Origin of the sequence: Spiroplasma chrysopicola DF-1 (genome assembly GCF_000400935.1) — a bacterium.
In the GTDB taxonomy this organism is placed as follows: Bacteria; Bacillota_I; Bacilli_A; order Mycoplasmatales; family Mycoplasmataceae; genus Spiroplasma; species Spiroplasma chrysopicola.
The window spans coordinates 1-57,671 of record NC_021280.1 but is presented as its reverse complement, the minus strand read 5'-3'; the positions used below and the strand labels follow the sequence as shown (position 1 = coordinate 57,671).

Annotated in this window: 45 protein-coding genes, 1 other RNA gene and 1 riboswitch (1 of these 47 running past the window's edge); all 46 genes read right to left on the bottom strand. The window is 29.0% G+C overall.

Annotated elements, in window-relative coordinates; genetic code table 4:
- A protein-coding gene (locus tag SCHRY_RS00230; RefSeq protein WP_016338459.1) for an ABC transporter permease crosses the window boundary here: on the bottom strand, window positions 1–427 show its beginning. The gene continues 488 nt to the left of window position 1, outside the view; 427 of the gene's 915 nt are visible here — the first part of the coding sequence; it begins with the start codon at window positions 425–427; the stop codon falls past the left edge of the window.
- Window positions 428–429: 2 nt separating this feature from the next.
- Window positions 430–2,592 carry an ABC transporter permease subunit gene (locus SCHRY_RS00225; RefSeq protein WP_016338458.1) on the bottom strand — a complete coding sequence of 721 codons (2,163 nt, stop codon included), beginning with the start codon at window positions 2,590–2,592 and terminating at the stop codon, window positions 430–432.
- Window positions 2,576–4,141 carry an ABC transporter ATP-binding protein gene (locus tag SCHRY_RS00220; protein WP_016338457.1) on the bottom strand — a complete coding sequence of 522 codons (1,566 nt, stop codon included), beginning with the start codon at window positions 4,139–4,141 and terminating at the stop codon, window positions 2,576–2,578. Before SCHRY_RS00220 ends, SCHRY_RS00225 begins: the two co-directional genes overlap by 17 nt.
- Before the next feature lie 27 nt (window positions 4,142–4,168).
- Window positions 4,169–5,593: a BMP family ABC transporter substrate-binding protein gene (locus SCHRY_RS00215; protein ID WP_016338456.1), complete on the bottom strand. Its 1,425-nt coding sequence runs from the start codon at window positions 5,591–5,593 to the stop codon at window positions 4,169–4,171.
- A gap of 212 nt (window positions 5,594–5,805) precedes the next feature.
- A riboswitch (purine riboswitch) is annotated at window positions 5,806–5,905 on the bottom strand.
- Window positions 5,906–6,052: 147 nt separating this feature from the next.
- Window positions 6,053–8,299, bottom strand: a complete 2,247-nt coding sequence (locus SCHRY_RS00210) for a hypothetical protein (protein WP_016338455.1) — start codon at window positions 8,297–8,299, stop codon at window positions 6,053–6,055.
- 10 nt (window positions 8,300–8,309) lie between these two features.
- On the bottom strand, window positions 8,310–9,317 hold the full coding sequence (locus SCHRY_RS00205; protein WP_016338454.1) for a hypothetical protein: 1,008 nt from the start codon (window positions 9,315–9,317) through the stop codon (window positions 8,310–8,312).
- Window positions 9,318–9,422: 105 nt separating this feature from the next.
- Window positions 9,423–9,797, bottom strand: coding sequence for a hypothetical protein (locus tag SCHRY_RS00200; protein ID WP_016338453.1), 375 nt, complete (start codon window positions 9,795–9,797; stop codon window positions 9,423–9,425).
- Window positions 9,798–9,806: 9 nt separating this feature from the next.
- Window positions 9,807–10,331 carry an L-threonylcarbamoyladenylate synthase gene (locus SCHRY_RS00195; RefSeq protein WP_016338452.1) on the bottom strand — a complete coding sequence of 175 codons (525 nt, stop codon included), beginning with the start codon at window positions 10,329–10,331 and terminating at the stop codon, window positions 9,807–9,809.
- A 15-nt stretch (window positions 10,332–10,346) separates the two neighbouring features.
- On the bottom strand, window positions 10,347–11,756 hold the full coding sequence (locus SCHRY_RS00190; RefSeq protein WP_016338451.1) for a hypothetical protein: 1,410 nt from the start codon (window positions 11,754–11,756) through the stop codon (window positions 10,347–10,349).
- Between the two features lie 35 nt (window positions 11,757–11,791).
- Window positions 11,792–12,649 (bottom strand): peptide chain release factor N(5)-glutamine methyltransferase, encoded by an 858-nt coding sequence (gene prmC, locus SCHRY_RS00185; protein ID WP_016338450.1) that lies wholly within the window; start codon window positions 12,647–12,649, stop codon window positions 11,792–11,794.
- Window positions 12,649–13,725, bottom strand: a complete 1,077-nt coding sequence (prfA, locus tag SCHRY_RS00180) for a peptide chain release factor 1 (RefSeq protein WP_016338449.1) — start codon at window positions 13,723–13,725, stop codon at window positions 12,649–12,651. The genes prmC and prfA overlap by 1 nt, the downstream gene beginning before the upstream one ends.
- 99 nt (window positions 13,726–13,824) lie before the next feature.
- A complete protein-coding gene (locus SCHRY_RS00175) occupies window positions 13,825–14,133 on the bottom strand; it encodes a hypothetical protein (protein WP_016338448.1) in 309 nt (102 codons plus the stop codon).
- A 22-nt stretch (window positions 14,134–14,155) separates the two neighbouring features.
- Window positions 14,156–14,740: a thymidine kinase gene (locus SCHRY_RS00170; protein WP_016338447.1), complete on the bottom strand. Its 585-nt coding sequence runs from the start codon at window positions 14,738–14,740 to the stop codon at window positions 14,156–14,158.
- A gap of 19 nt (window positions 14,741–14,759) precedes the next feature.
- Window positions 14,760–15,713 (bottom strand): DHH family phosphoesterase, encoded by a 954-nt coding sequence (locus SCHRY_RS00165; protein ID WP_016338446.1) that lies wholly within the window; start codon window positions 15,711–15,713, stop codon window positions 14,760–14,762.
- A gap of 8 nt (window positions 15,714–15,721) precedes the next feature.
- On the bottom strand, window positions 15,722–17,638 hold the full coding sequence (locus SCHRY_RS00160) for a hypothetical protein (protein ID WP_016338445.1): 1,917 nt from the start codon (window positions 17,636–17,638) through the stop codon (window positions 15,722–15,724).
- Window positions 17,639–17,713: 75 nt separating this feature from the next.
- On the bottom strand, window positions 17,714–17,998 hold the full coding sequence (gene rpmE, locus SCHRY_RS00155; RefSeq protein WP_016338444.1) for a 50S ribosomal protein L31: 285 nt from the start codon (window positions 17,996–17,998) through the stop codon (window positions 17,714–17,716).
- A 94-nt stretch (window positions 17,999–18,092) separates the two neighbouring features.
- A complete protein-coding gene (locus SCHRY_RS00150; protein WP_016338443.1) occupies window positions 18,093–18,740 on the bottom strand; it encodes a nitroreductase family protein in 648 nt (215 codons plus the stop codon).
- Window positions 18,740–20,581: an ABC transporter gene (locus tag SCHRY_RS00145; protein WP_016338442.1), complete on the bottom strand. Its 1,842-nt coding sequence runs from the start codon at window positions 20,579–20,581 to the stop codon at window positions 18,740–18,742. Before SCHRY_RS00145 ends, SCHRY_RS00150 begins: the two co-directional genes overlap by 1 nt.
- Window positions 20,582–20,595: 14 nt before the next feature.
- A complete protein-coding gene (locus SCHRY_RS00140; RefSeq protein WP_016338441.1) occupies window positions 20,596–22,641 on the bottom strand; it encodes an ABC transporter permease in 2,046 nt (681 codons plus the stop codon).
- Between the two features lie 176 nt (window positions 22,642–22,817).
- Window positions 22,818–23,042 carry a 30S ribosomal protein S18 gene (rpsR, locus tag SCHRY_RS00135; RefSeq protein WP_016338440.1) on the bottom strand — a complete coding sequence of 75 codons (225 nt, stop codon included), beginning with the start codon at window positions 23,040–23,042 and terminating at the stop codon, window positions 22,818–22,820.
- A 14-nt stretch (window positions 23,043–23,056) separates the two neighbouring features.
- Window positions 23,057–23,524 (bottom strand): single-stranded DNA-binding protein, encoded by a 468-nt coding sequence (locus SCHRY_RS00130; protein ID WP_016338439.1) that lies wholly within the window; start codon window positions 23,522–23,524, stop codon window positions 23,057–23,059.
- A gap of 28 nt (window positions 23,525–23,552) precedes the next feature.
- Window positions 23,553–24,011: a 30S ribosomal protein S6 gene (gene rpsF, locus SCHRY_RS00125; RefSeq protein WP_016338438.1), complete on the bottom strand. Its 459-nt coding sequence runs from the start codon at window positions 24,009–24,011 to the stop codon at window positions 23,553–23,555.
- A gap of 125 nt (window positions 24,012–24,136) precedes the next feature.
- A complete protein-coding gene (locus tag SCHRY_RS00120) occupies window positions 24,137–24,823 on the bottom strand; it encodes an IspD/TarI family cytidylyltransferase (protein ID WP_016338437.1) in 687 nt (228 codons plus the stop codon).
- Window positions 24,823–25,827: an aspartate--ammonia ligase gene (locus tag SCHRY_RS00115; RefSeq protein ID WP_016338436.1), complete on the bottom strand. Its 1,005-nt coding sequence runs from the start codon at window positions 25,825–25,827 to the stop codon at window positions 24,823–24,825. Before SCHRY_RS00115 ends, SCHRY_RS00120 begins: the two co-directional genes overlap by 1 nt.
- 8 nt (window positions 25,828–25,835) lie before the next feature.
- Window positions 25,836–27,338 carry a lysine--tRNA ligase gene (lysS, locus tag SCHRY_RS00110; protein WP_016338435.1) on the bottom strand — a complete coding sequence of 501 codons (1,503 nt, stop codon included), beginning with the start codon at window positions 27,336–27,338 and terminating at the stop codon, window positions 25,836–25,838.
- Window positions 27,325–28,332: a tRNA dihydrouridine synthase DusB gene (gene dusB, locus SCHRY_RS00105; protein ID WP_016338434.1), complete on the bottom strand. Its 1,008-nt coding sequence runs from the start codon at window positions 28,330–28,332 to the stop codon at window positions 27,325–27,327. The genes lysS and dusB overlap by 14 nt, the downstream gene beginning before the upstream one ends.
- A gap of 89 nt (window positions 28,333–28,421) precedes the next feature.
- The gene (locus tag SCHRY_RS00100) at window positions 28,422–31,754 is read right to left on the bottom strand and encodes an ABC transporter permease (protein WP_016338433.1); all 3,333 of its coding nucleotides are present in this window, start codon (window positions 31,752–31,754) and stop codon (window positions 28,422–28,424) included.
- Window positions 31,755–31,820: 66 nt separating this feature from the next.
- The gene (locus tag SCHRY_RS00095; RefSeq protein WP_016338432.1) at window positions 31,821–32,750 is read right to left on the bottom strand and encodes an ABC transporter ATP-binding protein; all 930 of its coding nucleotides are present in this window, start codon (window positions 32,748–32,750) and stop codon (window positions 31,821–31,823) included.
- 88 nt (window positions 32,751–32,838) lie between these two features.
- On the bottom strand, window positions 32,839–33,849 hold the full coding sequence (locus SCHRY_RS00090; protein WP_016338431.1) for a lipoprotein: 1,011 nt from the start codon (window positions 33,847–33,849) through the stop codon (window positions 32,839–32,841).
- A 13-nt stretch (window positions 33,850–33,862) separates the two neighbouring features.
- Entirely contained in the window at window positions 33,863–38,014 is a 4,152-nt protein-coding gene (locus SCHRY_RS00085; RefSeq protein WP_016338430.1) for an ABC transporter permease, read from the bottom strand.
- 32 nt (window positions 38,015–38,046) lie between these two features.
- A complete protein-coding gene (locus SCHRY_RS00080; RefSeq protein WP_016338429.1) occupies window positions 38,047–38,748 on the bottom strand; it encodes a hypothetical protein in 702 nt (233 codons plus the stop codon).
- Between the two features lie 127 nt (window positions 38,749–38,875).
- Entirely contained in the window at window positions 38,876–39,739 is an 864-nt protein-coding gene (locus SCHRY_RS00075) for an Hsp33 family molecular chaperone HslO (RefSeq protein WP_016338428.1), read from the bottom strand.
- Window positions 39,740–39,852: 113 nt separating this feature from the next.
- On the bottom strand, window positions 39,853–41,922 hold the full coding sequence (gene ftsH, locus SCHRY_RS00070; protein ID WP_016338427.1) for an ATP-dependent zinc metalloprotease FtsH: 2,070 nt from the start codon (window positions 41,920–41,922) through the stop codon (window positions 39,853–39,855).
- Window positions 41,923–42,005: 83 nt separating this feature from the next.
- Window positions 42,006–43,313, bottom strand: a complete 1,308-nt coding sequence (gene tilS, locus SCHRY_RS00065; protein WP_016338426.1) for a tRNA lysidine(34) synthetase TilS — start codon at window positions 43,311–43,313, stop codon at window positions 42,006–42,008.
- Window positions 43,314–43,323: 10 nt separating this feature from the next.
- Window positions 43,324–44,040, bottom strand: coding sequence for a tRNA1(Val) (adenine(37)-N6)-methyltransferase (locus tag SCHRY_RS00060; RefSeq protein WP_016338425.1), 717 nt, complete (start codon window positions 44,038–44,040; stop codon window positions 43,324–43,326).
- Window positions 44,041–44,045: 5 nt separating this feature from the next.
- The gene (locus tag SCHRY_RS00055; RefSeq protein ID WP_016338424.1) at window positions 44,046–44,885 is read right to left on the bottom strand and encodes a DNA polymerase III subunit delta'; all 840 of its coding nucleotides are present in this window, start codon (window positions 44,883–44,885) and stop codon (window positions 44,046–44,048) included.
- On the bottom strand, window positions 44,878–45,522 hold the full coding sequence (gene tmk / locus SCHRY_RS00050) for a dTMP kinase (protein ID WP_016338423.1): 645 nt from the start codon (window positions 45,520–45,522) through the stop codon (window positions 44,878–44,880). The genes SCHRY_RS00055 and tmk overlap by 8 nt, the downstream gene beginning before the upstream one ends.
- 11 nt (window positions 45,523–45,533) lie before the next feature.
- A complete protein-coding gene (recR, locus tag SCHRY_RS00045) occupies window positions 45,534–46,115 on the bottom strand; it encodes a recombination mediator RecR (protein WP_016338422.1) in 582 nt (193 codons plus the stop codon).
- A 16-nt stretch (window positions 46,116–46,131) separates the two neighbouring features.
- Complete coding sequence (gene dnaX / locus SCHRY_RS00040; RefSeq protein WP_016338421.1) at window positions 46,132–48,171, bottom strand: DNA polymerase III subunit gamma/tau; 2,040 nt, start codon at window positions 48,169–48,171, stop codon at window positions 46,132–46,134.
- A 74-nt stretch (window positions 48,172–48,245) separates the two neighbouring features.
- Entirely contained in the window at window positions 48,246–48,689 is a 444-nt protein-coding gene (locus SCHRY_RS00035; RefSeq protein ID WP_016338420.1) for a deaminase, read from the bottom strand.
- Window positions 48,690–48,705: 16 nt separating this feature from the next.
- Window positions 48,706–48,800, bottom strand: an RNA gene (ffs, locus tag SCHRY_RS05305) — signal recognition particle sRNA small type.
- Window positions 48,801–48,978: 178 nt separating this feature from the next.
- The gene (serS, locus tag SCHRY_RS00025) at window positions 48,979–50,253 is read right to left on the bottom strand and encodes a serine--tRNA ligase (protein WP_016338419.1); all 1,275 of its coding nucleotides are present in this window, start codon (window positions 50,251–50,253) and stop codon (window positions 48,979–48,981) included.
- Between the two features lie 2 nt (window positions 50,254–50,255).
- Window positions 50,256–52,715 (bottom strand): DNA gyrase subunit A, encoded by a 2,460-nt coding sequence (gene gyrA, locus SCHRY_RS00020; protein ID WP_016338418.1) that lies wholly within the window; start codon window positions 52,713–52,715, stop codon window positions 50,256–50,258.
- 18 nt (window positions 52,716–52,733) lie between these two features.
- The gene (gyrB, locus tag SCHRY_RS00015) at window positions 52,734–54,653 is read right to left on the bottom strand and encodes a DNA topoisomerase (ATP-hydrolyzing) subunit B (RefSeq protein WP_016338417.1); all 1,920 of its coding nucleotides are present in this window, start codon (window positions 54,651–54,653) and stop codon (window positions 52,734–52,736) included.
- Between the two features lie 198 nt (window positions 54,654–54,851).
- Window positions 54,852–55,970, bottom strand: coding sequence for a DNA polymerase III subunit beta (gene dnaN / locus SCHRY_RS00010; protein ID WP_016338416.1), 1,119 nt, complete (start codon window positions 55,968–55,970; stop codon window positions 54,852–54,854).
- Between the two features lie 166 nt (window positions 55,971–56,136).
- Window positions 56,137–57,489, bottom strand: coding sequence for a chromosomal replication initiator protein DnaA (gene dnaA / locus SCHRY_RS00005; RefSeq protein WP_016338415.1), 1,353 nt, complete (start codon window positions 57,487–57,489; stop codon window positions 56,137–56,139).
- Between the last annotated feature and the right edge of the window lie 182 nt (window positions 57,490–57,671).

Here is a 57,671-nt window from a genome sequence, read left to right as displayed (position 1 = left end):
TAACAAAAATATTGACAATTTTAGCATTGTCAATGCCAATAATTGTAAACCCTGTTTTAATCATGTTTCCGACTGCTAAAGAAGGAATTGAAACAAAGAATAACCCTAATCCTGTTGCCAATAAGTTAATTGCCACCCCGGAAATAATTTGTTGTGATTTTAAGGTGATTGTGGCAAAACCATGCAAGAGGGCAAATAATCCTCCAACTAATCCGGCTCCTAGTAAAGCAATTAATTGCATTCCATTACCATACTGTGATAGCATTTTTCCCAATAAAGCATATGTTAACGCCCCAATGATCATCATTCCATCAATCGCAATATTAACAATTCCGGCACGCTCTGAATATAATCCCGCCATTGCCGCAATTAATAAAACTGCAAAGAGAACTGAGGCATTAGCAAATAATTGTTCAACTGCTCCCATCGTTATTTTCCTCCCTTCAAAGTTTTATTATGATACTGTGATTTTTTACGTAATAATTCTTGGCGTAAAATAACATTATCTTCTTTAACTGCATTAATAATTAATGTTACATTAGCATTATATTCTTGCGCATAATTTTTTTGATTAGCACGATTACTATTTTTTAAAACAATAAGTTCTTCTAAATAGTGAATTTGAGCATTTGCAATTTCAGCCATTGCAGTTTCAACAATTTTGCTAATTTGTCTTTTTAACTCTTCATCATGTTGATTTGCTTTGCGTGCTTTTCATAATTTTTTTGATAATTCTTGGCGTTTTACTTTATAATTTTGTTTAAAAGCAACTACTTCAAGTTTTTGTTGTTTTTTTAGCGCCTTAATTTGCTCTTCAATTGTTTTAGTTGCTTTCTTTTCTTCTAAAATAAACTGTTGGTAGTTATCCCCATATTTTTGCTGAATTTCATCAAATAAATGGTAATTTTGTTCTTTTAAATTAATAATTTCATCACTATGACGACTTAATAAATTAGCATAACTCGATTGTAATAATGTTTGTTCAACTAAATAATCTTTTTTATATGCTTTCCTTAGCGCTTTAATTTCTTCACGCATTTTTCCTTTTAGCTCACGCATTTTTTTAGCATGTTTTTGTTTAAAAATACTTACTTCATTCTTTTTCAAATAGTATTGATTTTTAAACTGAACATATTGATCCATTGCTAAACCAATTGAACTAAAAATTGCTTTGTTGTATTGTGTTTTAATACGACGTTTTCCTAAATTAGCCGCAGCTTTATATTTTGTATCAACAAAGAACTTGCGACTAATTTTTAAGGTTGTATTTTGCCCAACTAACGTTGTTAACTTTTCATTCGTTTTTTCACGTAAAGTAACAATTGCTTCCTTATCTTTTGCTTGTTTTAATTCACGTAATTTAAGACGGTATTCTTTATTAATCGCTTTAATTTTTAACTTATTATTTTTAATTTCTTTTTGATAAGTTTGATCTTCTGCTTTAAATTCAGGATTTTTCTGAATATTTAACCAACGACGGAACCATAGGATTGGTTTAAAGTAGATAAAAACGGCTGAAATCGCTGTCATATAAATAATTAAACCAAAGATTAATTGTCCCATTTCTTTTGACATTTGAAACTGTGGTAATTGTGTTGCTTGCATTGCTGCTGTTTTAATAATCGCTCATAGTAAGGCAATTGGAACAATTGACACGGCATTGGTAAAAGCTACCAAGGCAACAGCAATTGCATCAAACCCAATTACTGGTAAAGCATCGGTTGAAAACTGAATTACCGTTGACTCGGTCATATAATAAATCATTCCCAAGATTCCAGCAATTCCTCCCGATATCGCCATTGAAGCAATTGTGTAAGCTTTAATATTTGTTCCCGCATATAATGAGGCTGTTTTTGATTTCCCAACCGCCTTAATTCGGAACCCTAACACGGTGTAATTCATCATAAAGATAACACCAACTAATAAAATAACAGCAATAATCATTGGAATGATTCATGTTTGCTCATTAATTGCTAGATTAAAGTTTGGAGCAGCTGTTGTAATATCAATACTTGAATTATTATTGGCATTTCATAGCCCATTCTTAAGATCCATAAACATTCATTTCATTACGTATCAAACAATTCAATTTAACATAATTGTTGAAACAACTTCATGAATATTAAAGAAGGCTTTTAGTACTCCCGCAATCGCGGCTAATCCGGCTCCAACTAAAATTGAAATCGCAATTGCCCCAACAACACCAGCTCCTTGTGAAATGGCAGGATTTTTTAGTCCTAACACAATTGACATACTTCCTGCTAGTAACATTTGCCCTGGAATTCCGATGTTAAATAATCCGGCTTTAAAGCCAACAGCAACTGCTAGCCCAGCAACGATATAAATTGCTCAATATGTTAGAGTTGTATTTTGTAATAACGGGTGAAAGGCTAGCTTAAAAACATATTGAAAAAATAGGAATGGGTTGCTGCCATTAATCCCAATAATAATAAAACTTAGTAAAAAACCGACTAAAATCGCGCAAAGAGAAGCTTTAACAACATTCATTTTGTTTTTAAATTCATTAGAGCGAAAGAAGATCCTTGTTTTTTGTGTCACTAATCACGTCTTATTTTTAACGATGTTCCCCATGACTTTGTTCTCCTTTCAAATGATATTTTCCGGCCATCATTAAACCAATTTCTTCGCGTTTAATTTTATGGTTTGGAACATTTCCAGTAATATGACCACTATGAATAACCACAATACGGTCAGCTAAACTCATAATTTCTTCTAATTCATATGAGATTAATAATACCGCTTTGCCATTAGCTTTTTCTTCTAAAATTTTTTGGTGGATATATTCAATTGCCCCAACATCTAATCCTCGCGTTGGTTGGACAACAATTAAAATATTATGATCACGTGATAATTCACGGCCAACAATTAATTTTTGTTGGTTTCCCCCTGATAAACTGCGTGCCATCGCAAATCCAGCACTTGTCCCCCGAACATCATATTTATTAATAATGTTTTGGGCATATAGTTGAATTTCTGCTTTGTTTAATAAACCATAATTAGCAAATGGTTTTTCATTAATATTTTGTAAAACTACATTATCAATAACACTAAAATCTAAGACTAACCCATATTTTTGACGATCTTCAGGAATATGTGCCATTCCAATACTATATTTTTGATGAATATTAACTTTTGTTACATCAATATTATTAAAAACAATTTTACCTTTGTTAACTTTTTCTAACCCGGTAATTGCCCGAACTAACTCGCTTTGACCATTTCCTTCAACCCCAGCAATTGCGACAATTTCCCCAGTTTTAACTTCTAAATTAAAATTATCAAGGGCCAAGAGTTTTGTAATTCCCTTTTTCTTAATTGATAAATTTTCAATTCGCAATAATGTTTCATTCCCTGCTGCTTGACCTTTATTTTTAATTTCAACCAATTGGCGACCAACCATTGCCTGGGCAATTTCTTCCTGGCTTTTATCCTTAATATCAAAAGTTTCGATTACTTTTCCCCGGCGAATAACAGTTGCGCGATCAGCAATTTTTTTTACTTCATCCAATTTATGCGAAATAAAAATAATTGTTTTTCCATCGGCTTTTAAATCTAAAATAATTTTTAATAATCCTTCAATTTCTTGGGGTGTTAAAACAGCTGTTGGTTCATCAAAAACTAAAATATCTGCTCCCCGGTATAAAATTTTTAAAATTTCTACCCGTTGTTGCATCCCAACTGAAATGTTGGCAATTTTAGTATTAAAGTCAACTTGCAAATTATATTTCATTGCAATTTGGGCAATTTCCCGAATTTCGCGTTGGCGATCTAAAAAGACTTTTCCTTTGGTCTTTTCATCTCCTAAAACAATATTATCTAGGACTGTAAAGATATCAACCAACTTAAAGTGTTGGTGAACCATCCCAATCCCTAGTTTGTTGGCCTTAATTGGCCCTGAAATATACTCTTGGCTACCGTTAACAAAAATTTCACCTTTCGTTGGTTCATATAAACCAAATAGAATACTCATTAAAGTTGATTTTCCTGCCCCATTTTCACCAATTAAGGCATGTATTTCTCCTTTTTTAATCTTTAACGTTACATCATCATTTGCAATAACCTCACCAAATACTTTTGTAATATTGCGCATTTCAATCGCATATTTATTTATCTTATCCATTAAACCGATTCCTTTCTTAGTTTCAGCTTATAAAGCTTCATTAATTTTTTGCAATATTCAAGCTTTTACTTGGTTTTGGTCATCATATGTTTTTGTTAAAGTTTGGTTAAATAACTCTGAGGCAATTTTATCTGTCCCAGCTGTACCATTATATAATTTTTGTAAGACATCAGCTATTTCATCAAACACAGTTTTACTACTAATATCACTACTATGAATTAAATTAACTAAATTTTTTGGCACTGATTTTGTTGTTTCAATCCCTGTTCAAGTTGGATGATCAGCTGAAGATTGGTCTGTATTAATTCAACATTGTGTTGGATCAACTTGCTCATTGCTTCAAGCCCCACTATTATTATCATATCCACAAACTGGTGAATAAATATTATTTAATGCATCATATGTTGATTCAACAATCTCTTTTAACGCACTGGTAATAATATAGTCTTCCCCATAAATTTTTCCCTGCTCAGTATCAACCCCAACTACTTTGGCGTTTGATTTATTATACTGAATTCGGTCAATTGTATCTTGGGTTTGTGGTCCCGCAACAGGGAAAATTATACTTGCTTTTCGTGATAATAATTCATCAGAAATTGCTTTTCCTTCTCCTGCTTGGAAAGATTGGGAAAATCAAGATTCATTTTTTTCTAACACTTTTTGAACTTTGTTAACTCGTTTTAGTTCAAATGCTTTATTATTTTCTCCCGCCAAGTTTTGCGTTGTTCGTAAATCTAACACTGCTTGTTTTACCATCGCACTTAATTTTCCTAAATTAGGATATTGTGAATTATCTCCTAAAATGATTTCATTAAAGATATCACTCGCCGTTAAGAACCCTCATAGGTAATTTGAGGTTGCCACAGGATTATCCATTCCCCCATAAACCCCAATGTTTAAATTACCAGCGTATTCTTCTTGGTGGGCATTTAAATAAATTGCTGTTCCAATTCCTGCCAAGAACCCTGATGTTTCAGCTTGATAAGTAATTCCAACAATATTTTTAACAAGTGGTCGGTCTGGTTTCATTTGCGCATGAATTCCTTGACCACTACCATCAATGTAAATAATATTATCAACCAGATCAGCTGCTCAACCAATCGTGTTACCATGGACAAAACCTGGTAAAACTAATGTTTTAGCCCCGGCAATTTTAGCAGTAACATAACCAGTCTTATAATCTGATGGTGTATGTCCTGACGGTTCAAAGTAACTTGCTCGTGAATTTACATCTTTTCAGTTTTCTGGTAGCTCCCCGGTTTTTTGTTCAACAACAAATTTGCTAGCCCCTTCTCAAGCGGACTGATTAAAAGATAAATCATTAATGGTTCCCCCATCGGTAATAACTCATACATTACTATTAAAGTCATATTTTTTGGCACAGGCCACAACAGAAAATGTTGATGTGACTAATAATGATGAGGCTGTTAAAATACTAAAAAGTTTTCGCATTGTTTTTACCTCTTTCTGTCGTATTAAAGTAATATAAATTTTAATAAATTTAATCGCCCCTAATGTTTTATTAAATTTTCTTAATTATTCTAATTATCTAATTTTTAAATAATCTTTAATCCAAGTTAAAGTTTCATTTAATTACCAGATTTTCAGATGGTGTAAAATGAAAAACTAACTAAGCCATGTCTTTATTTGACAAATAAAGTTAATGTTGTAAAACATCAACCACTAGAGTCCCTTTACATTGGTTGGACGTAGAAACACTAGACCATATTTCTAGTTTATAATGGTTAATTACTATTTAATTTTACAATTTTAATATAACAAATTATGACAAGAAAACCAAGATGCTAGCATTAACTTTTCGGTTTATTTTTTTCCTTTCCCCGAATTTCTAGCATTTTGGTAATAAAAAAATGAGAATTTTTTTTCTCATTTTTCGATTTATAAAAGGTTTTATTTTTTACATAATGGGCAATTTTCAACAAAAGCAACATCTTTTCTTGTATATTTTGCAATATTATGTAAATTAATATGTTCGTATGTAATTCCATTTGTATTAATTACAATATTTCCTAAATCATCAATTAAATAGTTTTTTGCGCGTGTTTGGTAGGCGCTAGGGGATACTTCTTGCGTAGCATAAGTATTTGAATATCCAGCTTTACTATATAGACTATAACGCCCTGGATTAATCCCAATATTTTTACCTTCTAATAATGAAGTTAGCCCATTAGCATATTGAGCTTCAGTTGCTCTAATTGCCGCTGTATTTATTTCTATTTCATTAATTTTGGCATTAACTTGTCCTGTTTCCGCTTCTAAAACTTCAACTTTTTGATTTAATTCTTGTAAATTTTCTTGTAAATTATTTAATACTTTCGATTGTTCTTGTTGTGTCGCAATTGAACTATTAATTAATTCGGTTAATTTGTGATATGATGTGCTATCATTACCATTTGTTTGTGTTGTGAATGAATTATCAACTTTTTCATCAAAACTTTCTGAAAAAATAGTATCATTATTTATTTTTTCATCAAATTCATCTAAACTATATGATTCTTCAAAATTGCTAACTTCTTCTTTTGGTGTTTCTGTTACTAATGATGATTTAACTGGTTTTGAAACAATAATATCATCTAATAATTCCGGTGTAGCACCTTGTTTATCCATAACAATATCACTAGCAACAAAAGTATCTTCTGAGGTTACTGGTGAAGAAACTAGTTTTTCTTCTACCTTAGCATCAAAAGTAATAATATCTTCTAATAATTCTGGTTCGTTTTCAACTGCTTTATCAACAACTGGTGTTGTTTCAGACAAATCAAAGTTTGCAAACCCTGTAGTATAATGCTTGGCATTTCCCTCTTCATTATCTGAATTCAGTGTTGGTGAAACTTCTTCTTCTAATAATTTATCAAAAAAATTGCTAAATTCTTCATCATTTTCTTCCACTGGCTGGTCCGTTGGAATTTCACTACCTTGTGTCCCTGATTCATCGGTAATTAAACCTTCTAGGAAATCAGCTGTTGATTGACTGTTATCTCCGATTACTTCTTGCACTTCCATTAATGGTAAAAGAACTTCATTGTTTAATTTAAATTTATTAGCTAACTTATTTGCTTTTTGTGCAAGTCTATTATAATAATTAATATTTTTAACAACTACTTTATTTGGTTCATTTTTTTCATTAATTTGTTTTTCAATTAATTCGTTAATTAATAAGGCTTCTTGATAGATTTTATCATGCTTACGATTTGTAACTGGTTCATCATCAATAGCAGTATCCAAGAAACTAATTTCTGTTTCTTTTTCCTCAGTTGGTACAACTTCAGCTGTTGCTGGTTTAAATGCAGATTCTGGTGTTAAAACTGTTGGTTGCTCTTTATCATAATCATATGAGTTTGGTGAAAAACTAACTTTTTCCGTTTCTTTTCCTGTTGATTGCGTAATATCTTCTTTTTTGTTTACTTTATTAAGATCATCAATTAAGTTGGTAATTTCAACCGTCTTAACATCATCTTTGATTGTAAACATTTCTGTAATTGTTTCTTGCTGTATTTTTTTTTCTTGTTCGGTTTTATCAACCGCGGCGGCGTAATCATTTGCGTCTAAATTTAATACGCGTTTTTTTTTCTTTGCGGTAACTTTTGGGTGACCCAAAGTTGCACTTCCAAGCTGCTTTCCCTCTTGCTCAATCTCTCTTTCAACTTTTTTATCTTCACGATAAATAATAATCATGTTTCTTTCATCAGCATAATTTTTTAAAGCATCTAGATCAAATAGAACTGCTTCAATAAATAATAGCCCAATAAAAGCAAATCCGGCTAAAACTAATGCTGAAACTTTTCCAAAAACAAGTGAAGCAATAATTAATACAACCAGTAAAATTTTAATATATGGTTTTGATAATTTGTTTCCTCGTTTAATTCGGAAAATTTCATATGAAGATAATGCGATTGTTGCAACAGCAACTAATAATAATAACGCACTAACAGCATATGTTCATGTTGTTCCCGTAATTGTTTCTAAAATTTTGTCTTGTTTAAAAATTGATGTTTGAAAGATATCATTAATTTTATTCATAATTGTTGGAAGTGCAACTGCGTTAACTACTAATAAATTTAGCACAGCTGCAAAGATTTGGATCAATGATCCGATAATAATTAACACCCACCCGAATGTAACTAAAAATGTAAACATTGTTCTTCTCCTATCTTGGTACTTTATTACGCATTGCTCAGTAATCATATTTCGGTGGATTAGTTTTTTCCACCGGTTCATTTAATTCTGTGGTTGATAAAAAGCTATCTTCAAGATTCGCTCCTTCTGCATCGTAATTTTCCTCGGTATTTTCTTCATGTAGAAGATATTTTTTTGCATAAATTGATAACTCACTATGTTGTAAATTATCTGTTAAATTTGTTCCATAAACATCTTGCCCATATTGGTCTAATACATTCTCATTGACACCAATAATAAATTTAAAAATTGGTAAACCTTGAAAAATTGCTTCAATTAAATTTAACGTATTTTTAAATTTCTTATAGTCATTAATTTTGTTAAAGACGATTACAAATTTTTCTTTTAAATCATATGCTCGAATAATTTCTTCAAATTCCTTGCGAATATATTCAATCGGGTCATCAAATTCTAATTCATTAATAATTACTTCTGAATTAGCATCTACTTTCTTATTCGCAATTTCATCACTTTTTAAAAGTCTTGCAAATAATTTGATCCGATCTCATAATACTTTTTTATCTTCAAAACTGATTTTTGGTAACCCTTTAACAATTTTTTTCAAAAGAAATAAAAATGGATCAAGGTATAAATCATTTTTTGCCACGTTAATATTAACAACTGGCATTAAAAAAAGTGATTCTGATATTTCCGAAATTAAATTACCATCATGGTGATATAATGCTAAATAAAATTGAATATCATTTGTATTACTTTTTAATGTCTTTGAAATATCTTTAATAATTTCATAATCAGTCATTTGAAATTCGCGACTTGTAGCTCTCATAGTTGCTGGCTTGAGTTCATTATGAGCAGCTTTATTATTGGAATGTAATTGATTTAATACTCCCATTTGCCCCTTATTTAAATTACCCGCGAGCATATCATAATCTAGTTCTTTTTTACTATTGCTAAGTGTCGATTCATTTTTAACTTCTGTTTTCAGACCTTTCATTCTTTCAAATGGATTTATATACATACTTAGCCCTCCTATATTTAACCACGTATTAATTATAACATATTTTTAAAAAAAATCGCTAAAAAAATTGCATTTTAAAATGCAATTTGATATTATATTATGCCTTTATTTTATATCTGATTCCTCATCTTGCGCCTTTAATTTTGCAATTTCAGCCTCTAATTTCTTAATCTTTTCAGCCTTACTTGTCGGTTTTTCGTTATCACTCGGATTTGGAGACGTTGGTTTTTTACGATAATCGCTAACTAATTTTTTTGCTCCACTTTTAATTGCTTCTTTATTGCTACCTAAAAAAACAATTAAAAAATAGACCCCAACTCATAGTCCTAAAAATAAGACACTAAAGGCAAAGGCAATAATAAATTTTTTTTGATCAATGACAATTAAGACACTAAAAATTATTGTTAAAACTGTTAATAGTATAATTGCTGTTAAATTAATAATTTTAGTTCATTTTATTTGTTTCTTTTTTACTTCCATAATTTCCTCCTACCGAATAAACTGTTGGGTTGCTAAATCAAAAATCTTTGATGGTGGATTATCAAGCTGTCCATCATAGACAATTCCATCAACATTAAATTGTTGTAATTCTGTTAAATTAATTGCTGGGTGTTCCCCTGTTTTATTCACACTTGTTGCATAAATTGGACCAACTTTTTTAATTACTCGTTGTAATCATTTTGCTTTTGTTATTCGAACAGCTAAGCGGCCATTATTTGATAAATTTTTAACTTTACTTTCTCCTATTATAGTAACTGATGTTTTATCCCTTAAAATCTTTATTGCTGTTTTTGTGATTTTGACTAATTTTTTAGCCATCCTCAAGGAGCTAACAATAATTGCTAATTCCATTGTTACCGGACGGTGTTTTAACTGATAGATTCGTTCTTTTCCAGTGCGATTATCAATCGTACAAGCTAAACCATATATTGTATCAGTTGGAATAATTAAAACTTTGCCTGTCTTAAATAAGGCAATAATTTCTTTTTGATTATTAATTTGATATTGTTCCATTGCCTTTTCCTCCCGTTATTTTTTTATCGGAGCAATAATTTTCCCTTGCTTAATTTTTAAAATGTGTGAAATCCCAATTGCTAATAAGGCAAAAATAAAGGAAAATGATAAAATTGCACTAGCGACTAATTCATTACCATGTAATCAAAAATAATCAATTTTTGTTGTCCCAAACAGTGGTTTGGTTACAGTTCTTTTAAACTCATCACTTTGTGAATTTCAGAAATCAATCACAGAATTTAATTCATTTTGTGAGACTAAAAAAGCTGTTAACGATATTCCCCCAATAACTAAAAATCCAATATATAAATTAATAAAACCTATTTTTGAAATATTTGGTTTATTAATCATAATAAAGGCAAACCCCAATAATAAAGTTGTAATTAAGGCAATCACAATAATTGGTAAGACAAAAATCAAATCTGAATTCCCTGGATTTTTACTCATAATATCATAGTAATCAACATTTGGTTGTTCAAGTGATGAACTTGTTCCTGGAATAATGGCATTACGTGTTAAAAATGGATATAAAAACGAAAATAAAATAAATTGATGAGCAGCAGTAAATGATAAATTAATTTTAAATGTATAAATTACTTGCGGAGTAAAGACCATTGCCGAACAAATAATAATCCATAACGAAATATTAAATTCATTTGGAATTAAAAATAAACTTAAAATTTTTCGAGCAGCCCCTTGATTAAAAGTATCTTTTAAGACAACAAGTTCTTCATTTTTTGCTAAATTAATATTGGTATTAAAAAGACGTTCAAGACGGAAGCCTAATTTCAAAATAATATATAAAATAATCACGGTTTGAATCCCTGTAACTCATCAAATTGTATTAACTCCCATTCAACGTAATGGATAAACATTATTTGTTCCTGGTCCTGTCGCTAAATTAGATAATTTTTGAATTAAGGCTTCACGGCCTGGTAAATCAACAGGAATCATATCTTCAATATTTTTAATAAACTCTGGCCCGTCATAACCTCCCCGTAACGAACGACATCATTCATCAACTTTATCATAAGCATATTCTGACATTGAAAACATAAATGATGCAACAAATAAAAAAGCAATAATTGATAGTGTTCCAACTAAAATCATTTTATTATTACTCCAATTATTTTTTACATCATAAGCAGCCAAATAAAAACCTGATAATAAAAAACTAGCGCATGTAATTGCTAAGGCAAGATATGAAAAAGAAAAGATTTCTAAACGCCCAGGTAATTTTGCTGTTGTAAAAATATTTAAAATTTCACTAGGTGTTTCTTCAATAAAATCAAAATAATTTTTTAAAACAGAATTAGTATGTGAAACATACATAAAAATAAAGTATGGAATCATAACAGCAATAACAAGCAAATAAGCTTTTACAATTAATTTTCATTTTTTAGCATTTCTTACTTTACTATCCATCACTTTACCCCCTTCTGTTAGTTTAATCTATTTTACTACAAAAGATAAATAAATAACATTCGTCACTTTTTATTGACATCTTTTGTAAATTTATATTTTTTCTTTGGAAAATAATGGCGAGCAAGTTTTTCTAATTGGCGTTTTTGATCATAACCATGTTCAAAACATAAAATACCATCTTCTTTCATAACTTTTTCCCAATTCTTAAAAATCTCATGGTAGAAAAATAACCCATCTTCGCCACCAAATAAAGCAACATGGGGTTCATAATCTTTAACCCTAGCACTAATTTTTTGTTGTTTCGGAATATATGGGGGGTTGCAAACAAGAATATCAGCTTTTATCTTTTGCTTAATAAATGGTTCAAGCATATTACCTTGCAAAAGTTCAACATTTTGACAATCTAATTGCGTAAGGTTCTTCTCCGTTACTTTCAAAGCTGGTTCAGAAATATCACTTGCATAAATTTTTAAATCCGGATTTTCTAATCCAATACTAATTGCAATTGCCCCACTGCCTGTTCCAATGTCTATTAAAGTTAGTGGTCCTGGTTTTTTTGTTTTGCGATCATCAATAATAACATTAATATAGTCAACAAGTTCTTCTGTTTCATAACGGGGAATTAAAACATTACTATCAACATAAAATTCATTACCATAAAAATATTGGCGGTTAGTAATTTGTTGGAGTGGTTTACCATTTTTATACTCCCTAATTAATTCTCAATATTGTTCTAAATTAAAATTAACTTCATCTTCTTGCATTGCATACAATTGTGCTAATGATGTTTGTAGCGAAAAAGCAACCAAGGCTTTAATATCACTAATAAAATTAGGAATCGCTACTTCACTTAACTCTGCTTCAGTTTTTTTAATCAATTCACGAATTGTCATTAGTTACCTTCCATTTTAAGTCTTTGTTCTTCATTTATTAAGGCCGTAATAATTTCATCAATATTACCTTCCATCACTTGGTCTAATTTTTGGAGTGTTAAATTTATCCGGTGATCAGTAACACGGTTTTGAGGATAATTATAAGTACGGACTTTTTCACTACGATCACCTGTTCCAACAGCATCTTTTCGTAAAGTTCCTCGTTCTTCATTAATTTTGCGTTGTTGTTCTTCATATAACTTACTACGTAAATGTTGCATTGCTAATGCCTTATTATCATGCTGACTACGACCATCTTGTGATGTTACAACAATCCCTGATGGTAAGTGTGTAATTCGAACAGCTGAATCTGTCGTATTAATATGTTGCCCGCCAGCTCCTGAAGCACGATAAGTATCAATTTTTAAATCAACTGTTCTAATTTCAAAATCAACTTCTTCAATTTCCGGTAAAACTGCTACTGTCGCTGTTGAAGTATGAACGCGACCTTTACTTTCTGTTTTCGGAATTCGTTGAACACGATGGGCCCCTGATTCAAATTTCATTTTTGAATAAACCCTTTCTCCTTTTAACATAAAGGAAATTGAACTAAAACCTCCAGCTTCTGATTCACTTTCATCAATCACTTTTACTTTTCAATTTTGTTGTTCGGCATATTTTAAATACATTCGATATAAATCTCCAGCAAAAATATTACCTTCATCACCACCAGCAGCACCACGAATTTCAATAATAACATTTTTTTCATCATTTGGATCTTTTGGTAATAACATCACCTTAATTTCCTCCTCAATGTTACTTTTGCGACTTTCCGATTGTTTAAGATCTTCTTTTGCTAAATCAATCATTTCTTCGTCTTTTTCTGTTCCCAGAACTTCTTTGGCATCACTAATATTTTGTAAAATGGCTTTATACTGTAAATATTTCGCAACAATGTCTTCTAACTGCGATTGTTCTTTCGCTAAACCTGCTAATTTTTTTGCATCCCCAATTACTGATGGATTTACTAATTCTTGTTCAATATGTTCCAAGCGCTTTAACATCGCCTCTAACCGTTCAATTGTTTTTTGATTCATTTTTCCTACTCCTAGAATTTTCTCATTCCTATCAATTATAATATATATTTAGCCGTTAGGGAATTAATTTAACAAAAAAACCACCAATGAAAGGTGATTTTATTTTATGGTAATTAATGCCATGATTTTTGGCAACTTATTTAACTGATCAACTAATGTTAAACGTAACTCATAACTTTCAAATGTTTTACGAACAGGATGTTTTGCGATAATTCGCTGTGAAACTTTAAAAACATTTTTATTAACAACAACTAAATAACCTTCTTCCACTTTTACTTCTTCAAATATTATTAGTTTTGAATTGATAGGCAAGTTTTCAACAAAATGCCCTTTCAACTTAACAACTTCTTTTGCAGTTGGTTTTGCTAATATAAATACTTCAGCATTTAATCCTAATTTTGTCGCCATTTTTTCTTTCTCCTTATTTAATTTAATATGTCACTTCATGACAATGACGGCATCGTGCCTCATATTTATCTTTTTCCCCAATTAAAACAATTGGATCATAATAATTTGCTGGTTGTCCATTAATTAACCGTTGTGTCCGATTGGCTAAGTTTCCACATTGAACACAAATTGCATGTAATTTTTTCACTTCTTCAGCCCGGCTCATTAATCTTTCAACATTTAGAAATGGTTCACCACGAAAATCTTTATCCAAACCATTAACAATGACAATAATACCGCGATTAGCTAACGAATCAATTGTTTCAACAATATCTTGGTCAAAGAATTGGACCTCATCAATTCCAACAACTAAAGTATCTGGATCAATTTTTGTTAATAACTGTGCCGAATCTAAAACTGGTATTGCATCAATTGCTTTTTCACTATGACTAACAACTTTTTGTTCAGCATAGCGATTATCAATACTTGGTTTAAAAATCTGAATCTTATATTTTGCATAACTCAAACGGACAACTCTTCGAATAAATTCTTCCGTTTTCCCGGCAAACATACAACCAGTAATAACTTCAATTCACCCTAATTTTGCCTTACTATTTAAAAAATACATTCTCTCTCTCCCCCTGTGATTAAATAATTTTATTATCACGAATAACTTCTTCTAAATCTTTGATCACTTTCTTAACATCATCTCATTGATAAATTTTAGCTCCCGCGGCTAATTGATGACCCCCACCATGGTGTTTTTCGGCAACCTCGTTAATAATATACTTACTACTACGAATACTAACATTAATATAATTCTCGGCTTTATTTTCAACAAATATGACCCAAATTTTAAATTCTTTAATACTACTCATTAAATTAACTCACGATTTAACTTGTTCATATTCCATTTTATGTTCAACTAGCATATCATGATTAACTTTAATATAGGCAATCCCTAATGAAGCATATTCAATTTTTGCAAACAAATAATTTTTTAATTTTGCATCATGTCATGTTTCATTATATAAGTTTTGATAAATCGCCTGAGCATCAACCCCTTTTGCTAGTAACTGTGATGCTAACATTAATGTTTGTGATGAGGTTTTTTTGTACATATAACGATTTGAATCGGTAATAATTCCGGTTAATAATAATTTTGCTGTTTGTGGTGATATTGTTAAATTTGATTCGAATAATAATTCTGCCACCATTTCCGAAGCGGAAACTCGTTCGTCTTCCACTCATTGAATATCACCAAATGAAGTTTTATTTGGGTGATGGTCAATTTTAATAACTGTTTTCCCTAACTTTCAATATGGGCTATCAATGCGTTCTTCATTTGCCGTATCAGTAATAATAATTAAAGCTCCTTCATAATCTTGATTGTGAACAATATCAGGAGTTGCTAAAAAGTTTAAGTATGGGTTTGGTTGGCCATCAACAAGGACTTTTTTCGTTGGATAATTATCCTTAATAAACTGAGCTAAACCAAAGGCTGACCCATATGCATCGCCATCTGGGGAAACATGTCGTAAACAAATAATTTTATTATGGTTCTTAATTTTTTCTAAAATTAAAGCTTTTGTTTTTTCCATTTTGCCTCCTAAAATACTTTTATTAAATCATTATTTAAATCATAAAGTAATATTGCTCCTTTTTCGAGAAAAATTGCATTAACTTTTTTTCGATTAATATTTTTATCTTCAATCATGAATTTAATAATATTACCGGTTTCTGTTTCAAAAGTACATAAATTTGTTTTAAAAATTTTTTTCAATCCTTTAAGATGTCCTTTGATTTTTAAATTATCACTCTTATTAAAGTTTTTTGTTTTTTCTAAGGTAATAAATTTAGGATTAATTGCCATTTGGTAACTATTTTCTGTTAAACTCATACCTTGAACTTCCCCAATTGTAAAATCATTTCATAACAAACCTTTTTTCTGTTCGTCAAAATTTACTTCATAAATATTATCAAAATTATTGTAAATTGTCTTAAATAAAGTTAAAGTTGCTGGTTTCCCCAATGCTTCACTTTGGGTGATTATTTTTGCTTTATTTTCTAAATCAAAGAATAAAAATTGGTCAACATAGTTTTTAATGTTTTCAATATTTTTACCAATAATTAAAAAACTTGTTAACGGATAATCTTCTTTTAATTTTGTCATAATATCATTTAATTCTTGCGCCTCTTTTTGGGTCAAATTATCAAAAGTATTATTAAAAATAAAGAGTTCTTTTTTCGTTAGAATTGCATTAATTATTTTAATTTTAATGTGATCAAAATTACTTAAGTTTTTTGTTAAACGGAATCAATTCATTTTAATCTCTAAATGATCCATTAAGGTTTTAACTTGGTTAAAAGCTTGATTATAGATAGTAATAACCTTTTCTTGTGCTAATTTTATTTCAGCAGAATTATCATATGTTCTTGGCACTAATGTTCTATTTAATAGGGCAATATGATATTTATGGAAATATTCTAAAACTTTCCCTTTAATTAGCGAGGCTTCGTCTGGTAACAAATTTGTAATTAATTGTTCTTGTTTTTGATTATATTCAAATCACTGGTCATCTGCTAATTGGATTCATTTTAACGAACTAACATTACTATTATTTAAAATATTTTTAACAACCCCCATTTTGTTTTTTTCTTTCCCTAAAGTATTTAAAACATTAATCCGATAACGACGATAGGCTTTTCGGGCATTCATTAAACGGTAACGTTCATAAGTAATTTCGGCTCCTAAAATTTTTAAATATTTCATTGAAACTAATTTTGCTTCAGCAAAACCAAAACTCTTATTTTTAATTTTCCGTTTTTTGGCAATGAATTTACAATCACATAAATAATCTAAATCACCCACATAGGCAATTTTATCCCATAAAGCTTGCAAAAAGGCAAGATATCCTTCTCTGACACGAATTTCTTCTTTTTTTTGAATATAGGTATGTAATGTTTGCGATAAAATCGTTGAAGAGTCTTGTTTAATTAAGGCGGCAATTTCTTTTTGATGGAACAAACTAATTTCTTTTAAATATGTACTCATTCAGTCTTTTTTAATTTTAATTGAATTTAAGTAGTACTCTTTAATAATATTTTCCGTAATTTTCATTAGTTCCTCTAAATATAAGTCATCACCAACCATTTGTAATTCTTTATAATTATATTTATTTGTATAATATTCAACTCCTGCTTCATATAAAAATTTTGGTGATTTCAATATATGATAAGCCATTCGTAATTTTGTTGGTAAAAATCCTAGTTTTAAAACTCCTGATGAAATTGTCGCAATTTTACGTTCTCTAGGTAGTAACGCTGTAATATTATTATTATTTAAAATTATTTTCCCCCGCGTTACTTTCTTTTTCCCTAATAGTAGTTTTAAAAAAAAGTTTGCTGCAATCCGATTGGTAAAATTAACCCCCAAAACATCTTGACTGTTAACCTCAAAATCTAGGTCAGTAAAAATATTTTTTTTATAGCGCTTATATTTTAACTCCGTAATTTTTAAACCCATTTTTTCACCATTTCCTTAGTCATATTATACCGAATAAGCAAAGAAAAAAACACCTTTTAGTGTTTTTCCATTTTGTTATTTTTGTTTACTAGTTTTTATGTTAATTTCTTTTTGTGATTTTGAATCTTCTGCTACTTGTTTTGTTAATTCTTCTTTTTTTGTAAATTTTGATTTAAATCTTTCCACTCGTCCAGCTGAATTTGAAAATTGTTGATTACCAGTATAAAATGGATGGCATGAAGAACAAGTATCAACTTTTAATTCTTCTCCTTTAGTAGAACCACTCATGAAATCAGTTCCACAAGTTGTACAGATAATTTTTGCTTCAAAATATTTTGGATGGATTCCTTCTCTTGCCATTTTCATTCACCTCTCTTTAAATAATATTTAATAATATTATTCGCACGTAAATAATGATAACATAATTTATCTTAAAAACAAAGAATTATTTTTATTATTCAATAATATTAACAAAATCATCGGTTGAGATTCGCAACCGTGGTAGGGTTGAACCCTCCGTTTTTTCATCATAATAGCCAAAAGCCATTGTTAAAATTGAATGATATTTTGTTAAATCTAAATAACCTAACTCAGCTAGGATTTTATCAGATTCTGGGGCATTAAATCCTCCCATAATTGTCGAACCAACTTTTAAATCAGCCGCTTGTAGGGCCATAAAACTAGCTGTAATATGAATTTGTTGCGCAACATAAGATTTTAAATCAACTGCACTTTTTTCAAAATAATTACGATAACGATTAATATATTCTTGTAGTTTTTCGGCAGAAATCCCCTCAGCACGTGATAAACGCGTTGATAAAAATTCATCTGTTAATAAATAATCTGGGTTAACACCAACTAAGAATACTAACGCATCCGCTTCTTTTACTTTTGCAATATTACCTTGCATTACTTGATCAGCAACTTGTGCTTTTGTTATTTTATTACGAATAACAATTAATTTGGCAACTTCTAAACCCATTGAACTTGGTGCTAAGCGCCCTGCTTCAATAATTAAATTTAAATCATTGTGACTAATTTTCTTGTTTTCATTATATTTTTTAACTGTTTTTCTTCAATTAATTGCTTTTTGAACTGACATTAAATTTTTACCTCTCTTTTTTCTATTACTGCAAGCACTTTATTTTTGACAATTGCTTGCTCTGTAGCTGTTAATTTTTTTAATTCCCAAATATGTCGTGGTTTATTAACAACTTCGGGACTATTAACAATTACTTGGAAAATAATTTTAGCATTTAATGTTCCATAACGCAATTTACGGAAGCGATAATATGTTGTTAACGCTCCAATTAAAACAAAAACTGCGACTCAAATTAAAAGAATTGCAAAGTTTTGCATAATTTCTAATTGATAGCTAGCAATCCCTCCCGGAGTTGGGGATGTTAAACCATAAATAATTGTTCCCATATTTTGTAAACCATAGCGGAATGGTGTTATATAAGATATTACATTGAAAAAACCATTTTGCATAAATGATGGGAAAGTTCCTCACCCTGCCGATAAGTTTAAAATCAAATAAATCAACACTAAAACACGACCAATCATTTCGTCTTTTACTGCCATTCAAATGCTCCCAATGATAATGACAAATACAGAGCCAATGAAAAGAATTCATAGTCATAATCAAATATACGATAGACCAATTGCCCCGAAACCTAAAATTAATAACGATAACATTAAAATTGTTGTTTGTAGTCAAGATGTTGTTAGCATTAATAATATCTTCGAAAAATAGTGTTGATACCATTTCGCATTTGTGCTACGACCTTTACGATCATAAACAAAGGTTTGGGTTAAAGTCCCAACTCAAACTCCAATAAAAATAAATAATTCTCCCAAGCCAATTCCATATTCATTAAACTGATAACCTTGTACATCATAAGGAATATCGATAATATTACCAAGATCACTAAATTTTCCGGCTAACTTATCACTTTGAACAAAATAGTCCGTACGCGACAGTTCACTATTATCTTTAAAGATATAACTTCCGGTCAAATGACGAACAATGCCAAATGTTTTTAATAGGGTAATAATCTTTTTACTTTGTGTTTTTGTCAAAAAACCTTTTTCCGTTAAATTATTAACCAAAGTTGTTAAATGACTGACCTTAATATCTTCAAGATATTTTTGAAAATTCTTTTTCGTTACTACACCAGTATTAGGATCAGCTACTATTGTATACAGGATTGGTAAGATTAATTGCGTTACAGCATCTTTAATAAAACTTTTTCGTAATCCGGTAAATTCATTAGCAAAATAACCAATTAAAAAATTTTGTTTATACGTTCCCCAAATATTAACTTGATGTTCTAATAACCATGAAATATTATCATATAAAGTTGCTTCTGATAAATTACCATCTTTTAAATTTAACATTAGTTCTGTTAAATGTTCACTATAATCTTGTGGAATCTTTAATTGGATTCAGTATTTATCTTGTGGTGTAAAATTATCAGCTGGTAATTTTAAATAGTCTAATTTTAAGGTAATTACACTAACTTTTATTTCTACCGCGTTTTTATCTTGATTATAATAACTTGGGCCAGTAATAATATTATCGGTAATACCTCCAAATTGGGCAATTTTCCCAGGTTTAGCTGTTGCTTTAGCTAAACATGCCTTTTGATCTTTAACAGAATAATAGTCAAATTCTGTTCCATTGGCAATTATCTGGTCACTATCATTTGCTGGTTTATAGACAATACATTGATTTGCATCTTGGCTAGCAATTGCCATTGGAATTTTATCAACATTAATAAAAGGATTCCAAAAAGCTCAAATACAAAAGAAACCATATAAAAATGGAACAAAACAAATTGCAACAAACTTAATAATACGATGTTTATTTTTAACTGTTTGTTCACAAAATTCTTTTTTAAACACTTGTCCAAATTTTGGGTTTTCATTATTTTGTTCCATTACTTTTTCCTCCTTTATAAAATTGAATCACGATCTTCATTTTTCTCAATGCCAACAAATTTTTTCGCTTTCAGTTTTTCAATTTGTTTTTGATATTTTTGTTTGTTAGTTTCGTTGTACTTAACTACTAAGTGATTAATTTTTGCCTTATTTTTTGCATTAAATTCTTTTTCATTTAATTGCCATACATTTTTTTCTAACTTTTCTAACTCTTGGTCAGTTAAGTTTCTTAACAAATAATTAGTTCCATAATGACTTGCCACAAGATTTAATTTTTCTAAACTTGTTTTAATTTTTTTATTATTAATAGTTCCAAATAATTCTTCTTTCCGTCATAACGTTGTTAATCCTAATGAAATAATTATTAAAACTGGGATTCAGATTAGTAAAATACCACTATTAATTAAGATTTCTTTTTGGTATTGTCATAAATTACCTTCTCCCGTTGAAATCCCGTAAATAATGTCACCCATCCCATGAACAACATATTTGAACGGAGTAATTACCGATAAAGTATTAAAGAAATCTGCTTGTAAAAATGATGGGAACGTTCCTCACCCCGCTGTTAGGTTTAAAATTAAATATAACACAATAATGAATTTACCAACATCGCCATCTTTTGGGGCAAATCAAATCGCATGTTCTATCACCGTAAAAATTAAACTACTAAATATTAGCCAGACAAAGAAAGCCAAAAAACCCCCTCATCCCAATACACTAAACCCTAAAATTGCTAAACTAATTCCAAGTATAACAGTTTGAATCACCGTTGTTGCTAACATTAAAATTAATTTTGAAAAATAATGCTGGACTCCTGTAGTAAATTTTGTTCGTGCTGCTCGATCAAAAATAAATGTTTGCATCAAAACTCCGACTCACATTGCAATTACAATGAAAAATTCCCCTAAACCAATCCCGTATTTTCCAAATTGATAACCTTGAATATGGGTTGGTATTTCAAATATTCCTTGGCTTAAATCATTCCATGACGCAATACTTTCTTTCATTTTTGTATTATATTCATTTCAACTAATATGAGCCTCTAAATCAGGAAAAATTTCTTGTAAGTAATTTGTCACAATTGCTTGTCCTTGGATTGAAAGAAAAGTTAAAACGTCTTTAACAGTATCATATAAATCTGGTGCAAAAATCTGTGTTAAATCTAAAATAATTTTTCCAACATCCCGGTTTGGATTTAGAATGTCAACAATATTAAAAAGATAATTCTCAAAATCTTTCCCTTGAATATAATAATTTCCTTCATTATCTAATTTGGCAAATAATCAAAATAGTGATGGAGCTAAAACTGTTGGTAAAGTATCATGAATCAAAGCTGTTTTAATTTGGGTAAAAGTATATAGAACTTGGCCAGCCAAAAAATTTTGTTTATAGGTTGTCCAAAAATCTGGTTTGTTATTAATTAGATATTGTAATTCTACTTTTAAACTATCTTTACCACTGGGTTCATCTTTAAAATGTTCTAATAAACGAAGAGTTTTAAATGTATGCTCAGTATAACCACTACTAATATTTAATTGTCCTCAATACTTATCATTTGGACTAAAATTTGCTTTTTCATTTGCTAAGTATTGCAAATTAATTTTCATTTCTCCTTGTTCAATTTCTAAACTTTCTGTTGTCGGATTATATCAGTCATTATTTTTAATTGCTAAATCAATCATACTTTCAAACCGCGTTTGCAATTGATAGTCTTCACCAATCCCCAATCCGGCAAATCACTGTTCCCCATTACTTTGACAACCGGCAGCACTTTGTGTATTACTATAATTAATCTTTGGGCTTGTTAATAGGTTTTGTTCATCTGGGCCATTTTTTTTAACAACATAATTAATACATGGCGCATCATCTTTATTTACAATTGCTAAGGGAATATTTGAAACACTTGCTAAAGGGTCTCAGAAGGCTCAACTACAAATAAAACCATACAAAAAAGGAATAAAGCAAATTATTAAAAACTTTATAACTTGTAATCTATTCTTATAAATTTTTTCTTTAAACTCCGTCTTTAAGACAATGAAAAATTTTGGCTTATTTTTCATGGGCAATACCTTCTTTTACTCTAATTTTAATTCTAACTTATTTCTAGTATATTGTACACTAAAACAAATTATAAATAAGATAAATAACTAAATCAATTAAATATTTAACAAATAAAAAACAGTTTTTCCGTTCAGCAATATGCTGCGATCTAAAACTGTTTTTATAAAACTATTGTCTAGTCAATTACAAATGGTAATAACCCAACTTGGCGAGCACGTTTAATTGCAACTGCTAACATTCTTTGGTTTTTTGCAGTTGTCCCGGTTACTCTTTTTGGTAAGATTTGGCCATTACCTGATATAAATTTTTTTAATAATTCAATATCTTTGTAATCAATGTAAGTAATTTTATTTTTTGTAAAATAACATTGTTTTTTAAAACGTTTAAATTTTGGATTCATTTACTTTTCTCCTTTTAATCTCATAAAATTGCATCATCACCATCAAAACTAATTGGACCATTGTCTTCCATTGGCGCTGCTTGGTTTTGATTTGGTTGAGCATAAGTGATATTCTCAAAATTAACATTACTTGGTGTTGAAATCACATCTGTGCTAACATTGCCAACATTTGAATTAGTATTACGGCTATCTAAAAACGAAACATTATCAGCAACTACTTGCATAATTGTCATTTGTTGACCATTAACATTATCTGTTCTTGTTTGTAAACGGCCATCAACAGAAATTAGTGACCCTTTTCGCAAATATTTTGCCATATTTTCTGCTACTTTACTTCATGCAAAACATGAAATAAAAGCTGTTTGGTCATTGAAATTATTATTAACCGCTAATGTAAATGCTACAAAGGGTTTATCATTAACTGATCTTTTTAGTTCTAAATCTCTTGTTAGTCTTCCGACTAATGCAACACGATTTAACATTTCTTCGCCTCCTTCATGCCAATGGGAATTATTCTGCTGCTACTGTTGGTTCAGCTTTTGGTTCTGTTCTTTCAACAGCTTCCCCATCATGACGGTCATTACGTCTGTTATCAAATCTTTTTCCCCCAGGTTTACGTTCTCCACGTTCTGGTTTATCATTTTTAACTTCTGTTTTTGCATAAACAACAGATTGAATATAATTTTTTTCTTTTTCAGTATTAATTACTAATGTTCTTAAAACATCTTTTTCAATATGACTAATACGAATAAATTCATCAATATTTTCTGCTGTTGTATTAACAATTAATACACCATAGTATCCTTTTGTTTTTTTCTTAATTGGATATGAGAAATCTTTTACGCCTCAGTCTCCATACTCTTCAATTTTTCCGCCGTTAGCTTCTAAAATTTTATGCAATTTTGTTTGCAATCCTTTTAGATCAGCTGCGTCGGGATTTAAAATATACATTACTTCATATTTACGCACTATAATAATCCTCCTTGTGGTCTATAGGTCCGATTTGGACAAGGAGCTAATAACCTAATTGCTTTTGGCTTTATTAACTCGGTTTCAATTATACCGTATATTAACAATAATTGTAAGACTATTTCTTAATATTTTCCAAATTTTGCATCTTCATAATATGTAATCTTACGATTGTCTTGTTCACCAGCGATTGTTGCAATTTCAACCTCAGGGCAAAATAATTCAATTAAATATGCATCATCATAAATAACGTTTGATAAAGTTCTTTTTTGTTTTTCATAACATTGATAAGCTGTTTGCAAAATTGTTGTCTTAAAAAGCTGTGGGGTTTGGACTGTGACATATTCTTCTCGGACCATTGTTTTAACAACTTTATTATCCTTCATCATCCGAATTGTGTCAGTGATTGGCAAAACTGGAATTAAGACCTGACAATTATTTTGATGAAAAAAAGTTATCATTTTATCTCGTAATGTCCTTGTTAAAAAACAACGGGCCCCATCATGGACAAGAGTTAACTCTGTTTTGATTTCTGTTTCTTGCAAACAAGCTAAGACAGTATCAACACGATTATCTTGTCCTCGTACTAATGTAATTTTTTCTTCCTTAGAATAGCGCTCTTGTAAAAATTGACCAACAAGGTTATTAACCCCAATAATAATGGTAAGACAAAAAGGATCTTCTAAAAAGATCTTAATTGTTTTCTCAATAACACTCTCTGCTTGTTGACCGCGATAAAGTAATTTATGTTCATGATGTTTAAAGCGTTGACTAACTCCCGCCGCAGGAATAATAACTGTGTACTTTTCCATTATAAAATTTCAATTCCGTTTTTATTAACATATTCCAGAAAATCATCTTCTCAAATTGAAGTGACTACTTCAGCAATATGTTGTTTTTCTAACAATAGTAAATCTAACTGTGTTTTGTAAATTCCACAAGTAATTGTTGGGGGCAATTCCTCTTTTGCTAATTTCGCATCATAGTTTGTTCGAATTTTAATAATTTCTTTTGTAACTGCTAATTGTTTTTTTAACGCTTCTTTCCCAACACTTGCTGCACAGTAACCAACACAAATTGCTTTTTCCAAAATAAAATCATAAACAAAGATTTTTGTATATAATTCTCAATCAACAACATCAAAGGATTCATTTAAATCTAAGCTACCATTTTTAATAACATCTTGGAGCCCATATAAAATAACTGGGCCATTTTCACGGGTATACTTATCAATCCGTTCTTGATAAGTTAATAAACGCATTGATTTAACTAGTTCATTATAATCAACTCAATTAGTTTTTTCACTAAACTTGCGATTCAGTTGCGGATGAGTTTTTAATAAATTATCTTCAACTTGGTAAATTACTGTTACAAGTTTTTTAACAACTTGTTCTAAATTATGCATTGTTAATTGTTTTTCTTCAACTAAAATGTCAAAACCAATTTCACTACAAACAACTGCCTGATTAATTGACTGAACAATATCGCGACGTAGTGGATTGGTAACAGTTAAAATGCCTTCATCTTTTAAAATATCATATTTCTGAATAACACTTCTTCGTCATTTATTATGAGTTTGTAAAATCTCTCCCACTAAATTACTTGGCAAAATATCAAAATCAATTGGGCGTTCAGAAATACGAAAATCATCATTTAGTCCTGTTTCTTCTCGACAAATGATGGCTGGTTCAACTTCTAATAGTTTAAAAGTTATTTTTAACTTTTTAATTAATTCATTTTTGGTATCGCTAATTGCTGTTACTGTATCACGCAAATTTAAAATTGAGCTATAACCTATTTGCATTTTAAAAGCCATTTTTTCACCTATTTTCCTCTTGGACGCATATGAGGGAATAATAAAACATCTTTAATTGACTCTTGTCCTGTTAATAACATTACCAATCGATCAATTCCAATTCCTAATCCACCCGTTGGGGGCATTCCATACTCTAATGCTTCAACAAAATCAATGTCTAATTCACTTGCTTCATCATTTCCTTGATGGCGTTCCTCAATTTGTTTAACAAAACGATCATATTGTTCAATTGGATTATTTAATTCAGAATAGGCATTAGCATATTCACGACCATTAATAAATAATTCAAAGCGATCAGTAAAACGAGGGTCTTGAGCATTTGCTTTTGCTAATGGTGACACTTCAACAGGATGACCGTAAATAAAAGTTGGTTGGACTAATTTATTTTCAACAAATTCTTCAAAAAATAAATTGATAATGTGACCAACTGAATTATGAAATTTTTCAACATAAATATTATTTTTTTTGGCAATTTCTTTTGCTTGTTCAAAAGTCATTTTTTCTCAAAAATCAACACCACTATATTCTTTAATCGCATCAACCATATGTCAACGTTTTCATGGTTGTTTAAAACTAATTTTTTGACCTGAATAAGTTACTTCATCTGTATTTAATAATTTTTCAGCAATATAACAAATTGTGTCTTCGGTTAATTGCATCATGAAACTCATATCTTGATAGGCAATATAAATTTCAACTGTTGTAAATTCTGGGTTATGACGAGTATCCATTCCTTCATTACGAAATAAACGCCCAATTTCATAAACCCCTTCAAAACCTCCAACAATTAATCTTTTCAGTGGCAACTCTGTTGCTACTCTTAAATAGAAATCCATGTCTAAAGTATTATGATGAGTTACGAATGGTTTTGCTGCTGCTCCCCCATGAATTGGTTGTAAAACCGGTGTTTCAACTTCTAAATATCCTTTGCTATTAAAAAATTCGCGCATATAAGAAATAATTCTACTTCTTTTAATAAAAACATCTTTTGTTTCTGGTGACATAATTAAATCAACATATCTTCGTCGATATCTTTCTTCAATATCACTAATTCCATGATATTTATCTGGTAAAGGACGTAAACTTTTTGTTAATAAAATAAATTTATTAACACGGACTGTTAATTCCCCTGTATTAGTTTTCATCATTTGTCCTTCAACTCCAATGATGTCCCCCAAATCTAATTCTAAAAATTTGGCATAAGCTTCTTCACCAATTGCATCTTGGCGAACATAAATTTGAAAAATGCCATTCTGATCTTGTAAAGTTGAAAAACTTGCCTTTCCAGCTTCGCGAAAGGTTTTAATTCGACCAGCAATTTTTACTAATTGGGGCTTTTCAATATTACTTAATTCTTCTTTTGAAAAATGACCAAAAGTTGTTTCTAATTCTTGACTTGTATGCGTTCTCTCAAATTTTGCTTCAACAAAAGGGTCTATTCCTTCTTTAACTAATTTTTCTAATTTATTACGACGAACAATTTCTTGTTCACTAAAATTACGGCCTTCCATCTTTTTTTTCTCCTTTATAATTATCATACCCATTTATATATTCATTAACAAGTTCTTTTAATTCATTAATACTATTTATTTGTGTTGCGCGAATCTTATAACTTGTTGCCGCTGGTTTGCCACGAAAATAAAATGCTAAGTTTTTGCGCATTTCACTCGCCGCAATTCGCTCTCCTTTTAATCCCATTAACAAATCAGCATGGCGGAAAATAACATCGCGTCATTCTGCTAAACTAGGTTTTGGCATTTTTTCTTGTGTTGTTAAATAATGGTTAATTTCTTGAAAAATTCACGGATTCCCCTGGGCTCCACGGGCAATCATTACTGCATCACAACCGGTTTCTGCTAACATTCGGGCAGCATCTTCACCACTAAAGACATCACCATTACCAATAACTGGAATTTTAACACTTTCTTTAACGCGTTTAATTCAATTCCAATCTGCTTTACCAGAATAAAATTGGTTTCTTGTCCGACTATGAACAGCAATTGCCTGAGCCCCTGCTTTTTCAATTAATTTTGCTACTTCAACACAATTAATATTATCTTCATCTCACCCTAAACGAATCTTAACCGTTACTGGTTTATCAACCGCCTCAACAACAGCCTTAACAACTTCATAAATCCGATTAGGGTGTTTTAACAGAAAGGCCCCCGCTTGTGATTTAATCGCAATTTTTGGCGCTGGACAACCCATATTAATGTCAATAATATCACAATCACTATTTTTATCGATGTACTTTGCTGCTTCAACAAATGTTTCTAAATCAGTCCCAAAAATTTGCATTGAAATTGGGTGCTCTAATTCATTAACTTTAATCATTTCCAGTGTTTTCTGGTTTTGTTGGATAACTGCTTTATCACTGACCATTTCGGCATAAACTAAACCAGCTCCTAATTCATGACAAATAATTCTAAACGCTTCATTTGTTACTCCCGCCATTGGTGCTAAAAAGATTGGCGTTTTAATTTCAACATTCCCAATTTTCAACATTTTTAATTTCCTTTTTTACTTTAACAATAATAAGTAAATATTAATAAAAAAAATTAGTTAATACAAGATTTGATTAACTAATTTTTAATTTATTCAGTAATTTGTGTTACTGGTCGATTTTTAATTGAATGCATTGCTAAAATTCATGATGCGAATAAGATTACTGAGACAATTGCTAAGGCAATTAATGGCCCGGTAAAGTCAATTGGAATGTTTAACGGTGTCGCAAAGAATTTATAAACGATAATTCCGACCATTTGTCAAATTAAGACTGATCCTAATCAAGCGAAAATAAAGGCAATAATAATTCCAAAGACATAATTCCCAATAACAACAAAATTAATTTTAGCATTTTTATATCCAATTGCTTTTAGGGTTAAAATAATTGGGGCAACTTCATCAATTACTACCATTACAATAACAACTAAAAGAATTAGAACAACTAACGCTACTAATACCTCAAATAATATCATTGAGTTATTTTGTTTTTCAAGAACATCATTAATTGTTGCTTTCATAACATCAATTGGAAAGACTGAGAAATCTGATTTACGTTGACTTGTCATCATTCCCATTAATGTTCCCGTAACAACATAACTATTTTGATCTGTTATGGCTTCTCAAATTGTTTTACTATCATTGGCAATAATCGATAAATTATTTCCTTGAAACTGTAATTGTGAAATTGAGGTTGCCATATCTTTTAAATCAATAAAACCATTATAAAGTTTTTCTTGTGAATAAAAGCCAGTATAGAAGTTATGTTCTGGTTGACTAGGATCTAATGTTCCTGGCACAAAAATGTTTGTAAATAAATTGTTATAACCAGTATAAATATTTGATGTTACTGTGTCATTACGAATAACTCCTACAATATTAATATTAATTGGTACTTTATTTTGTGTTTCACTTTTAATTGTAATTTGATCACCAACTTTAAAGTTTCCATTTAAAGCTAATTTATAAGAAATTAAACCATTAACAGTATTTGTATTATTAGGTTGATCCGCAAAAATTTGATTAATCGTACTTTGGGAAACTCCTGTTCAGTTATATCCTGTTGCATAATTACCACCAATTGAATCATTTTGGAAAACTCCTACTAAATTAGCCCCAGAATTTTCTAGATTTCCTGTAATTTCCCCTTCAATTTGATAAACCATTGTTTCTGTTGATGGTTTATATCATAAATCATTAAATGAAACTACTGTTTGAGCTTGATCACTCATCATCATGGCATTAGCCGCTAATTCCATTAAAACTGGGCCATTGAAACTATCATCCCCTGTTTGAATACCATTTGGTCCAGCTTCTTGTAAAGCAGAAAATATTGTTTTTAAATCGCTTAAATAAATATATTGTTTTAACCCTGTATTTTGGTCTTTAACTTTATAAGTATTTAATAACGCTAAATATTCTTTGATTGACGAAGCTGCTAATACACCCTCATGGAATTTATCAGCACTACTATTTTCTTTTGTAATATCATCAATTGTTTGGTATGTTTTATATTCAAATTGATAAGTATTATATTGTTCATCACTAACAGTTAGTTTTCCTTTGTCATCTGTCCCATTAACTTTTGGGAAATTATTAAAAGTATAAACATGATCAACTTTAGGATTCATTGTATTAAAAATTCCCCCAATAATTGAATTGGCGACTCCTGTTGCTCCTAACATTAAAATTAACATTAGTGAAGAAAAGAAGAATAAGATAATAACTAAGGCAAATTTCCCTTTGTTTCGTGATGTAAACGCTAATTGTAGACGTCAAGTAAACCCTTTTCCTCGTTTTGCTAAACTACGTGAAATTAACCCCTGGCGAATTAGTTTCTGACTTTTTCCAACATTATTTACCAATGATAAAATTGGTTCTTTAATATAAATAAAAGTTGAAATATATGAAGCAATTGTGAAAAGTAATGGAATTACTAAAAATAGTACTAGCATAAAACTAATTCCGGCATAAACTTGGTTATAACTAAAAGTAACCATTCCTTGAAATTGACCATACATATAAATTTGTAACGGAATTGAACATAGATAACCTAATAAAATTCCTAACAAAATCGTAATTAGTGTTTTAACAGTAAAAATTCATGATAATTCACTTGTTCGGTATCCTAATGCTTTAAAAATTCCGATTTGGCGGCGAGTTTTATTCATTTCTTTTTTCATAACAAAGCTAATAAAGATAAAAGCTAGCAATGATAACCCGGCCCCTAAAATAATATAAACTGTTACTGTAATGTTCATTGAGTTCAATGTTGAAATTGATTTAATTGAACTAAATGGTGTTAAAACATTTTGATTCTTTTTGTAAATACTAAAATCACTATCAGTTTTTTTACTAAAGATGTTTCTAAAATCAACATAAGAACTATTGTTTAAAAATTTCACCTTTTGATTTAAACCAAAAACAAAATTTTGTGGTTTATTCCCTAATCAAACTTTATTGTATAAATCTTCTAAAATGCTGTCATTAACAAAAATTGCCCCATATTTTTTTGGATCTCCTGTAAAAGAGAAATATGAAGATTGTGATAATGTATCAGCCTTACTTCCAAATCCTGAAATTGTTGCTGTTTTTAATTCTGGTAGCAATGTTCCTAAGGCATAAAAGTCTAATTTTTGATCAATATTAATTGCATTATCACGAGCAAATTTATCGGTAATAACTAACGAATTAGCATCTAGCTTATTAGTTCCCTCAACCATCACTAAATTATTAATTCAACTTTTTGATTGTGAATTAATATGTTCAGTTTTACTAGTAAGATAATAATAAGCACTTGGTGTTAAGTCCCCTTGTTTTTGGTATCCTTCATAATAAAATTCTAAATCAACCGCAAAAGCAAATTTATCTTTTTGTAGGTCTAAAATATTTTTATTAACATAAAAACTAGCATCATTATAATAATTAGCAATAATCCTTTGATATTCTGAATTCAACATTTCACTCGCTGTTAAATTTTTAGTACCATTAAAAATATTTGTACTACTATTTTTATTGTTAAAATATAAATTTAAAACTTCTTTTAAATCTTTCCCTCACGCTAATTTGTTTTCAATTATTGTTGGATCTTTATCTTTTTTTAATAAGGCTTGATATCCCTCATCCGTTAAAATGCCTTTTTGATCAGTATTTTCTAAAATTGGATTTAAATAATATTGATCTGAATTATCAACAAAATAATCATAAGTAAATTCATCATCAAATTTATTAGCTGCACTGACTAAACTATAATTCCATAGATTGGATTGGTTTAAAATTTTATTACTTTTCGTTGATAACTGCATTGGAGAAGCAATCATTCCAATAACTACTAACGAAAGAACAGTAATAAAAAGTACTAATCCCAATGATTCAATCCATTGTTTTAAGTAAGTCCTTAAATAACTTTTAAAAACTTTCGACATCATAGCCTCCTACTCACTATTTTTTTACTATTTTTAGAAAGAAAAACGCTTTATAACAAAGCGCTTTTATGATCAATCAATATCGCTTGGTCTTTTTGGTTTATCATTTCTTTTAATTTGATCAATTAAACCATTTCTAACATGAATAACAGTATTAGCAATATCAGCAATATTTGGATTATGAGTAACAATTATAACAGTTGTTTTATATTTTTTATTAACATCTACTAAAATTTCCAACACTTTACGACCCATCTCTTCATCTAGGGCCCCTGTTGGTTCATCACCGAATAAAATATCTGGGTTTTTAGCTAAGGCACGAGCAATTGAAACCCGTTGTTGTTGACCCCCTGACATTTGGTGAGGATATTTATTCATTTGTTCTTCCATTCCAATTGTTTTAAAAATGTCCTGAATTGTTAAATCTTTTTCTTTTGATTTACTTAAGTTTTCCCCAACTTCGGCATTTTCTTTTGCTGTTAAATTAGTTAAAAGATTATATTGTTGGAAAATAAACCCAACATGATCTCTTCGGAATTTTGTTAAATCAACATCTTTTAACAAGGATAAATTGTAGCCTAAGACAAAAACATCACCACTATTAACTTTATCTAATCCTGAAATAACATTCAACAATGTTGTCTTCCCTGACCCTGAAGGCCCTAAAATAACAATAAAGTCTCCTTTTTCTAAACTTAAATCAATTCCTTTTAAAACTGGTGTTTCAACTTCCCCTGTAATATAAGCTTTTTTAACATTAACTAATTCAATTACATATTTATCGGTATTTGGGGTTGCTCCTGTTGTCGAAACAATCTCTCCTTTTAATATTTTTTTTGAGTATTGCTTGGTTTGTTGTTTTTGCTCTTTTAAATTCTTTTTAAATTCCTTAACAACTGTATAATCAATTTTTTCTTTTTTTTCTTTTTTAACTGGCGTTTGCTTTACTTTAACTTTTTTTCCAACTTCTTGTTCTATTTTTTCCTTTTCGTTCATTTTTTCATCCTCCTATTACCTATATTCATCTTTTTTACTTAACAATAATATCATAACAAAATTTTATTAAAAATGTTGTCTTTTCTTTTTAATTACTTTTAAAGGTTACTACAACGCTTCCCAGAAAAAAACGTGACTTTTTACGTGACTCTTTAAAAGCAGTAAATTCAGCTTTATATTTTTTTTCATCCTCTGTTGGCGTAATTATTAAATAAACATCATTTAAAAATTCTGATAAATATTCTAAATTATTAATTAATGGTAAATTTTTTGTAATAAATTTCATAAATACTTGTAGCATTGTTGGTTTTGGGACGTCACCTAAATCATCCTGTTCTGTTTTTAAAATATTCGGTTCAGACGGTTCGTTAATTGGTTTCAAATCATATGTTAATATGACTGTCCCATAGTATTGTTTTTCAGGTTTGTCAACATCTTCATTTCATTCACTTTTTTGTGTATCAATTGTTATTGTCTGGTTTGTTTTATTAATTAAAATTTTACCTTTAACAACATCATCATCTTCATAAATTTGGCGATTTCATCCTTCAGGGGTTTGTTCCCCTAAGAAGAACTCCCCAAACTTGTCAAGTTCCATAATAATGTCTGTGTTTTTAAAAATTGTTGCAATCAAGATTGTTTTTGGGCGTGTATCATGGATATTTTTTAAATCAGTTGTTCGTATTTTATCAGCAATATGGTTTGAAGTTGTTACTTGTTTAGCAATTGTAATAACATTATCTTCATCAACAAATAATTTAACACTATATGTTCCATTCCGATAAAAATCAATTTTAGTGTTAGTAATATCAACATCATTACGAATTACTTCTTGTTGTAAATCATCAAAATTTCATTGTGATCTGTCAAAAATTCCTTTTATTTCTTTAAAGATTAAATTTCATAACGTTTGTTCTTTATTTTGGGCATTTACATGCGAAAAATCTAATCCGGCAAAGCCCTTAACCTCAAATGGAACTAATGGTGGTTTTAAGGGGATATCATCTCAATTCCCCCCATTACTTTGGCAAGCGACCGTTGATGTTACTGACATCGTTGTCAAACTAACTGCTCCTAGTATTGTTAAAATTTTTTTCATTTCTTTAGCCCTCCTAATTATCTTCCATAATTGCAATTAATGGTTTAATTTTATTCATACTAAATCAACTAATTAAGTAAGCTAATAAGTACAATCCTAAACCACTACCAATTGCAACAAGGGGAATTCAAAAGTTCAGAATTAATGGTAACGCTAACCCTATACTTGTTAAAATACTATTACCAATTACTAATCCTAATCATCCAAAACCAAACCCAGCAATTGTCATTATAATAATGACTGGAATATACATTCCAATTACTAACTTAGTAATATAACTATTTTTATATCCTAAGACTTTCATTGTTGCAATAATTGTTCGATTCTCAGCAATAATAATATTACTTGTTAGAATAATAATCATAAAACTTAAAATAAATGAAATAACTATAATGAAGATTAATATACTATTAACAGCCAGAATAATATCAGCTAAGATTTTTTTGGCTTCAGCGATTGGTAATAAATTATCAAATGCATTATTGGCATATGAAGGATAAGTAATAACATCATCATTGCCACTTTGTTGACGAGAACCACCATTTAACCCATAAAAACTATAGTCACCAAATGATTGAATAGTTGATAAACCATACTCAACATCATCAACAGTTTTACTGTTTGATGTTTTATAATTGAAAATTGGATATTCATTATTAAATACTTTAATTCAATCAACTGCTAAATCAGCATTGTCAAATGTTGAAACAAACTTGTTTCATAATTCACTAACTGGTGTTATTTGATTGCTATTACTATCAATAAATTCTTTTAATTTTTCTAAAGCTGTTTTATATGAACCACTTAAATTAAATACTGCTGAATTTAAAATTGAATTAGATCATTCATTCATAAATAAACGTAACAAATAATTTCTTGTTTGGTCAAATCCTAATAATTCTTCCGCTCTTGTATTGTTAATTCAAGCTTTAGCTGCTCCATATTGATTTGTTACTCCGACAACTTTAAAACTTTGATTAATCGTGTTACTTTTTAGTAATAAATCACCGCTAACTACTTTTTGATTTAAAACTGTTGGAGTTGTTGAAGTTGGATCATTTAAATCTAAAGTACTTTTTAATACTTCATCATTTTCTTGTCCATCACCAATATAACTATTTTTATATTTGTTTTCTTCATTAAATAACATCTTCCCAATTGTTCCAGCAGCTTTACCACTACCATCATCATAATTTCCAGTAACAGCACTAGCATCTCAACTATTTAAAATTTTATCTACTTGGTATCCTTTATCATCATTTTTTGTTAATAATTTTGCAATAACAGCAAAATCAATTGTATCACCTGCTTTTAATCCCAGTGTTCGTGATAGTGTTTGGTTAATCACGATTCCATCATTACCACTATTAAATAATAAGTCATTTAAATTACCCTTATTATTACTATTAATTAAGTTTTGGTTTTTAAAGCTTTCATCAATTCCATAAATTTTAAATTTAGTATTATTTGTTGTTGCTTCTAACATTGTTCCTCTATCATCTGTTAATGGGTTGAAAGGAACAACTCCAAAACTTAAATTAAAGTTTTTAGTTGGATCATTAAAAGCTGTTTTAATTTTGGCTTGAATTGTTTGGGGGGCTTTTGTATAAACTCCTTGCGTAAAACATTGGTTAACATTATTTACAAAATATGAGTAAATTCAGTCAAATAAATAGAACATTGGTTTTTTAACTTCATTAATAAAGTTATCAGCATTCCCTGACTGTAACGGAATTAAAAATGATTCCGACAATGGTCTTTCATCAGCTGGTCGTAAATGATTATCTTGTAAATTAATAACACTAATATTTTGATTGAATTCGCGGGCAAAATCATCTTTTGTAAAAATGTTATTGTTCAAAATTGAATTACTACTATCTAACGAAATTCGATTATCTTCAAAATATGGTTCACGTTGAATATCTAAGGCAACTGTATTACGATATTTTCAATAGAATAAACGGTACTGTTCTAATTCACGAACATATTTTAACGCTTGTGTTGGTGATTCTAAAAAGTTTAAAATTGTTTTTTTACTTAAAGATTGAAGTCCATAGTCACCATAATCTTTTCATGTACTACGACAAATTGCATTAGAAATTGTTTCATTATCTGTTCCTAAAACACTTAACTTATTACTTTTTAAGAATTCTTTTGAAATATTACGATATGTCAATGAACGCATTTCACTAGCATCATATGTTGGTGCATAGTTTTCCGAGTTTATTGTCCCATTTTCAAAATCAATTAAATACTGATCACCATTTTTTGTCATGTTTGTTTTTTCTAAAGCACTATCTGCTGTTCGTCATGGTTGCTGACTTGGATCATATGTTTTCATAAAAGTTGTTGGTAAATTATAAACTGGGCTATTGTATTCAACTAACGTATTGTAGTTATTTCCAGCATACGAATAATCAATATTATTTGTTAACATAATTGGAATCATTAATGAACCAGTAATCATTGCGGTACTAATAATCATTGTTAAAGAAACTCCCGCCATTTTTCCAAGAGAATTTGATAATTGCACAGCTTGGAATCTACTATCAAAAGTATTACGGAATGAAAACATTTTCTTAACTGCTCGTTTGATTCTTCCTGCTGAGAAAGAATCTTCTTTCTTAATTAATTCTAATGGTGTTTTTTTGACCACCATTAATGTTGCACTAATGATTGTTACTAATAATAACATTGTAAAAATAATAACAACTGAGGTTACTAATGCTCATGGGGCAAAAGCAAAACCAGTATATGGTAAGTTAAAGTATGAGCCAAAAATCAATTTAACAAAGAATTGCGCTGAAATTCCAAGTAAATAACCCAAGGCTCCTCCCGCTAGGGCAATCATTAATGGATATGATAAATAACTTCAAATAATATATCGTCGACGATATCCTAACGCTCTTAATAAACCGTTTTGTGGTCCTGTTGTTTCAATTTGGCGACGTAAAACTAAAATTAAAACAAAGAATGAAATAATTAAAATCAAGGCAATTAAAATATATGAACCTGTAATAAAGCCATTTAAGGCAGTTGTAAAGTAAACTGTTCGATTAGCAAATTTATATGTTGTATCAGTTTTAAAAGTTAAAACTGGTTCATCTGATAATAATGTTTTTTCATAATGCGATTTAAGAGCAATTTCTTGACTTGCTTGCGTATTTAAATACTTATTTAGTTTTCTTGATAAATTTTCTCTATCCGCCATTGAAACATTAGCATTAAATTTTCCTGCGTAATAGATTTCCCGGTCAAAATTACTTTCAGCCGCTAAAACTTGGTTTGTTAAGTCAAATTTATCAACGTCATATGTTTTACCATCAACATCAATTTTTTCTTTTGTTAGTCCAAATAATTTTGGATTAACATAAGCAATCCCTTCATCTTTCATATTTGGAAAAGGATGAGTTGAATCAATAATTGGAGTAATGAAATCAGCTGATTGGCCAAACCCAACAACACGAAATCATGTTGTTGATGAATAATTACTATTTGGTAATCAATCATTAATATCTTTCCCAGCAAATTCTGATAAATCAACTGGTGTTATTTCACTATCGGCAACTTTAATTGTTGTTCCATAAATATCTGCTTGCAAACGAATAATGTCATTAATTTTAATATTATTATTTTTAGCAAATTGGGGTGTCAAATATGTTCAGTGATTTGTTTCTCCCCGAATTGATTCCAAATATTTGGCATATACATCTAATGGCATTCCATTTGCCACAACAAATTTATCAACTGCTTGTTGTGGATTTAATGTTACTGCTTTAATAACTTTGTTATCTTTTAAATTAAATGTTCGAGCTTCAACTCGATTATATTTAAAATCTAACCCCATTTTCTTAATCTCTTCACTTTTCGCCAAGTAATCAACAATTGCATTTTGGCGTTTTTCTAAATCAGTAATTTCTAAAAATGGATCATTTTCCCCTTGAATGTATGATGTCTCAGAAAAATCAACAATAAAATCATGTTGGTTACTCATTTTTTCTGAAATAAAATTATTATAAACTAGATCAACCCGTTGTTTTGAAACTTCAACAATTGTAAAAATTAAACTTGTTAAAAAGACCAAAACAATTAAACCAAAAAACTGAATTTTATTTTTTGTTGTATTCCTAAAATTATTTTTAAATAAAAGCTTAAATCCGCGCATCTTTTTTCCCTCCTTGATATTAAAAACTATTACTAATTAATAAGTAATGGTGGGCAAGTCTCCTTTTTAAATTGAACTATTTTTTCACTTTGACGCAACTTATCAATCAATATTGATTGCTTAATAAAATTAATTCTTTTATTACCAAATAGTTGATATCATTTAATTTCAACTTCAGTAATTTTTAAAGTTTCATCTGTTTCAAAAATTAATTTTACCGCAGTAACAAAATTATCATTGGCTATGAAAAATAAAGCGTTTAAAAATTTATTATATGCTTTAACAATAATTAAATTTGTAATAAAAATTAATGTTAATATTAGGTAAAAAACATAATAAATTATTAACAAGCCCAAATATTCTTCAAAATGAACAAATAATAGCATTGTTTTAACTACAGCATTTAAATTAATAATAAAATTAATTTGGACAAAAATTACTAGATTAAAAAATCCAATCATAATAATTAGTCAATTTGTTCTAATAATTTCAAATAAATATTTTTTATTTGTATGCTTTTTAAATTTTCTTAAAATATCTGATCAAAAAAATAGGAAAAATAATAAAACAATATCAGTAATAATTAAATACAAGAATTTAAAAATAAATGAAAAAATTTGAAAAGCTGTACTTGGCATTATTAAAGCTAAGTAATTAAAACTGACATAACAAAAAAAGAAAACAACAAAAGTAGTAGTAAAACTAATATTAAATTTTTTAAAATTTATTTTCACTAAATTCACTCCTATTTTTTACAGTTTGTCCTTTTATTATAACATTAAAAAAGAAAAGTACAAAAAATGGCAATAAAAAAACAATAGTAATTTATTGTTTTTTTAATAATTAATAAAATTTTTAAGATTATGATACCATTAGTTTTTTAATATCATCACTACTAATTAAGTATTTTGTTCGACAAAAATCACAAACAATCTCAACTTCGCTATTATTTTCTAGCACCTCATTAATTTGTTCTTCTCCTAATAATTTGACTGATTCTAAAGCTTTTTCAAATGAACAACTACAACTAAACTTAATTTCTTCTGGTTCATAAATTTTACATTCTGGATCAATTAAATGAAAAATGTTTTTTAAATCATCAGATTCAATTAGTTTTTCGGTAATACTTCCTAAATTTTCAACTTTTCCTTCTAAATAGTCAATATCTTCTTCTTGGTGTTCAGGCAATAATTGAGCATATAAACCAACTGCTTTTTCAATTGTGTTATCTTTATTTAATTTAACTGAGCAAGCAATTAATGATTTAATTTGTTCACTTTGCACTAAGTAATAGGTAAAATCTAAATTAATTTCTCCTGAAATTAATTTAATTTTTCCTGTAAATGGTTCTTTCATCCCCAAATCTTTAATAACTTGTAAATAACCCTTTGTTCCAACTACTTGGGAAATTACATCATGGTCACGATCAATATCTTCTAAACTAAATTGGGGATTAGCACAAAAAGCTCTAACTTTATGCCCAGTATATTCAGCCATAATTGTCCCAATTGGACCCTTTCCGTTTAGAATCGAAGTAATTTTATCGCTTTCTTCTTTCATGTCACTACCAATTAAAATTGTTGCCATTGTTGTTCGCGCTAAGGCAATTGTTGCTAACGGATTTGTTTCATGTAATTTAATAATTTCATTTAACAAATTTGTTGCATCAGTAATGGTAATTTTTATATTATGGTCATTACTTAGACCTTTAACAATTCTGTCCATTTTAAACTTCTCACTTTCTTACCTCTTCAATTATATTATAGATTTTACCTAATCACAGAAAAAAACAAAAAAACCCCTTTAAAAGGAGTTAATTAAAAATAAAAAGGAATTAATTATTCCTTTTTATCTTTTGGTGTTTCTTTTTCACCATCTTTTTTATCTGCCTTTTTTGAATCATCAGCTTTTTTACGTTCTTTGGGTTTAATCTCTAAAATTTCCCCATTTGCTTCTTTTTCACGATTGCGTTCATTACGTTGTTTTTCTTCTAATACTTCTTTTGGCAATTGATGATTATTATTAATATACTCAATTTGTTCAGCAGTAATTGTTTCTAAGACGCGTAAACTTTCAGCAATTAAATCTAATAATTCTTTGTTTTCTGAAATAATTGCTTTGGCTGTTACATAACAATCATCTAAGATTTTGCGAACTTCACTATCAATTTTAGCTGCAATATCTTCTGAATAACGTTTAACACCACCATTATATTCATCTTTTGGTGATTCAAATTGTACTAAACCTAATGGACTCATCCCATATTCAGTTACCATATGACGAGCAATGTTTGTTGCTTTTTCTAAGTCATCATGTGCTCCAGTTGTAATTTTTGTTTTTCCAAACATTAATTCTTCTGCTGCACGTCCTCCTAAATAACCAGTAATTGTTGCATATAGGTTTTCTTTACTATGGAACATTGTTTCTTCTTTTGGTGTCATAATTGTATATCCCCCAGCTTGTCCCCGTGGAATAATTGTTACTTTTTGCACCATACTTGCTGCTTCTAATTTAACACCAATTAAGGCATGACCAGCTTCATGGTAAGAAACAATTTGTTTATCCATTACTGAATATTTACGTGATTCTTTTGCTGGTCCTCCAACTACTCGATCAATTGCTTCATCAATAATTTCAACTGAAATAATTTTAAGACCTTTTCGAACACAAAGAATTGCCGCTTCATTTAAAACATTTTCTAATTGTGCTCCTGAAAACCCTGGTGTTCTTTGGGCAATTCGACGGAAATCAATTTCCACTGAGATTGCTTTATTTCGGGCATGTAATTTTAAAATAGCTTCACGTTCATTAATATCAGGTAATGAGATTTGAATTTGACGGTCAAAACGTCCTGGTCGTAATAACGCTGGGTCTAAAACATCTACTCGGTTAGTTGCTGCCATCACAATAACTCCGGTATTTGTTCCAAATCCATCCATTTCAACTAGTAACTGGTTTAGGGTTTGTTCATTTGCCCCACTTCCTAGTGAAACTGTTCTTTTACGTCCAACAGCATCAATTTCATCAATAAAGATAATACAAGGTGCTGATTTTTTCGCCGCACTAAACATCTCACGAATTCTTGAGGCTCCAACCCCAACAAACATTTCTTCAAATTCTGAACCAGAAATTGAAAAGAAAGGTACACCAGCTTCTCCGGCAACAGCTTTTGCTAATAATGTTTTCCCTGTTCCTGGAGGCCCTTCCATTAGAACTCCTTTAGGTGCACGTGCTCCCATTGCTGAATATTTTTGTGGATTTTTTAAGTAATCAACAATTTCAACAAGTTCTTCTTTTTCTTCGTTAATTCCAGCAACATCTGAGAATCTTACAGTTGATTGAATTTGACGAGCTTTATTTTTCCCCATTGAAAATGGACTTCCACCAGCCATTCCCCCTGACATTTTCGTCATTTTCATCATAAATCAAATTGTTACTCCAATTATTAATACTCATGGTAGGGTTTGAACTAATGCTTGTTGTCAGAACGGCACAAAATCACGGTCAATTGAATTAAAGCCCCCTTCTAATCTATTACCTAGGTTAACAACTCAACGGTTTAATGGTTGGCCTGAGTCATCAGTATAGTAAGTAAAACTGTTAAAACCAGTTAAACTTCATTCTGAAGTATATTTAACTCGTTGGTTTCCCTCTAAAATCATTTCACCATCAATTTGGACACTATTTCTTCCAGTTTTGGCCACTACTGACATTTTTTTAACTTCTTTGTCATTATATTTAATGACTCTGTCATTGTCTCCCTCTTTAGTCCCAGTTACAACTGCTGCTAATTCGCTTTCACTAATGCGAGTTTTATCTGATTTTGACCAAAGAACAAGCATTAATACAAGTAATCCAATAAAAATTATTGTACTAATAATTGAAAACCACATTCTCTTTTTATTCATATATTCCCCTTCCACTACCATTTATTGGTAAATTAAACACGCTATTTTAAAACACTTAAAATAACGGCTACTAAACTTCTTTTTTATTTTATCATAAAATATATTTTTTTGTCTTTTTCTAAATCACTATTATTAATAAATTCTTTTACTTTTTGCCAAACTTTTGGGTTAGCATAAATTAAATTATTTTTTTGATCTAAAACATAATAGTCATAGCGGCTAAAAAGATCAATTTTTTCATCAATAAATCAGCGGTTTAATTTTTTATTTTTGATAATAATTGTTCGTAATTTTTCGATATCATTAGTTATTAATAATGGGTATTGATTAGGGTTAATTTTAAAACTATACTTTTGACAGGTTCCCTTATCAATTTGATAATTTTTTCAGAACGCTTTTGTTGCATTATTATTAATTACAGTTGAAACAACTTCTAATTCTGTTTGCTTAATAACTTTTACTACTTGATAACTCTTTACAAAATAATATTCTTTATTAATGGCTACTATAATATTTGGTTTTTTACTTTCTAATTCTTCTCTTAATTCAATTAAAAACTTTCGCTTTTTATTCGTAATTAAGGATGCTAATCCTAATTTTTTAAAATAATTAAATAAAATCATTTGTTTTAAGTTGGGGTCGCTAATTGCTTGTCATGTCTTAATATTAATAGTGCCCTTGTTCGCTAAAAAATAGCTTGTTGTTAAATCTTTTAATTGATCATTTATAGTATTATAGGTTTGCATTTCGGTCAATAAATCCATTATATTTAAATCTTGAATTTCTTGGCGAATAATATTACGATGATAAATCGGTAAAATATTAGTTGAATCAATAGCATAATTTATTTTATTATTACTCAAGTATTCTAAAATAAACTGGCGCGAAACATCTAACATAATTCTTTTAATTGTTAATTGGTCTTGTAATACTTTTGAAAAATAAGTACTTTCCACACTTAATCCATAATATTCAACCATCCCATTGCGCTGTTTTTGTAATAAGAATGTTTCAATATTATCAGTTAAATTATGCGCAATTAAAACAGCTAAGCAATCATATTGTTTTGCTACTTCAAGGAAAAAATCATAGCGTAAATAACGAGCAATTGCTTGAAAATTATGCGATAATTTTTGATACTGTAAATAATCTGCTGGTGTTACAGTTTTAACAAGCAGTTTAATTTTTCGTGTCTGACAATACTGTTCAACAATTTGTTGATCATAATAGCTATCTTCGCGCTTTTGATAATTAACAAAACAAACAATGAAATTATTGATATTTAGATCACTATTATTGTAGATATTATCTAACAGAAAAATACTATCTGGTCCTCCTGAGACAGCAATAATATATTTTCTATCAGGTTTTAACAGATCATAACGCATCATCTTATTTCTCCTATTTTGAAAATCATTTTTGAACCTGTAAACTATATTCCCCATTTTGATCATGAACAATAATTGGTTCTTCAACTTTTAACCCTGGTGCCCCTTGAAAAGTGGCTTCAATTAAAACATTAGCAGCCTCACTGTTATGAAAGGGATAAATAAATTGTAAACGTTTAACAGCAAAACTGTGCTTAGTTAGTAAAGTAAAAATTTCGGCTAAGCGATTAACACGATGAACCATCGCAAAATACCCTTTATTTTTAATAATTTTTGGTAAACTAGCAATTAAATCTGACAATGTTAAATGTGTTTCATGGCGAGCAGGAATTAATAACGTGCTTTTTTCATTTAACTTATAATCGCCAACTTTAAAAAATGGGGGGTTACAAATAATTAAATCAAATTTATTATCTGTACCAGCTTTAATATATTCTTTAATATCAGCATGAACAATTGCAATTTGTTCTGCTCTATTATTTAAAATTACATTTTCTTGTGCCAACATTATCGCATCCTTTTGAATTTCTACCCCAGTAATATGAGCTAATGTTTGGGTTGATAAGATTAGGGGGATCGCAGCATTATTTGTCCCAATATCTAAAATATTTTTGACCTTATTATTAATTGTTGCGAAACGAGCCAACAAAACTGTGTCAATTGAAAAATTAAACATGTCTTTACGCTGATATATTTTTAAGTTTTCATAATTTAATAAATCATTTAACATCTTCATTAAACCACCTCATTATAAAAATCAATCATCGCTTTTTCTAACACTAATTCTTTATTTAAGTTATCAGTTAATAAATTACCCATCGCAAAACAAATTTCAATTAATTTATTTTTTTTAGTTTCTAGCGTTGTAATCAATTTTTGACTACCAATATTATATTCTTGCCATGCGCTATTTTTAATAACATTACCAATCAAAAAGAGAATTTCTTGATTATCAAGATTACTATATCCAAATAATTCCCTAATTAAAATAAAAATATTTTCTTTATTGTTTTCTAAACTACTAAAAAAGTTAATAACAAATTCTTTTTTAAAATCTTCAATTACTTGATTTACAATAACATTATTCAATAGTAAATTTAAACAACGCGATTTAATTGTATCCAACACTTTATTTTTATTTTTTGTTAATAAAATTGCATACGTTGTTTCTGATGGTTCTTCTAAAAACTTTAGCAGAGAATTAGCAGCTTCAGGGGTCATTAATTCGGCTCCGCGAATAAGATAAATCTTTTTCCCATTTGCTTCTAAAGCAGAATATTGAAAACTAGCAATAATTTCTTGAATTTCTTCTTTTTTAATTGCGCTTAGATAATCACCACAAACTTTCAAATCATAGAAAGTATTATTATTAATTCTTTGACAATTATTACATGAACAATTAAGCTCAAGATTATTTTGACATACTAAAAAGCGTGCCAGCAAATTGGCAAACTGATTTAATTTATCACTATCATTATTAATAATTAACAGCTGATTAGGAAAAGAATTATTTTTAACTTGTTCTTTTAAAAAAGCAATTTTTTTAAAATCTTGGTCGGTAAACAAGCTATCCATTTTTTTGCGCCTTAATTTTATCAATTGCATTATAGACATAATAATATACTTGTTCTAACACTTCGTTAATTGATTTATCAGCATCAATCACTTTAATTCGTTCTGAATGCTCACTGATTAAAACTTGATACCCTTCATATACTTTTTCATGAAATGTACTTTTTTCTAAATCTAAGCGATTCATTTCATCCTCTGAACGTTCTTGCATTCGATTCAATGCGACTTTTGGTTCAATATCAAAGAAAAGTGTTAAATCTGGTTTTGTTGTTCCTAATACCATTGATTGAATTTCATCTAATGTTCTAATTCCTAATCCTCTTGCATAACCTTGATAAGCTGAAGTTGAATCCATAAATCGGTCGCAAATAACAATTGCCCCTTCTTTTAACGCTGGTAAAATATCTTGAGAAACATGTTGACAGCGAGCCGCAATATATAATAGGGCTTCTGTTCATGGATCCATTTTTTCATTTTTCTTACTTAAAATAATTTCACGAATTTGTTCAGCAATCTCATCTCCCCCTGGTTCACGAGTTAACACAACATTATAGCCTTCTGATCGTAATTTTTCACGTAATAATTTGGCAATTGTTGTTTTTCCTGACCCATCAATTCCTTCTAAAGTTATAAATAGCATATTTCCACTCCTTAAATTTCTTTTCGTCCTTCTAAAGCTTGCTTTAATGTAATCTCATCAACATAGTCTAATGAACCTCCAATTGGGATTCCTCGTGCTAAACGTGAAATTTTAACATCATTGTACCCTAAGATTTTTTTCAAATACTGGGCAGTTATTTCTCCCTCAAAAGTCGCGCTTACTGCAATAATGACTTCTTTAATTATTTTATCATTCATTCTTTTTTCTAGAGCAGAAAAAGTTATTTTCTCTGGTGTAATACCATTTTTAATATTAATTTCATAATTTAAAACATGGTATACACCATTAAAGATTTTTGCTTTTTCAAAAGTTAAAATATCAGAAAGATTTGTCACAATACATAGTTTACTTTGATCGCGATTAGGATTATGACAAAATAAGCAATTGCCTTTCTCAGCTAACGAAAAACAAATTGGGCATTGATAATAATTTGTTGCTATTTCTTGCAAAATATTTTGTAATTCAAAATTTTGTTTTTGATTAACAACTAACTTATTAAAAACTTTTTCCGCATTCTTTTTACCAATTCCTAAATAATTCTTTAATTTTTGAATTAATTCTTCATAGTTCATTTTTTCACCCTAAATTTTAATCGATAATTTTAATATTATCAAAAATTTGTTTTCCTGTTTCAATTGCTTCTTTGTGACTTTCATAGTCATCAATTTGCTTAATTAATAAGTTTTGATAAAACTCTTCAACATCAACTAGTGTTACTGTTGGTAATTTATTTACTTGTCGTAATTTTAAATAATCACCTTTAATGTTTGATCATTCATTTTCGCTTAAAGCAATAATAACAAAATCAGAATCAAAGTATTCAAATAATTTATTTCTAAATTCTCAGTCACTCATTTCATGACTAATTCAATTTGCTTCTGGTTTTGTGCTTGTAACAATAATTAGTCCTTGGTCAGATGCCGCAGTATATTTAACACCATAGAAACTAATTAATTTCTCAAAGTTAATTTTTTTATCTTTTGTTTTAATTAATTCATTAAAAAAAGTTTCAAATTTTTCGCGGTTTTCTTTATTGGCAGCTACTAAAATATTTAAAATTTGATTAACCGAATAATTAATATCAGTGAAATTATAAATATTAATTCGTTTCTTAATATCATCACGGTACTTATCAAGATTTGTTATCCCAGCAATATTATTTTCAAATCCACTATTTGTTTCATTCAATTCTTCATTTTTAATTATTACTTTTTCACTAGCTGGGATTCCTGTTTCAACATTTTCTTCATTAGTAAAAAACTGGTCAGGATCAGCAGGAGCTATAAAACTATTTTCAAATAATCCTTCCATTGGAATATCCTCTTGTTCAATTTCAACATTGTCTTTGATTTCTGCTTGTTGCTGTTCTGCTGTAAAAAGATTATTATCAACTGGTTCTTGGTTATGTTTAATATTATTTTTAGAATATATTTTTATATTTTTATTACTTTCTGGATAAATATTTTGTTCTTTAATTTCTGGTTGCACCATTTTAAAATCTTTAATTCCATTTGAAAGTACTAAATCTGTTAAATCTTTCTTATTATCTTCAAAAAATGATAAAGCTTTTAGTAAGATTAATTCAAAATATAACTCTTGCGATTTTGCTAATTTCATTTTATTTAAATTATCTGTTAACAGATCAATTAAACTTACTAGCTCTTTAGAAGTTAGTTTATTCGCAAAAATTTCAGCTTCGGTTTTTGATAAGATTGTTAAAAAATTAAGATTATTTGTTTGTTTAAACTCAAAAATTTCTTTTAAAATATCTAGCAAGGAAATTGCTAATAGTTCAAAATCTGTTCCAGCAAAATAAAGTTTCTTACTAGTTTCTAAAACTTCATTAGCATTATTTTCAAAAATATTTTTTAAAATCGCTAATTTATTTTGTTTTGAAACTGTTGCAAAAATAGTATTAACTGCCTCTAATGTAACATTGCGATTTGAAAACATTACAACTTGTTCTAAAATACTCAATGAGTCCCTGGCACTACCATCTGATAATAAAGCAATTTCTTTAATTGCTAATTCTTCAAATTTAATTTGCTCATGGTTTAAAATATTAATTAAATTTTGTTCTAATTCGCTTTTTGATATTTTTCGAAAATTATACTGCTGACAACGGGAAATAATTGTTGCTGGAATTTTATGACTTTCTGTTGTTGCTAAAATAAAAATAACATGTTTTGGTGGCTCTTCTAATGTTTTTAATAACGCATTAAAAGCGGAATTAGTTAGCATATGAATTTCATCAATAATATAAACTTTATATTTTGCTTTTGTTGGTGATAACTGAACGTTATTCCGAATTTCTCTAATTTCATCAACCCCGTTATTTGAAGCGGCATCAATTTCTAAAACATCAACAGCAAAACCTTGATTCATTTCAAGACAGTTAATACAATTATTACAAGCAACTCCACTTACCAAATTTTCACAATTAATACTTTTGGCAAAAATTTTTGCAATTGATGTTTTTCCTGTTCCCCGTGGTCCGGAAAATAAATAGGCATGTGAAAACGAATTATTACTAATTGCGTTTTGTAATGCAACCTTAATTTCTGTTTGTCCTATTACACGATCAAAGCCATTAGGACGATATTTTCGATATAATGATATGTAATTCATTTTATTCCCCCCAAATAGTAATTAATTAAGCTAATTAAATCTAGTCTTATTTTACTATTTTTAAACCTAAATTGTTATCTTAGTTTAAGAAAAAAACCTTGCATAATATTTTTTAAATCATTTTTTTCTTTATTATCATTAATTTTATGTATTGCCATTTTCGATAAGTCAAAGGTGTGGTTAGATTTTACAAAGCCAAATTTTTCATTTTCTAAATAATAATTAATTTTTTTTATCCCTGCGTTTACAATCGCCCCCAAGCACATCATACACGGTTCAACTGTTATCCAAATTGTACAATCTTGCAATTTTGAAGCTTTTATTTTTTTACAAGCTTGATTAATCGCATAAATCTCTGCATGGGATGTAACAATATTTTTATTAGTTTTATTTTGTCCAATACCAATAATTTCGCCCTTTTTGTTGCTAATAATCGCTGCGATTGGGACTGAATCTTTCTTTGCGGCTTTTTTTACTAAACTATAAAGTTTTTGAAAAATCTCTTCTTTATTATTCATTTTATCCACCTTTTGCTATAAAAAATGCCAATACACATAGTCCTTAGTCTTATGGCTGCTACCTTCCGGTCCTGACCAGTTTCAAATGTAACTATTGTAATGGCATTAATTATTATATCAATAATATCTAAAAAAGCAAACTTTTTAATGTTAAAAAACACTTCTTTTTTTTGTTTCACGTGAAACATTTTTTAGTAACTTTTTTTAATAGCACTTTCCCAAATATTTCTGCTTGAATTTACTTTTGTTTCACGTGAAACATTAAATAAAAAAAGCTTAATAAACGCTCTTACTTAATTTCTTTTTCACCCTGCATATAAGGTTGCAAAATTTCGGGAATATTAACAGTCCCATCTTCATTTTGAAAATTTTCCAAAATTGCTGCAATTACTCGATCAATAGCTAATCCTGAACCATTTAATGTGTGAACATATTTAATTTTTTCATCTTTATCACGATAACGTAATTTCATTCTACGAGCTTGGAAATCAGTACAATTTGAACATGATGAAACTTCGCGATATTTATTTTGACCAGGCATTCATAATTCAATATCATATGTTTTTGCTGATGAAAATCCCATGTCCCCTGTACATAAGACAATTACTCGATATGGGATTTTTAATAACTGTAGAATATTTTCAACATCAAGAACCATTTTTTCTAACTCATTGAATGATTCTTCTTGTTTAACAAATTTAACTAATTCAACTTTTTTAAATTGATGTAACCGAATAATTCCTTTTGTATCTTTTCCAGCTGATCCAGCTTCTTGGCGAAAACATGGTGTATAAGCACAATGATAAATTGGTAATTGTTCTTCTTTTAAAATTTCTTCTCGATATAAATTAGTTACTGGTACTTCTGCTGTTGGAACTAAATATAGATTATCTTTTTCAATATAATAAGCATCATCAGCAAACTTTGGCAGATTTCCTGTTCCATACATAATTTGTGGTTGTACTAAAATTGGTGGTTCAATTTCAACATAATTTCGTTTGTGATGCTGGTCTAACATCAAATTCATTAGCGCTCGTTCTAGCCGTGCCCCCATTCCTTTATAAACAACAAATCGTGCTCCTGATAATTTAACTCCACGTTCAAAGTCAATAATATTTAACTGACTCGCAATTTTGTCATGTTCTATTGTTTCAAATAAATGTCTTGTTGGTTCTCCTCAGCGACGAATTTCAATATTATCTTCTTCATCTTTTCCAACCGGAACACTTTGATCAGGAAGATTAGGAACAACTTCAATAATTTTTAAAATGCTATTTTCAATTAATTCTAATTTAGTTTCAATTGCTTCAATATCTTTTTTTTCATTATTAACAAGTTGTTTTAATTCCTCAGCTTGTGTTAAATCTTTTTGCACAATTAGTTCCCCAATTTTTTTTGAGTTAATATTACGTTTTTCTTTTAACTTTTCTAAATCATTAATTAGACTTTTTCGCTCTTCACTTAAAGCTACTATTTCTCGTAAATTATCAAAGCTACTATTTCTTGTATTTAATCGTTTGATTACTTCTTCAATATCAGTAACCACTACTTTTTGATCTAACATACTTATTCTCCTTTTAAATCATTGATTCTTAGTAATTCAACTACTTCAATTTTATCATCTTTATTTAACTTAATTAGTTTGACACCTGATGTTGTTCGCCCAAATGTTGGAATTTGTGATAATGGTAGTCGAATAATATTACCTTGTTTTGTTGCGATAATTATTTCCGCATCATTTCTAACAAAGTTAACAAAATTTAATTTTCCTGTTTTATATGTTAAGTTCATAGACTTAACACCTTTACCACCACGACCAGTTACGCGATATTCAGAAATTAAAGTTTTTTTAGCAAACCCATTTTCTGTTACTGATAAAATATATTCTTCGCCGGCCAATCGAGATGAAATACTGATTGTTTCCCCTTTATCATTTATAATACCTTTTACTCCAATTGATTGTCTACTCATTGAACGAATTTCTTTTTCATTAAAACGGATTACTTTACCATCATCATTTGCAATAATAATATCACAATTATCTTCACTAACAATAACATCAACTAATTCATCACCATCTTTTAATTCAATTGCCACTTTTCCTGATTGACGAATTTGACTAAATTCAGCTAGTTTTGTTTTCTTAATTAATCCTTTTTTTGTAACAAAAAATAAATTACTTTCTTGGGAGATACTTTCATTAATCGTTAAAATTGTTTTAATTTGCTCTTTTTTATCAATTGCAATTAAATTAATAATTGGTAATCCGCGAGCTTGGCGTGAATAACTTTCAACTTGGTATGCTCGTAATTTATAAACTTTTCCCGAATTAGAAAAGAAAAATAATGAATCAATACTATTAGCTAAAACTATCTTATTGATACTATCATCAACATTATTAGCTGTTCCAATAATTCCTTTACCACCCCGATTTTGAGTTTTAAAAGTATCTTCTGTAACACGCTTAATATAACCATCTTTTGTTAATAAAATTAAAATACTTTCTTGTTTAATTAATTCTTCCGGATCAATCTCTGTTAATTCTTCTTGAATAATTTGACTTCGACGTTGATCACCATATTTATTTTTAATTTCTTCTAATTCTTTAATCATAATTTCAATTTGATAATCACTATTATTAATAATTTTTTCTAGCTCCAGAATCTCAGTTTTGATTGCTATTATTTCACTAATAATTTTTTTAATCTCTAATCCAGTTAATCGTTGTAAACGCATTTCTAAAATTGCTTTAGCTTGTTCAACAGCTAACTTAAATGCTCTAACCAAACCATCATTGGCTTCTTGTGTTGTTGGTGATTGTTTGATAATTCTAATCACTTCATCAATATGATCTAAGGCAATTCTTAATCCTTCTAAAATTAGTAAACGATTCTGACATTTTTTTAAATCATACTGGCTTCTTTTAATAATAATATTAATTTGATGCTCAATAAAATAATTAAGAATTTGTTTAATCCCCATTATTTTTGGTTGATTTTTGGACAACGCTAAAATATTTAATGAATAATTTGTCTGCAATGGGGTCATTTTATATAATTTATTTAAAATAAATGTCTCTTGCACATCGCGTTTTAATTCAATAACAATTCTAACCCCTTCACGGTTTGATTCATCCCGTAAATCAGCAATTCCAACAATTGTTTTTTCTTTAATTAAATCAGCAATTTTTTCAACTAACTTTGCCTTATTAACTTGATAGGGAATTTCTGAGATAATAATTTTTTTCTTATTATTATTTTCTTCAATACTTACTTTTGAACGAATTGTAATTGCCCCATTCCCTGTCTCATATGCTTTTAATAAACTTGTTCCCGTTGTAATTAAAGCTCCTGTTGGGAAATCTGGACCACGAATAATTTTTGTTAATTGGGCTGTTGTGATTTCTTTATTTTTTGTAATTGCAATAACTCCATCAATTACTTCCCCCAAATTATGGGGCGGAATATTAGTTGCCATTCCAACAGCAATTCCACTTGCCCCATTCACTAATAGGTTTGGAAAATAACCTGGTAAAAAAGTTGGTTCTTGTTCACTACCATCATAATTATCAGCAAAAATTACTGTTTCTTTTTCAATATCTTTAATTAATTCCCCAGCAATTTTACTCATCCTTGCTTCTGTATAACGCATCGCCGCTGGGGCATCACCATCCATTGATCCAAAATTTCCATGACCATCAATTAACGGATAACGATATGAAAAATCTTGTGCCATTCTTACCATTGCTTCATAAACAGCTGTATCTCCATGCGGGTGATATTTCCCAATTACTTCCCCAACAATCCGCGCTGATTTTTTATGTTGCTTATCATATGTCATATTTAGATCTCACATTGCATAAATAATTCGACGATGAACAGGTTTTAACCCATCGCGAACATCTGGGATTGCCCGTGAAACAATAACTGACATAGCATAATCTAAAAAACCTGTTTTCATTTCATCAGAAATATCAACATCTTTTATTTTTCCATCATAATCATAGTTATTATCTTCTGGATTCATTTTCTTTTCTCCTTATCTTTAAATATCTAAATTTTTAACATATTTGGCATTTTCTTTAATAAACTTTTTGCGTGGTTCAACATTTTCACCCATTAATTCTGTACAAATTAAATTAGCATCAAAAGCATCATTAACTGAAACTTTTAACAATACTCGGTTGGTTGGATCCATTGTTGTTTCTCATAATTGTTCAGGATTCATTTCTCCTAATCCTTTATAACGTTGAATTGTAAAATTATTTATTTTTTTTGCTTTTAATTCTTCCTTATACTCTCCTAATTCAAGATCAGAGTAAGCATATTTAACATTATTACCATTTTGGATTTTATATAACGGTGGTTGGGCAATATAAACATTACCATTTTCAATCAAATCTTTCATATAACGATAAAAGAATGTTAACAATAAAATACGAATATGAGAACCATCAACATCAGCATCAGTCATAATAATTACTTTATGATAGCGTAATTTTTTCCCATTAAATTCTTCTTTAATTCCAGCTCCTAAAGCAGTAATAATAGAATTAATTTCATTATTTTCAAATACTTTTAATTGACTAGCTTTTTCAACATTTAAAATTTTTCCTTTTAATGGTAAAATAGCTTGAAACTTACGATCACGTCCCGCTTTGGCACTACCACCCGCTGAGTTTCCCTCAACAATATATAATTCAGCAATTTCAGCATTTTTTGTTTCACAATCCGATAATTTTCCTGGCAATGAAAAGCTCTCCATCGCATTTTTACGTCGGGTTGACTCTTTTGCTCGTTGCGCAGCAATCCGGGCTTTTAGGGATAATGCAATTTTTTCAAAAATATTTTTGCTATCTTCTGGATTTTCTAATAAAAAACTTGCTAAACCTTTTCCAACAATATTAGAAACAATTTTTTTAACTTCACTATTTCCTAACTTTGTTTTTGTTTGTCCTTCATACTGTGGTTCAGGATGACGAACAGAAATAATAACAGTTAATCCTTCTTTAATATCATCTCACGTGTATTTTTCCTCATTATTATTCTTATTACCCTTATTATTTTTAATATAGTTATTAAGTTCACGAACTAACGCTAGTTTTGTTCCCTCTTCATGGGTTCCCCCTTCATGAGTATTGATATTATTACAAAAGGAAAAAAAGTTTTCCGTATAACTATCATTATATTGTAAACCAAATTCAACCATAATATTTTCTTCGGTTCCTTCAACATAAAAAATATCATTTAATGGTAACCCAATTGTTTTATTTAATTCTGAAACATAATCTTTAATCCCATTTTTAAAATTATATTCAACAAATGTATTTTCCTCATCACGATGATCTAACAAAGAAATATTTAAACCTTTATTTAAAAAAGCTAATTGTTTAATCCGTTTTTCAATTGTGGAAAAATTAAAAATTGTGGTTTCTTTAAAAATTTCAGGATCTGGTTTAAAAGTTACAGTTGTCCCTTGTTCATTTGTTGTTCCTACTTTTTGAATTGGTGATAAGATTTTACCCCCATTGTAGAACTCCATTAAATATTTTTCACCATCACGATTAACTTCAACTTTTAAATAGTTACTTAAGGCATTAACAACACTAGCTCCAACCCCATGTAAACCCCCAGAAATTTTATATGTATCTGAATCAAATTTCCCCCCAGCATGTAAAACAGTAAAAACTGTTTCTAATGTTGAAACTTTTGTTTTACTATGAATACCAGTTGGAATTCCTCGACCATTGTCTTTTACTGTAATTGATTCATCATCATTAATAATAATTTCAATCTTATCACAATAACCTGCCAATGCTTCATCAATTGAATTATCAATAATTTCTCAGACTAAATGATGTAAACCACGAATATTAGTCGCCCCAATATACATCCCTGGGCGTTTACGAACAGCTTCTAATCCTTCTAAAACTTGAATTGAATTGGAATTATAAGTTTCTTTCATTTTAATCCTCATTTCTTGCTAAAGACATTTTACCATATTAGACGATTTAAGTACCAAATTATGCCAAGAATAAATTATTTTTAATTTTTTTATTTTAATTTTTTTTATTCCTTATTTTCAATAAAACAAACTAATAAAATAAAAAAATAGTTATTTTAAGAATAACTATTTTAAAATTTTTAGTTTTAAACCACTAACTTAATATGAACGAATTGGTAACACTAACTGTTGTAATGTGTCATCTTCTTGGGCAACAATAATTAATGGTTTTGCTTCATCAATCATTTTAATTGTTACTTCTCTTGTTTTAAAAGCTTTTAAAGCATCTAAAATATATTTTGAGTTAAAGGAAATAATTTGATCACTTCCTTCAATTTTATAATCTTGAATTTCTTCTTCAGTATTTCCAATTTCTTGTGTAAATGAAGTAATTTTAACTTTTTGATTACCAATTTTTAAAGTCACAATTGTTGTCATTGCTTCATTTGATAAAACACTTGCCCGTTCAATAATTTTAATTAGTTCACGATTATTAACTGTTAATGAAGTATTAAAATTATCTGGAATAACTTTTGTTGTATCAGGATATTTTCCTTCAATAATTTTTGATTGAATAATTGTATTATTTAATAAAACACTAACTGATTTTTCATTGATTTTCATAATAATGTCATCATTATCATTAATTAATTTACCAATTTCATTAATAAATTTCCCAGGAATAATAACATCAAATTCGTTTGAATTGTGATACTTAATTTTTTTAGATGATAATCGGAAAGAATCAGTTGCTGTAATAATTAATTCTTGTTTTGTTAAATCGGTTTTTAAATTAAGACCATTAAAAACAATTCGTTTTTCTTTTTCCCCAATTGCAAAACTTGTTTGCGAAATAATTTCTTTTAATAAATTACTTGTAAAAGTAATTTCTTTTCCTTCTGTTTCAAATGCTAAATGAGGATAATCTGATGCTGTTAAGGTATTTAAAACTGAATCAAAATTATGAGCTTTAATTTTAATTAATGATCCTTCTACAGCCTCTAATGTAATAAATTCATCTTCAATTTTTCGAATAACTTCAATAATGAATTTATTTTTAATTAAAATATTACCAATTGATTTAATTACTAAATTATTACCAATTAAGATTTCTGATTTAATTGAAGTATCACCATCAGATGTAGTAAATGTTACTTTATCTTTCTTTACTTCAATCAAAATTCCTAATAAGGAAGGAATTAATGTTTTTTGTGAAATAATTCGACTTACTTTTAATAATTCTTCTAAAATACTTTCACGTTTAATATTAATAATCATTACTTATACCTCTCTTACAACCATATATAATCATTATATCCTAATATATATTAAATTTTATTTATTTAAATTATTATTATTAGTTTGTTGAAATTGTGGATAACTTTTAAAAAATAAATATTAATAAGGCTATTTCACCAATAAAAACTAGTGGATAAAAATGTGATTATTTTCCTTCAATTTTTTTACGAATTGAATTAACAAAATATTTAAATTCTTTATTTGTTGTAATTTGGTTTTCAACTTTTTTAACACTATTCATGACAGTTGTATGATCTTTACCACCAAATTCTACCCCAATTCTTGTAAAAGGGTCATCTAATAAAGTTCGACAAAAATACATTGCTAATTGACGTGCTTGCATAACATTGCTAACCCTTGTTTTACTCATCATTGCTTTGATAGTAATATTATAGTTATCAGCTATTACTTGTTTAATTTTTTTAGAAGTAATTTTTTCATTATTTTGCAAGGGTGCATCTTTAAAAGACTTTTCAACATCCTTTAAAGTAATAATTTCATCGGGTTTTTTATTCATTACCGCAAAGAATAAGAGACGTTTAATTGCTCCTTCTAACTTTCTAACATCACTGTTAAAGTTTAGGGCAATAAATTCTAATGCTTCTTCTGAAAATAATGATAAGTTACGTTGTTGTTTTAATTTTTGCTCTAAGATTTTTAAAGCTGTTTCAAAATCAGGTGAATCTAGGCCAATACTTAAACCATAGGAAAAGCGTGAAATAATTCGGGCTTCAAATCCCCCTAAATCATCGGGATATTTATCAGAAGTAATAACAATTTGTTTATTTTTTTCAATATATGAATTAAAGATGTAGAAGAAAATCTCATTTGTTTTATTCCGCTTTGCTAATAGCTGAATATCATCAATCATTAAACAATCATATTGATCATATGATGTTTTAAAGGCTTCAATTACTTGGTGACCTTGGTTTAAAATATCCATCGCAATTTTTCCAAATTCATCAGCGCGTAAGTATTTTACTTTTAATTGTCCATCATATAATTCTTCAACTTTATTCTTAATTGCATATAATAAATGGGTTTTTCCTAATCCTGAATCCCCATAAATAAATAAGGGATTTCATTTATTTCCCAGATCTTGGGCAACAGCTAAAGCTGCTTGTAAAGCCTCTTGGTTTGAATCTCCACTAACAAAGTTTTCAAAAGTATAATTTTCATAGTAAATTGTTTTTTTGGCATTATTTAAAGTATCAACATTATTTGCAACAATTGGATTTTTATTAATATTTTGTTCTAATTCAAACGAAGTATGATATTCAATCCCAGTTAGTGATTTTAGAATTTGGGTAATTTTATCTTTTAATCCTGCTTCAAAAACACCAATTGCAATTTCTGATTTAGTTGTAATTAAACAGTTATTATCTGATACAGTATATAAGTTTGTATCACTAATATAGTAGTTATATATTTCTGGGGGGATCGATTCATCTCGTGCCAAAATTTCTTTTACTTCTGTTCACAATTCTTTTGTGTTCATTGCCTTTTCACTCCATTTTTTTCTAATTCTTATTATAAAGAAAGATGTGGAAAAGTCGCAAAAGTTATTTTTAATTTGCTAAAAATTTAGGTTTTCCACAAAACTTTAATTTCTTAAAAAATATTAAACCCTTATTTTACTTAATTTTTATTAGTTTTCCACATAATTAACAAATTTTGTTT